Consider the following 55,826-nt stretch of genomic DNA (forward strand, 5'->3'; position numbering starts at 1 on the left):
CTAACCTGCAGATGCCGGATATAAGCCTGCAACCAAATCCTCGTCTAACATCACAGCGATATTACCTTGCAAGCCGGGCGGCGTTCATATAAGCGCCTTGGGTGCGAACAAGCGAGTTTCCAACTTGTAGCCGTGGCGCGAGCCGGAGGGCCGAAACTGCTTCGGCATCCCCAATATGTTTCAGCGGTTACGTTTTGTCACCAGAGCGACGTCAACTCCTGTCTTCCCGTCAACGTTAAACCGGCAGCGCTGAAACATTTCAGCCGCGACACAAGAATCAACCGGTTAAAACCAGGAGTTAAACCATGAAGACGCTTTTCGCCGCTCTCGCTTCCGCTCTGCTCGTGTCGACCGCTTTCGCTCAAACGGCCGCACCGTCCGCCGCGCAGCCCGCGCAAACGCAACCCGCCGGCCAGGCGAACCTGAAAGCGAGCACCGCCGTTCAAACGGGCGCCACGGACGACAGCGCCGCAGCAACGAAGGCGCCGGCCAAAGCCACGACCAAAGCGCACGTGAAGAAGACGTCCGCCCATCACACGGCAAAAGCCCACAAGACCACGAAGAAGGCCGCGGCTGAAACGAGCGCCGCCACGACTAAGACGGAGGGCGCGAAAGAGGCCAGCAATGCCCCGGTAAAAGCCGACGGCGCAAAGACCGACACGACAAAAACGCAATAACACGTGATCGGTTTCGGCACGCACCGGCCAGGCATGTATAGGTAATCGAAGCCGAACTGTGCCGTTCAGGGAGGGCGAGTCATATGACTCGCCTTTTTTTATGCGCGGTTTTTTTCCAACGCACACCCCAATTTTTGCACCGCGTTTACCCGCAGGCGTCTAATCTCGAACTGTCTTGATCAACCATGGCGTCGACGAACGCCGCATCACATGGCTCTCACGCAAGCAATCGACAGTTTCGCTATTCACCCGCTCAACGAGCCGCACGTTCGGCGCAACAACGTCATTCCCTTCCTCGCGGCACGCGTCCGCTTGCAGATAACTCTGCCTCATCGACCGCAGGAGCTCCCCGGCACCCAGCTTCGCGCCCTGCTCCATTCTCCTCTCGGTGTTTATGTCGTTGCCACGCAGGCGGTTCGCCAGGAAATTCGCGTGCAACTCGACATCGCTCCCGACGACCTCGACTTCACACTGCACACACTGATCTCGACACTTCCCGCCGCGATGATCGGACCGTTGAAGCGCCGCAGCGCGGCCGTGATGGCGCGTTAATCATGTTCTCAGGGTTCTGATCGACGCATTGCAGCGTCTCGCGGACTACTCGTCGCGATCAATCCCCCACGGGACTCAACTCAGCCAATGCCGCCAGCTTCTGCACATCGGCAATTTCGATTTCCGCATAACCGAGCTTCAGCGCGCCTTGCGTTTCGAACTGCTTCAGCACCTGGTTGATCGTTTGCCGGGACAGCGCCAGCATCATCGCGAGATCTTCTTGTGGGACTTTGAGCACGCGCCGCAATGCACCGGGCTCGCCGTAGCCGCCCGCCATCAATAACAAGCGGCGCGCCACGCGCTGCGCCGCGGGCAGCAATGCGGCCTCTTCGATCGCGTCGAAAGCAAGACGCAGTTTTTGCGTCAACAGCAGACCGAACAGATGCCAATAAGCGGGCGTGCGTTCCAGTAGCGCGACGAGTGCGGCGCGCGGCACATGAAACAGCTCGGAATCGCGTTCGGCATACGCGTCGTGGGTTCGCGGCCGGTTGTCGAACAGCGCGATCTCGCCGAACCAGTTCACCGGCTCGATGACGGCAAGCAAAGTCTCCTTACCCGCAGAACTGGCCGCGCCGATTCTCACCAGGCCGTCGAGCACGCAATAGACGCCATCGTCGGAATCGCCGCGCGTGAACAGCCGTTGCCCGGCGGCGAGCCGTTCGACACGTCCCGCTTCGATCAACTGCGCCTGCATGGCAGCCGGCGTCGAGCGAAACCACGCGCTGCGTCCCAGCAGCGCGGCAAGCTCATTCGATGGAAAACTCGCATTCATAGAACGGCGCTCGTGCCCGATTGTCGGCTACCCGATGGTTTCAAATTCCGCTGCCCGCGATTATGCTGACTTTGACAGAGGAGCGGCATCCATGAGAACGCTGACGCAACAGCTTACGCAATACGCGGCGTACCACCGTGACCGGCGCAATATCGCCACGCATTTCATCGGCATTCCGATGATCGTGCTGGCCCTGGCGGTATTGTTGAGCCGGCCCGCTTTCGTTGTCGGCGCGTGGCCGCTGACGCTATCGCCGGCGTGGGTTTTATTCGTCGCGGCCACGCTGTATTACCTCGTGCTCGACGTGCCGCTCGGCGCGATGATGGCCTTCGTGTCCGCGCTCTGCGTCGCGTTCGGCCGGTGGACAGCCACACAATCCACGTTGATGTGGCTCGTGATCGGCGTCGGGCTTTTTCTGGTCGGCTGGGTGTTTCAGTTCATCGGGCATGTTGCCTACGAACATCGCAAGCCTGCCTTTGTGGATGATGTGATCGGCCTGCTGATCGGACCGCTGTTCGTGCTGGCCGAAGCGTTGTTCGGCTTCGGCTGGCGGCCCGCACTGCGCGCAGCGATCGAAGCGCAAGCCGGTCCGACGCGTCTCAACGCGGACCGTACGGCGGCGCATCGCTAGAGCGCGCCGCCGCTTCGTCGAAGGCTCATTCGCCGCGGCGCGGCCCGCTCAGTTCGGTGCGAGACGAATGAGGCGCACGCTATGCAATGCCGTCAGCGCGACCGCGATCCAGATGGGAACGTAGGTCGCCAACTGCGCGACGCTCAGCGTTTCACCTAGCAACGTAATCGAGATCAGCACCAGCAACACCGGTTCGACATAGCCGAGGATGCCGAACAACGCGACCGGCAACAACCGGCTCGCCTTGAGATACGACGCCAGCGCAATGGTGCTCAGCGCGCCGAGGCCCGGCAACAGTAGCCACCACCGATCCGGATGGCCAGCGATCATCGCCAGCGAGCCGCCGTTGAAAACCAGCACGATTGCCGGCGGCAACAGTAGCGCCATTTCCACGGTGAACATCGCGAGCGAGTCGTGATTGATCTTGCGACGCAAAACGAAATACGGCGGATAGCCGAGCGAAACCAGCAAGGTCGGCCATGAAAATGCGCCCGTCACCCACAGTTCATGGCCGACACCGATCGCCGCGCACGCAACAGCGAGCCACTGCAAACGGTCCAGACGCTCGTGATAATAAAAGCGCCCGACAAGCACCATCGCCAGCGGAAGGAGAAAATAACCGAGCGAGACTTCGAGCATTCGGCCATGTAGAGGCGCCCACAGAAACACCCACAGTTGCGCGCCAAGCAACGCCGCGCTCACGATCATCGCCAAGCCGAGTTTCGGGGCGGTCACCATGCGGTAAAGAAGCTGCCGCAGAATGGGCAGGCGCTTTCTCAACGCCACCAGCAACAGCGCGCCCGGCACGGTCAGGACGACACGCCAGGCGAAAATGTCGAGGCCGCTTAGCGGCGCGAGCAGGGTTGCGTAAGCGGACAGTAATGCAAACGTCGTGGTCGCGCACACCGACAACGCGATACCGGCGCGTGCGCGGGCGAGGTTGTTTGCAGTGCAGCATGCAGCCGCCCGGCATTCGTTGTTGTCATTGGAAATGGAATCTCATAAGCGCGCAGCGCGTGTCCGACACTGTATTTCTTGCTTTTGATAAACGATATGAAGGCGGCATTCTAGACGGGTTATCCGTTCGCGGCTCCGCGTAGGTGCCGCGCGCTGTCAACAATCAGCTGAAATTATTCCGTGCGCATCACGCGTCGATGGACTAGAACATAACTTCATGTGCGGCCAACAACCCGGTCTTTTCACCGGCAACGCCCCACATCATTTCGCGCCAAGCGGCTGAAGCGCGAATCTTGCTAGCTAGTCTTGCGACGCTGCTTGCATTACCGTTCGCAACGCCCCCGAAGGACGTCCCCTTGGGGACAGCATGTGCAGCATCCCTGAGCCAGGCCGGCGATGACAGTCCTACGGACCGAGCCCGACCTTCTTCTCCACGGCACGCCTCAACTGCGTTCATCACGCGTGCCGCCGCCCGGCAGCATCGCGCTCACCGAATGTGACTACTGGAGCCAGCATGACCCAGCCAGCCCTATCGCATGACGCATCGCCCGACCTACGCTCCGCCTTTGCCGCCGACGTTCGCGCCGGCCTCACCCATACGCCGCAGAAAGAGCTGCCGTCCAAGTATCTGTATGACGAAGTGGGCTCCGCGCTGTTCGAAGTGATTACCGTGTTGCCCGAATACGGCGTGACGCGCGCCGAGGAACGCCTGCTTACCAAACACGCCGCGGACATCGTCGCGCACCTGCCACACGACGTGACGGTCGCCGAACTCGGCAGCGGCAGCGGCCGTAAAACACGGCGCATTCTGGAAGCGCTGTGTAAAAAGCGCCCTACTTCTTACTGTCCGATTGAAATTTCGCGCAGTGCATTGCAGTTGTGCAGGCGCGAACTCGGCGACATCGAGCGCATTTCGATTGTCGGTTATGAACGCGATTACCTGGCCGGCCTTGCTGAAGTGAGCAAGCAGCGCGCGTCGGACGAGCGGTTACTTGTGCTGTTTCTTGGCAGTACGATCGGTAATTTCGGCAGACTCGCGGCAACACGTTTCCTGCGCGATATCCGCAACATGCTCGCTCCCGGCGACGCGTTGCTGCTCGGCACGGACCTGATCAAGCCGACGCCCGTCCTGGTGGCCGCCTATGACGACTCGATCGGCGTCACCGCGTCGTTCAATCTGAACCTGCTGGCGCGCATCAATCGCGAACTCGACGGCGACTTTCCGCTCGAGGCGTTCGAGCACGTCGCGCGCTTCAACCCGGACGCGCGCAGCATCGAAATGCATCTGCGAGCCAAGCGCGACATCACCGCCCACGTGGGCGCGGCGCAATTGACGGTGTCGCTCAAGGCGGGCGAGACGATCTGGACCGAGAGCAGCCACAAATATCGCGCGGAAGAAATGCCCGCGATTGCCGACGACGCCGGCTTCCTGTGCAGTCATCAATGGATCGAAGACGAATGGGGCTTTGCGGAGAGCCTGCTGCTGGCGCGTTGAGCGCGCTGGGCCGCTGACGGAAGCACGGTCACGCAAACACGGCAAGGCGGCGCGCCATCGCGCATGATGGCGCACCGCCTTTTATTTTGCGTGATTCGCGCGTTCTACGTGCTGCCGCTCAGTGCTGCTCGAAACGTTCGTAGCGCTTTTCGGTCGCGCGCTCTTCGCCGGCCACCTCGGTCACGCGCGCCGCCGGCGGCCCGTGACGCAACCACGACAGCATCCGGTCGACCTGGTTGGCCGAGCCCTGCAACATCGCTTCGACAGAGCCGTCGTCGAGATTCGCCACCCATCCCTTGATACCGAGCGCATGCGCCTGCCGCACGGTCGCGTGGCGAAAGCCGACGCCCTGCACGGTGCCGCGCACGCGCACGTAATACGTTTCGATCCGCTGATCCAGATCCGGGGCCATGCCGTCCTCTCTTCGCATACTTTCAAGCCGGCATTCTAGTCGCGTCCCGGCGAGCTTGCTCGGCAAAGCGCGCATCTGATTGTTCGCATGGGACCGCCGGCGCGACACACGGCGCGCGCGCCACGTACAATCCGTCGACTGTCACGCGGGAAATGGAAACAGAATGACCGAACAGAATCGCGATCTCGTGCTCGTGACCGGCGCCTCCGGCTTCGTCGGCTCGTCGGTGGCGCGCATCGCGCAACAGAAGGGTTTCAAGGTGCGCGTGCTGGTGCGCGCCACCAGTCCGCGTCAGAACGTCGAGTCGCTGGACGCGGAAATCGTGATCGGCGATATGCGCGACGAAGCGTCGATGCGCCACGCACTGCGCGGCGTGCGCTATCTGCTGCACGTGGCCGCCGACTATCGGCTGTGGGCGCCTGACCCGAGCGAGATCGAGCGCTCGAACCTCGAAGGCACCGAAGCGACCATGCGCGCGGCGCTGAAGGAAGGCGTCGAGCGCATTGTCTACACGAGCAGCGTGGCCACGTTGAAAGTGACCAGTTCCGGCCAGTCCGCCGACGAAACCTCGCCGCTCAAAGCCGATCAGGCGATTGGCGTGTACAAACGCAGCAAGGTGCTGGCCGAGCGCGCGGTGGAGCGGATGATCGCCGAAGACGGCTTGCCGGCGGTAATCGTCAATCCCTCCACGCCGATCGGACCGCGCGACGTCAAGCCGACGCCGACGGGACGCATCATCGTGGAAGCGGCGCTCGGCAAGATTCCGGCGTTCGTCGACACGGGCCTGAATCTCGTGCACGTGGATGACGTCGCGGCCGGCCATTTCCTCGCGCTCGAACACGGCAAGATCGGCGAGCGCTATATTCTCGGCGGCGAAAATCTGCCGCTTCAACAGATGCTCGCGGATATCGCGGCGCTGACCGGCCGCAAGGCACCGACGCTGAGTCTGCCGCGCTGGCCGCTCTATCCGCTGGCCATGGGTGCCGAAGCAGTCGCCAAGATCACGAAACGCGAACCGTTCGTCACTATCGACGGCTTGAAAATGTCGAAGAACAAGATGTACTTCACGTCGGCGAAAGCGGAACGTGAACTCGGCTATCGCGCGCGGCCTTATCGCGAGGGCTTGAGCGACGCGCTCGACTGGTTCAGGCAAGCGGGCTATCTGAAGCAGTAATCTCTGCATGAACAAACGGCCTGTGTCCCGCAAGCCGGCTCGGCCGCAAGCATTTTGTTACAACGTCACTGTGTTAGCGACAGGTAAAAGCCTACGCGCAGCAGTTAAAATCGTGGGTCTTACCAGAGAAAAGCTCGCATGAATCTTCACGAACAGCTCGGCGCACTGGAAATGGGCGTCGATCAGCTCATTCAGGCTGTCGTGGCCCCGCTGGCCGAAAACATTCCCGAGACACCCGCAGAGAACGCCGCGCCGCCAGCGTCTGCATCCGCGGATCACGTCGCGTCCGAATCCAATGCGAATGCGGCTGAGACCGAGGCGGCCGTCGTCGAAGGCGAGGCGCCGGCCCCGCAGCTTCAGCCCACGCTCGAAATCAATCGCCCCGCGCAGAACGAGATCACCATGACGATCGGCGGCCAGACCGTCGCGTTGCGCGCGGAGCAGATCGGCCAACTGATCGAGGAACTGTCGAACGCGCGCGCGTCGATGACGCCGGAACCGCCGCCGGGCATTCCGCCAGGCTGGCGCTTCGTGTCCACCAAGAATCCGGTCATGGCGGTGCAGAAACAGTCGAACGGCGACCGTCTGCTGGTCATGCGCCACACCGGCCACGGCTGGGTGCCGTTCACGTTTTCGCCCGACATGGTGATCCAGCTTTACATGATGCTCACCAAGTAAAAAAGCGGCGCCCAATGAGCGCCGCTTTTGCATTCCTCCGCGATTTCCAACTCCGTTCGCTTCAGCGTTCCTGCACCGGCGCCTGAACCCGCGCCTTCCACTGTCCGCCCTTGCCGCGCCAATAACGCACCGCCGACGCAAACGTCGCGCCGACATAGAACAACGCGATCAGCGGCAGAAACGGCGCCCACAACGGCGAGCGGCGGTAATAGCTCAGCATCGGCGCATACGCGCAGCACATGGCGGCCCACGCGAGCCACGCGGGCCAGCCTGTCGGACCGAGCACCAGCGCGGCGACCGGCGGCATCAGATAGATGATCGTCATGCCGGCCAACGTGCCCGCCAGCAGCAGCGGCGAGTAGCGCAGCTGCGTGAAAGCCGTGCGCGCGATCATATTCCAGATCTCACGCCAGCTATCGTACGGACGCAGCGACACGCTGCGCGCCGCCACATCCAGCCGGATCGGATGACGCCCCGTGCCGCGATGCTTGATACGCGCGGCGAGGCTGCAATCGTCGATCAGCTCCGCGCGGATCGACTCGATGCCGCCTGCTTCTTCCAGCGCGCTACGGCGCACCAGCATGCAGCCGCCCGCGGCCGCCGCCGTCCGATTGCGCGGGTTGTTGACCCACGAGAACGGGTACAGCTTGGCGAAGAAGAATACGAAGGCGGGAATCAACGCCTTTTCCCAGAACGAATCGCAGCGCAGCCGCACCATCAGCGAGACGAGATCGCGCTGTTCCGCGTCGGCGCGCGCGACGAGTTGCGCGACCGCGTCGCCGGGATGGCCGATGTCGGCGTCGGTCAGCAGAAGATAGTCCGCGGACAAACCGAGCGTGCGCACGGCCTCGATACCTTGCGACTGTGCCCACACCTTGCCCGACCAACCGGGCGGCAGCGGCTTCGCGCTCAACACGGTCAGACGGTCCGGGCATTGCAACTGCAGGGCCGCGGCGCGTGCGGCGTCGGCGGTGCCGTCGGTGCTGTGGTCGTCGACGACGATCACGTGGAAGTCGCCCGCATAATCCTGCTGAAGCAGCGTGGTCACCGCCTCTGCGATCACATCGACTTCATTGCGGGCCGGCACCACGGCGGCCACGGCCGGCCACGTTGCGCGCGGCGCGATGGTCAGCGGCGCAGCAGGACGCGCGCGCCAGAAACCGCCGCGCGCGAACAGCAGCACACACCAGATCAGCAAGGAGAGACACGACAGAAGAAACAGGACCACCGCCATTAAGCATTACCCTCGATTGAACGCGCTTGCACGCCGACGCGACGCGACAGCCACATCACCACTGTGCGGGCCGCGACCACGCACCAGTCAAACGTATTGAGCACCGGCCGCTCGTGAAACACGTCGTAGCCCGCGCTCTCGATGCGTTCGAGAAAGCGTAGGCCGCCGTGAACGGCACCGCATAACTCGATGCCCAACCTGCCCGGAATCCGCAAGGCGAGCGGCGCGCCACGCACCAGCATCTCGCGCACGAACGACACTTCGTGCGCCATGAGCGCCCGCCAGTCTGCATCGGCGACTCCGCTGGCAATGTGCGCCTCGGTCACGTTGAAGCGCCGCATATCGGCGAGCGGCAGGTACACGCGGTCCTTTTTCCAGTCGGCGGCGACGTCCAGCCAGAAGCTGATCAACTGCGACGCCGTGCAGATCGCGTCGGCCTCGGCGAGATTCTCCGGCGTGGCCGCGTTGATCAGATGCAGCATCAGATGCCCGAGCGGGTTGGCCGAGTGACGGCAATAGTCGAGCAGCGCGGCGCGGTCGGCGAAACGGCCGGCGTCGATATCCTGGGCGCACCCCTGGAGCAGATCGTAGAACGGCGCGAGCGGCAGTTTATACTGCGTGACCACGCCGGCGAGCTTGTCGAACAACAGCGGATGGACTGGCGCCGCATGTTGTTCCGCTACCGCGTCGAGGCCGGCGCGGAAGTCGGCGAGACGGGCGTGCCGCTCGGTTGCGCTCCAATCGCCTTCGTCGGCAATGTCGCCCGCCGTGCGCACGACCTGATAGATAATGCCGATGGGCGCGCGCAGCGCCTTGGGCAGCAACACGCTCGCGACCGGAAAGTTTTCGTATTGATCGACGTCCATCCAGCGAGCCTCGAAACCCTTTTGTAATGCGGGCACCAGGCGCCGCGCGACTACGTAGTTTAAGGGTTCCGTCAAACCGCTGCAGCTTGCAATCATTACCGCTTCCGCATTGCCGTACCCGATGCTTGCCGCGCCGGGCGCCGGTTCCGCTGTTGTGACGCCCGACCGACAGCCGCCGGGCGCCGCCAAAGCAAAGCCCGGCTGATAGCGTTAGAATGCGCGTTTGGTTTTGCTGTACCGGCACGTCGCCGGGGCTCAAGACGTCAACTAATTAGATGATCGCGGCGATAAAGTCATAGTTACCGACTTCTTCGAAACCCGCGTCAGTCGGAGTTCGCCAACTTATGCGAGTCATCCTTGCTCAACCCCGCGGCTTTTGTGCGGGTGTTGTTCGCGCAATCGAGATCGTCGACCGCGCGTTGCAGCAACACGGCGCACCCGTGTATGTTCGCCACGAGATTGTTCACAATCGGCACGTGGTCGACAATCTGCGCCAGAAAGGCGCGCGCTTCGTCGAGGAACTCGATGAAGTGCCGCAAGGCGCCGTGGCGATTTTCAGCGCCCACGGTGTCGCTCAGACAGTTGAGCGCGATGCCGAAGCGCGCGGTCTCGACGTGCTTGACGCGACCTGCCCGCTGGTCACCAAAGTGCACGTGCAGGGGCGCCAGTATGTCGGCGCCGGCCGCACGCTGATACTGATCGGCCACGCCGGGCATCCGGAAGTGGAAGGCACGATCGGCCAGATTCCGGGCAAAGTGCTGCTGGTGCAGAGCGAGGCCGAGGTCGCGCATCTGGATCTGCCGCTCGACACACCGCTCGCTTATGTCACGCAAACCACTCTCTCGGTGGACGACACGCGCGGCATCATCGACGCGCTGCTGCGCCGCTTCACGGATATTGTCGGTCCGGATACGCGCGACATCTGCTACGCCACGCAAAACCGCCAGGCCGCGGTGCGCGAGTTGAGCAAGGAGGTCGACGTGCTGCTGGTGGTGGGCGCAACCAATAGTTCGAACTCGAACCGGCTGCGCGAGATCGGCAGCGAAAGCGGCGTGGCGAGCTATCTCGTCGCCGACGGTTCGGAAGTGAAGCCGGAATGGTTTGCGAACGTGCAGACCGTCGGCATCACGGCCGGTGCTTCGGCGCCGGAAGAGATGGTCAAGAACGTAATCGATGCGCTGAGCGCATTGGGGCCTGTCGATGTCACGACGATGGCGGGCCGTGAAGAAAAAGTCGAATTCAAGTTGCCATCGAAGCTGATGCAACCACTCGCTGCACGCGAAGTTTAAGGAGGACGTCTTGTCTATTCCGCTGCTACAGAAAGTCCGGGTCGGCGCATACATCATGCGTCAGCATATGTCCGGGAACAAACGCTATCCGCTCGCCCTGATGCTGGAACCGCTGTTCCGCTGCAACCTCGCCTGCAATGGCTGCGGCAAGATCGACTATCCGGATCCCATCCTGAATCAGCGTTTGTCGCTGCAGGAATGCCTTGAAGCCGTCGACGAATGCAATGCGCCGGTGGTCTCGATCGCAGGCGGCGAACCGCTGCTGCACAAGGAAATGCCGCAGATCGTGAAGGGCATCATGGCGCGCAAGAAGTTCGTGTACCTGTGCACGAACGCGCTGCTGATGGAAAAGAAGATGGACGACTACGAGCCGAATCCGTACTTCGTCTGGTCGGTTCACCTCGACGGCGACAAGCAGGCGCACGACCACTCGGTGTCGCAAGACGGCGTGTACGACAAGGCTGTCGCCGCCATCAAGGAAGCGAAGCGCCGCGGTTTCCGCGTGAACATCAACTGCACGCTGTTCAACGACGCCGTGCCGGAACGCGTCGCTGCGTTCTTCGACACGCTGGGCCCGATGGGCGTGGACGGCATCACTGTCTCGCCGGGTTACGCGTACGAACGCGCGCCGGATCAGCAGCACTTCCTGAACCGCGACAAGACCAAGCACCTGTTCCGCGAAATTTTCAAGCGCGGCAACAACGGCAAGAACTGGTCGTTCAGCCAGTCGAGCATGTTCCTCGACTTCCTGGCCGGCAATCAGACATACGAATGCACGCCGTGGGGCAACCCCGCGCGTACCGTGTTCGGCTGGCAAAAGCCGTGCTATCTGGTCGGCGAAGGTTACGTGAAGACCTTCAAGGAACTGATGGAAACCACGGACTGGGACAAGTACGGCACGGGTAACTACGAGAAGTGCGCGGACTGCATGGTGCACTGCGGTTTCGAAGCGACCGCCGTGATGGATACGGTCACGCATCCGCTGAAGGCGCTGAAGGTTGCCGTGCGCGGCCCGAAGACCTCGGGCGCGTTCACGAAGGACATTCCTTTGGATAAGCAACGTCCTGCCGAGTACGTCTTCTCCCGCCACGTCGAGATCAAGCTGGAAGAGATCAAGGTGTCGGGCAAGGGCAAGAAAGTGCAGACGGCGACGGCTGCAACCTAAGCGTCGAAGGGGCGGCCTCACGCCGTCCTTTGTCGTGTATGCAAAAAAAGCGCGGTGGCCATTCAGCCACCGCGCTTTTTTTTATGCCTTGTGCCTCACACGGTGCGACGTGTGGGCCGTTAACACGGCCCAGCGCTACCCAGCGCTACGCGCATTGTGAGCGGTCAAAAACTTGATCAGCCCGTCGATCCCGCCTTTGGCAATCTGATCGGCGAATTGCGTCTGATACACCTGGATCAGCCACGCGCCCATCATGTTGATGTCGTAGACCTTCCAGCCTGCGGCATCCTTAGTCATGCGATAGTCGATTGCGTCATCGCCGCCATTGCTCAGCACGTGCGATTGCACGACCACGTCTTTGGCGCCCGCCGGCACGTTGACCGGCGCGAATTTAAACTTTACGTCCTGGTCACGCAGTTGCGACAGCGAGGCCGCATAAGTGCGCGTGAGCAGCAGCGTAAACTGCTCGTACAGTTGCTTTTGCTGGTCGGGCGTCGCGGTGGACCAGGCCTTGCCGACCGCGATGCGCGTGGTGCGCTGAAAGTCCGTGGCCGGCAGGAAGCGCGACTCGACCAGTTGCGTGATCTTCGCCATGTCGCCGCCGCGCGCCTGCGGGTCAGCCTTCATGGCCGCCACCGTGCCCTCGACAGCACTTTTTACCACCGCGTCGGGCGCGCTTTGCGCATATGCCGCAGTGGACACCACGGCCGCAGCCAGAAAAGCAGACAGATAACGTTTCATACGTTCGACAGAACCTGAAAGAAGTAAGCGCCGCCGGGCTTGCAAGCACGCGGCGAAAGCAGGATAGACCAGTATACCGAGATTGCGTTCCCGCCCTGATGAGCGTGTGCGGGAGCCGCACTTGCTACCGAACCGGGGGCTCGCCGCTCCGTCTCTGTATACTTGTGCACTTTCGTCAAAAACAACAACCGTGATAAGGCCAATTTCGCCTACATGCTGAAGTCATCTATTGTCCGTCTCGTCGCCTATTCAGTGCGTCATCCAATGCGGATCGTCGCGCTATCGCTCGTGCTCGCCGTTCTGAGCGGTTTCTACGTTGCCTTTAACTTCAAGATCAACACGGACATCAGCCGTCTCATCGAGAACGACAAGCAATGGTCGGCGCTCGAACATGCCGTGGACGTGGCCTTCCCGGATCGCGGCCAAACCGTGCTGGTGGTCGTCGAAGCGCGCGCGCCGGAATTCGCCGACGCCGCCGCGCAAGCCCTGACCACCGCCCTCAAGGCCGATCCCAAGGAATTCGTAGCGGTTTCGCAGCCGGCCGGCGGCCCGTTCTTCGAACACAATGGCCTGCTGTTCCCGTCCCTCGACGAGGTCATGTCGACCACCTCGCAGTTGGTCCAGTCCCGCCCGCTCGTCAATGCCCTTGCCCACGACCCGAGCCTGACCGGCCTTGCCGGCACGCTGACCACGAGCCTGTTGCTGCCGCTTCAACTCGGCCAGGTGAAGCTCGGCGACATGAGCCATCTGCTGTCGCAAAGCGCGACCACGTTGGACCGCGTGCTGGCCGGCCAACCGGCCGCCTTCTCGTGGCGCGCTCTGGTCGACAAGAGCGCGGCCGCGGTGCCGGCACGCGCCTTCGTCATCGTGCAGCCGGTCGTGAACTACGATGCGCTCGAGCCGGGCGCGTCGGCGTCGAAGTCGATCCGCGACACCGCGGCCGCGCTGCACCTCGACTCGCGCTACGGCGCCACCGTCCGTCTGACCGGCGAACAGCCGCTCGCCGACGAAGAGTTCGCTTCGGTCAAGGACGGCGCGGTGCTCAACGGCATCGGCACCTTCATCGTCGTGCTGATCATTCTGTGGCTGGCGTTGCGCTCGGGCCGCATGATCGTCGCCGTGTTCATCACGCTGTTCGTCGGGCTCGCGATCACCGCGGCGCTCGGCCTGATGCTGGTGGGCGCGCTCAACATGATTTCGGTCGCCTTCATGGTGCTGTTCGTCGGGCTCGGGGTCGATTTCGGCGTGCAGTTCGGCGTCAAGTATCGCGAGGAGCGCAATCGCGACAACCGGCTTTCCGCTGCGCTGATGCACACGTCGCACAGTATCGGCGTGCCGCTCACGCTCGCCGCGGTCGCGGTCGCGCTGAGCTTCTTCTCGTTCCTGCCTACGGCTTACCGCGGCGTGTCCGAACTGGGTGAGATCGCGGGCGTCGGTATGTTCGTCGCGTACTTCACCAACATGACGCTGCTGCCGGCTCTGCTGAAAATCTTCCGGCCGCCCGGCGAAGCCGGTTCGCCAGGCTTCAAGCAGCTCGCCCCGGTCGACGATTTCCTCGCTCATCATCGCAAGCCGGTGCTGATCGGCACGCTGATTGTCGTGATCGGCGCCACGCCGTTGCTCACGCATCTGCGCTTCGACTTCAACCCGCTGCATTTGAAGGACCCGCATACGGAGTCGATGGCGACGTTGTTGTCGCTCAAGGATTCGCCGGAGGCCGCGGTCAACAATGTGCATGTGCTGGCGTCCTCGCTCGCCGACGCCGACCGCATAGCCGACCATCTGCGTACGTTGCCGGAAGTAGGCCGCGTCACCACACTCGACACCTTCGTGCCCGCCGATCAGCAACAAAAGCTGATGCTGATCGCAAGCGCCGCGCAGCAGCTATTGCCCGCCTTGCAGCAACAGCCCGCGCAACAGGCAACGGACGCCGTGCGCGTCGCCGCGCTCAAGCGCGCGTCGAACCAGCTCTCGCTCGCCGCCGACGATTACCCGGGGCCGGGCGCCGCTGAAGCCAAGCATCTGTCCGCCACGTTGCAGAAGTTGGCCGCCACCGATGCCGCCACGCGCGACCGCGCCGAAACTGCAATGTCGGACACGCTGCGCATCGCACTGAAGCAGTTGGCCAATCTGCTGCAACCCACCGAGATCACCCGCGAGAATCTGCCCAAGGAAATCTCCAAGGGCTGGGTCTCGAAGGACGGCCGCGCTCTCGTGGACATCGCGCCGAAGGTGAAACCCGGCACCGATCCGAACGACGACGTCATACTCGCGCACTTCGCCCACGCGGTGAAGAAAGCGGAGCCGGGCGCGATCGGCGGGCCGATTTCGATCCTGCATTCCGCCGACACCATCATCAAGGCGTTCCTGCAGGCCGCGGGCTACGCGCTCGTATCGATCGCAATTCTGCTGTGGATCGCGCTGCGGCGCGTCAGCGACATGTTGCGCACGCTGGTTCCGTTGCTGGTATCCGCACTCGTGACGCTCGAGTTGTGCGTGGTATTCGGCATGCCGCTGAACTTTGCGAATATCATCGCTTTGCCGCTGATGCTCGGCGTCGGCGTAGCGTTCAAGATCTACTTCGTGATGGCGTGGCGCCACGGTCAGACCGGCCTTCTGCAGTCGAGCCTGACGCACGCTGTGCTGTTCAGCGCGGCGACCACGGCGACCGCGTTCGGCAGCCTCTGGCTGTCGCACCATCCGGGAACGTCCAGCATGGGGCGCTTGCTGGCGCTCTCGCTGTTTTGCACACTGGTCGGCGCAGTGGTGTTTCAACCCGTGTTGATGGGCAAGCCGCGCTCACGTCGCGCGAAGCAAAAAGGAATATAAGCATGAAGCTGCGTAACGCCGCGCTGGCGCTCGTCGCCACCGGTTTGATCTCCGGCTGCGCCACCGGCCCCGACCGCAAACCCGGCGACCCGTTCGAACCGATGAACCGGGCCGTGTTCAGTTTCAACGACGGCGTGGATCGCTACGTCGCTGTTCCGGTGGCGAAGGGTTACCAGAAGGTGACGCCGCAACCATTGCGCACCGCCGTCAGCAACTTCTTCTCGAATCTTGGCGATCTGACCAACGCCGCGAACGCGCTGCTGCAGCTGAAGTTCACCGACGCGACCGAGGACTTCGTCCGTTTCGCGTTCAATTCGACTTTCGGCCTGGGCGGCCTGCTCGATTGGGCGACGCCTGCCGGGCTGCCCAAGCACCATCAGGATTTCGGCCTGACGCTGGGTCACTGGGGCATTCCGTCGGGTCCGTATCTGGTGCTGCCGCTGTTCGGGCCGAGCACGGTGCGTGACAGCATGGGGCTGATCGTCGACGTGAAGTTCAACCCGTTGAACTACATGGAGCCGGCGGTGCGCAATCCGCTCTACGTGCTGCAGTTCGTGAGCGTGCGTTCAGACCTGCTGGGCGCGTCGGACCTGCTGCAACAGGCTGCGCTGGACAAGTACTCGTTCGTGCGCGATGCCTATACGCAGCAACGCCGTGCCCGTCTGCGCGGCACGAGCGACAACGCGGCGCCGCTGCCGAACTATGACGACCAGGGCGATTCCGGCGCCTCGGAGGCACCCGCAGCCGGCGCGCCCGCTGCAGGGGCTTTGCCGAACTACGCGGATCCGGGCGACGCCGCGGAAGCGCCGAAGGCGGCCTCTGGCGCCGCCACGGGCGCACCGGCAGGCGTGCCCAACTACAGCGACCCAGGCGAAACGCCCGCGAGCGGCGCGGCAGGTTCGACGCCGACCGCACCGGCTGCCGTGCCCAACGGCGCTTCGGGCACGCCCGCACCGACGCCGCCCGCCGCGCCGGCCGAAGGCACGCAGCCGGCTTCAGCGCCGGTGACGCAATAAGTATTGGGGTTTGGACGGGGCGCCTCGAACGGGCGCCCTGTAAAGCCGGACTCGACGCTGGCACAGAAGCGGACGGGTTGACGCTTGCCGCTTCGGCGCACAACGCGCGCGACACGTTTCAGGCGATAGCCATGCGAAAAGCGCCCGCTTCCTCGATCGCACGCCGTGCGTGGACCAGCGAGAGGCGCGCCGCCCGGGCGTCGACGGCAAGCTGGATCAGCGCGCCGAGTTGTGAGGGTTGTCGCATCAATTCCCGCAGAATCGGCCCCAGCGCTGTGCTGCCGTCATCGCGCAGGCCGGCGGTTGCCGCGGACGGCAGCGTGCGCCACACCGGATCGACAATCGCGCGGCACACGGCAAACGGCACGCCGTGCGCGGCAGCCTTCGCCCCGGCGATATGCGATTCCATATCCACCCCCAGCGCGCCGTTCGAGCGATGCAGCGCGTCCTTATCGCCCGCGCTCACCAGAGGTGCGGTGACGGCCGCCATGAGACCGCGCCGCAAACGCGTAGAGAGCGGCCCAACGGCCAGTGCGGCCGCGAGCCTGTCCGACCATAGCCGATCGGTCGGGAGGCGCCCAAACGGCCCCTCGACGGCATCAGCGACGATCAGCGAGCCCGGCTCCAGATCCGGCGCCAAACCGCCCGCCGTGCCGAAACTCACGATACCCGAACAGCCGCGTTCGACCGCCGCGCTCAACGCGCGCTCCAGCAGATCGGCGCGCGCCGCGTAGACGACCTCGACACCTTCGCCGCGCGCGATGCGGGCTTCGAACGCCATGCCGGTCACCACGATCACCGGCAAGGGACTGCGGCCGTTATCGGCGGACAGGCTGGGGGCAAGCGGCATCCGTCACATCCCGACCGCGACGCGCGTGAGGCCGTTGCGCTTCAGATGACGGAAGCGCGCCAGCGCCCACAACGGGAAGAACTTGCGATAGCCGTGATAGCGCAGATAAAACACGCGCGGGAAACCGGTCGCGGTGAAACGGGTTTCGTCCCACAGGCCGTGCTCGCGCTGTTCGCGCTCCAGGTAGGCGACGCCGCGCGCCACCGCTTCGTGATTCACCTCGCCGGCCGCCATCAGACCCATCAGAGCCCACGCGGTTTGCGAGGCCGTGCTCGGCGCGCGCTCGTAGCCGTGGTAGTCGAGCTTGTAGCTCTCGCCGCCCTCGCCCCAACCGCCGTCTTCGTTCTGGATCGACAGGAGCCACTGCGCCGCGCGCTTCATGCGCGGGTCGTCGTGTGGCAGGCCGGCAGCGTTCAGCGAACACAGCGCGGTCCACGTGCCATAGATGTAGTTCAAGCCCCAGCGGCCATACCAGCTACCGTCCGATTCCTGCTCCTTCAGCATGTAGTCGAACGCGCGCTGGGCCGGCTCGCTGTTCTGCGGCAGCTCGCCGAGTTGCGCGAGCATCGACAGGCAGCGGCCCGAGACGTCCGCAGTCGGCGGATCGAGCAGGGCGCCGTGATCGGAAAACGGAATGTTGTTCAGGTAGTACTGCGTGTTTTCCGGTTCGAACGCGCCCCAGCCGCCATCGCTGCTCTGCATGCCGACCACCCATTCGCGAGCGCGTGCAATCGCTTCGCGATCGACGTCCGATTGCGTTACCGTTGCCGAGCGCTGCATTGCCATGGCGACCACCGCCGTATCGTCGACGTCCGGGTAATGCGCGTTGTTGTACTGGAACGCCCAGCCGCCCGGCCGCACATTCGGACGCCGCGAAATCCAGTCGCCGCGCACATCGAGAATCTGCAGCGGACGCAGCCAGGCGAGTCCGCGTTCGGCCGCCTGTTCAGCGTGCGCCTCGCCGGTTTCGAGCAGCGCATGCGCCGCGAGCGACGTATCCCACACCGGCGACAGACAGGGCTGGCAATATGCTTCGTCATCCTTGATAACGAGCAGCTTGTCGATCGACTGGCGGGCAATCGCGCGATTCGGATGATCGGCCGGGTAACCGAGCACGTCGTACATCATCACCGAATTCGCCATCGCCGGGAAAATCGCGCCGAGACCGTCTTCACCGTTCAACCGTTCATCGACGAAAGCCACCGCTTCGCGCACCGCGCGCTCGCGCGTCGCCTTCGGGAACAAACCGTCGACGGCGCGCAGCAGCACGTCCACGCCACTAAAAAACCGGAACCAGCCGACGTGCTGATGCGGCGCCCGATCGCGCGGACCGGTGTTGACCGGCGCACCGCGAAAGAGCTCGTCGATGCGCACACGGCGCGGGTTGCGCGCCACCGGCCGCTTCGCATTCAACACGAGCAGCGGCACGATCACCGTACGCGCCCAGTACGACACCTTCGACAGATGGAACGGGAACCACATGGGTAACAGCATGATCTCGACGGGCATCATCGGCACCGCGCGCCAAGACACCACGCCGAACAGCGCGAGCAGAATGCGCGTAAAGACGTTCACGGTTTCGGCGCCGCCGTGGGCGAGAATCGCCTCGCGCGCGCGCACCATGTGCTCGGCGTCGGCCGGATCGCCGATCATCTTCAGTGCGAAATACGCCTTCACGCTGGCGCTGATGTCGAGCGCGCCGTCGGTAAACAGCGGCCAGCCGCCGTCGGCCAACTGGATGCGGCGCAGATAGCGGGCGATCTTCTGTTCCAGTTCCACGTTCGGCGTTTCGCCGAGATAGTGGACCAGCAGCACGTATTCGGCGGGAATCGTCGCGTCGGCTTCGAGTTCGTAGACCCAGTGGCCGTCCGGCTTCTGCGCGGCGAGAATCGCATCGGTGGCGCGTCTGATCGCGGCGTCGAGCGACGCTGCGGGCGCTTCGCCCAAACTAGCCGGCGCGGGCGCGCTCGGCGCTGCGGGGGCGAAATCGGGCAAGACGGCGTCCAGCGGCTGGGCTTGAGATAAATCGTTCATCGGCGTTCCATCGGTTCATTCAGCAACGTATCCGCGGCCTTCTGGCCGGAGCGGATCGCGCCTTCAATCGTCGCGGGCAGGCCGGTAGCCGTCCAGTCGCCCGCGAGCATCAGGTTATTCCAGCGAGTGCGCGTGCCGGGCCGCCGCGTTTCCTGATCCGGCAGCGCGGCGAAGGTCGCACGTTTTTCCACGACGACTTGCCAGGCCGGCATCGGCGCGACCGGCAAACTGGCCGCCTGCGACACTTCGGCCCAGACGGTGGCGGCGAGGGCTTCATGCGGCGTGTCGAGCAGGCGCTCAGCGCCGTTCACGGTCACCGACAAGCGGCCTTCAAATGCGAACAGCCACTCTGCCGTGCCGTTGAGCAACCCGGTGACCTGCGGCAAACCAAACGGCGGCTCGACCGCGAAATGCACGTTGACGGTCGCCGCGAAGCGCGTCGGTGCGCGCAATCCTTGCACGAGGGTCTGCGCGATGTCCGGCGGCACCGCCAGAATTACGGCATGGTTCGCGTCGAGCGTGACGCTTTCGTCGGCGAAATGCAGCGTTTGCACGCGGCGGTTGTCGGCGGCAAAGACGATTCCGTCAAGGCGTGAACCCAGCCTGATCGCCGCGCCGCCATGTTGCAGCAGACGCAACGCCGGATCGACGAACGCGCTGCCCAGCCCGTTGCGCGCCACTAGCGGCCGGCACGCGAGGCCGCCGGCAAGCAGGGCTTCGCGCACCATGGCGCCCGTCAGTTCCGCCGACGCATCGCGCGGCTCGACGTTCAGCATCGCGTGAAACAGCGGCCGCAGCAGACGGTCCCACAACGGACCGTTGCAACGCATGGTCTGGGCGACGCTGCGTCCTGGTCTCGCCAACAGAAGCGGCGCGAGCGCCAGATAATCGCCCGGCCCGGTGTTAGGTACGCGCGCGTTCGGGTCGAAGACCCACCATGGCAGATGTCCCGGCGACAGGCGCACGGTCCAGCGCGCCCGCGTGGCCAGATCCACGAACGGATACTCGGGCTGGGACGGGCCGACCAGTTCGTCGGCGGCGCCGATCGCCCGCGCGTAGTTGAGCGTCGCGGCATTGCCCGACACCACCATGTGGTTGCCGGTGTCGAGCGTCGAGCCCAGCTTGGCATCGTAGTACGAACGGCAACGGCCGCCCGCCTGAGCAGCCGCTTCATGCAGCACGACGTGCGCGCCGCGCCGCTGCAGCTGCACTGCGGCGGCCAGGCCGGCAAGGCCTGCGCCGACCACATGTACGAGCTTTCGCATCAGTTCAGAAGAGCGCGTAACGCGCGACGATCCACAGCATGCGGAGCTTCGGCTTGCTGACCTTCGTGCGCGGAATGTCGAAGCCGCGTTCCAGCGTCCGTTCGAGCAGCAGGCGATACACGCCCGACATGATGCGCGGCGCGCGCACATGGTTGCGCGGCTCGCGGTCCATGATCGCGTCGGAGGCGGCGAAGTGCTCCTTGGCCCGCTCGGCGAGCGTGGCGCACACGCGCGGCAGCGACGGGTCGTCGGCGATCTGCGTGGGATTCGTCACGGCGATGCCTTCGCGCGCCAGCAATTCGTGCGGCAGATAGCAGCGGTTGATGCCGGCGTCTTCGTCGATATCGCGCAGGATGTTGGTGAGCTGCAGCGCGCGGCCCAGATGATGCGCGAGCAAACGGCCGGGCTCTTCCTGCATCCCGAATATCCTCACCGATAGACGGCCCGCCGCGCTGGCGACGCGGTCGCAATAGAGGTCGAGCGTCGCTTCATCGGGGGCGCAGATGTCTTCGGCGGCGTCCATCGCCATGCCGTCGATCATCGCGTGGAAATCTTCGCGCTGCAGGTGAAACGTGTGAATGTGCCGCGTGAGCGCGCGCAGCGAAGCGCGCGGCGCGCCGGCGTAGCACGCGTCGATATCGGCCCGCCAACGCTCGAGCGCGGCGGCGCGTTCGGCGCGCGGCAGGTCGCTGTCGGCGATATCGTCGACGGCGCGGCAGAAAGCGTAGACCTGATACATCGCATCGCGCTGCGCGGCCGGCAGGATGCGCATGGCGAGATAGAACGAGCTGCCGGATGTGGCGGCAGCGGCGTCGATTTCTGTATCGTCCACGACAAGATTGGAAACAGCCAAGACGATCTCCGCTGGAGGCGCCCGCTGAAAGGCGTTCAAGAAGTTTGATGGCCACCCGCAGGGCTGGCGGCACGCGCGCGCGGACACGCGCGAAACGCCCGGCTGGGAGGCCGGAAACGGCGAAAAGTATATCAACGTTTGTGAGATGCCGCAGTTTCGTCGGCGGATATGGGGCCCGAAGGAAGCCTGGAGGCGGTGGGGCGGTGCGTCAGGCGGCTTGCAGCGCGGCCTGAAACGCGCCTCGTACGAGGTGCGAGGCCACTGCCGTGCGAGGTTGTCACACGAACGCGACCGAGCGGTTGCGACCTTGCCGCTTCGCGCTGTAGAGCGCGGCGTCGGCTTCGTTGATGAGCACATCGTACGACGACACGCCGACCCGCGCCGACGCACCGCCGACGCTCGCCGTCACCGGCACGCTGGTGCCCTGCACTTCGACCGGTGTGTCGGCGATCGTGCAGCGAATCTTTTCGGCGACGCGCATCGCGTCGTCGAGCGGCGTGCACGGCAGCAGCAACGCGAATTCCTCGCCGCCGAAGCGCCCGAAGGTATCCTGCGCCCGCACCACTTCGGCGACGCGCTGCGCCATCACGCGCAACACCGTGTCGCCGACACCGTGGCCGAACTGGTCGTTGATTTTCTTGAAGTGGTCGAGATCGAACAGCAGCACCGACATATCGCCGCCGTAGCGCTGCCAGCGCGTGTATTCGTCGTGCAGGCGCGCTTCGAAGAAACGGCGGTTGGCTATGCCCGTGAGGCCGTCGCGATCGGCATATTCCTGCAGCTTCGCAACCGCCTCCTCGCGTTCGCGCTGCACGATGCTCACGTGCGTGACGTCGGAAATGGTCACGCACACGGCCACCACTTCGCGCTCACGCATGAGCGGCATGAAGGTGCAGTCCTGCTGCATGAAATCGACGCCGCCGGTAATCGGCCGATCGTGATCGAACTTGAAAAGATACGGGCGCTGTTCCCACGAACTGAATGCAAAGCTGCCGAGTTGAAACACGCTTTCGATCTTGCGCGACAGCCACACGCGCGGCAGTTCCGGAAAATGCGTGAAGAGCGACTTGCCGACTACCTGATCCGGCGTCAGTCCGCTGTGATCCTGCATGAAGCGATTCCACATGAGCACGTTCATGTCGCGGTCCAACACGAAGATGCCGAAGCCGACACGTTCGACCACCAGATCGCTCAACGATTCCATAGGCGCGTTCATAGGCTCGACAGCAGCGCGTCGAGCGCGCTGTTCATGTGGCGAATCGATTCCTCGGCCATCAGCATGACGAGGTGCGCGCGGAAACTATGGTCTTCGAGCGCGAAATTCACTTCGACCAGCAAGGCCACTTCCCACTGCAGCACGCCCGGCTGAAAGACTTCGTCGAGCGTCATGGCTTCGCCGAGCAGACCCGGCGCGGAGAAGACCGGCGTGCGGCCGAGCTGGTCCAGAATGCACGACACGCAGGCGCCGGTCAGCACGTTGGCCACGTCGAACACCAGTTCGGTCTGGCTCACCGCCTCGTAAGCCGAGCGCGAATACGGATCGCTGACGAGTGCGCACAGTTGCTCGACGCTGTCGCTGCGGCAGATCACCAGTGCCTCGCCCTTGATATCGGAGCGGAAACCCTGACGCACCGCGCTCACCGTGTCCTTGATCCCGGTCATCTCCCGCAGCGTCTGCGCCGCCTCGCTGACCGCCACCACCTTCACGCGCGGCACCGACAATTCGATGAATGCATCGAGGAGTCCCGCCAGACGCGTCGCGGCCTGGCCCATCGCCAGATTGGCGACCTCCTGCAGCGCGTCGCGCTGATCTTCGTTGAGGACTGGCTCAGCCATGCAACCCGTACTCCTTGAGGATGGGTAGTAGCGCCTCCGGCGTCACGGGCTTCGCGATGAACGCCGCGGCGCCGAGCGCGCGCACGCGCGACTGGGCCATCGGCTGAACATCGGCGGAGACGACGATGACGAAGGTGTTCAGATCCTCGTGTTGCAGCGCTTCCAGCACCTGATAGCCGGTCATGTCCGGCATGGTCAGGTCGAGGAACATCACCGACGCCTTGCCCTCGCGATACAGAGCGAGCGCCTCGCGCCCGTTCGACGCGTAAGACACATCGACGTCCCAGCCCGGCGGCAATGCCTTGGTGAGCACTTTGCGGGCAAGCAATGAATCATCGGCGATCACAATAGGCAAAGGCATGGGCGGGTCGAAAAGCGGAATTAGCTCATTCGCGTTAACGGCGGATCGAGGCGGATTCTTTAGCGCGATGTCTGTCGGCCGGCGGCAAAGCGGGCTGAAGCTTGCTGAAATGCGGATTGCAGGCGAGCGGGGAGCGCCCGCGGCGCGGCGCGGTGGACGGAACCGGCGGGCACGCCTGAAAGCGTACGCGCACGGTGGACGACGGCGATGACCGGCATGTTCGAAGCCTACCCCGTAGATGAATCCGCGCGGCTTCGTGGATCGGGCTGGTCCCTTGCCGCGCATGTGATTCCGCGAACGCCTTCCGCCACGCGTGGTACGCATGGTTTGGCTGGGTGCCCTCGCGGCAGATGCGTCCGAACATGGCGGACGCATTTTTATCATGGCGCTGATTCTCGAAGCAAAACGGCGGAAAGGCAACTCGCCAATTCCACTTTCATTAAAGAGATTTTCTCATTAAATTCTATTTATGAAAATATTTTGGTAGATTCAGAAGGAATTTCCAGTTTCCATGCCTTTGTGTACGTTTGCGCTTCTCGATTCGTCGCTGTTTTAAAGCAGACAAATAAGCGGCGGGTCGCTGGCAGCTGAAAGCGTCCGCGCGCCAGTCCGTTTGCCGCGGGTAGCTTCTACTGCCGCTCCGTGTCTATCCTTCTCGTATGATGCTGACTCCCGGCCTCTGCGTCCCGAACGACCTTCGCTTTAACGACAATGACACCAGACCGGTTCGAACCGCCGCCCGCGAGCCGCCTTGCCGCCAGCCGGCAGGACGAGGCGTTGTTCCCCGCCGTGCCGGAACAGAACTTCCATGTGCGGCGCATTACGCTGATCGCGCTGTTGATCGTGGCGATCGTCCTGCCGTGCGTGTACGTCGCGGCCATGGCTATTAGCGATTTGCGCACGCGCGATGCCGACGCCACCGACATGACGCTGCGCACCGTGCGGATCGCCGAAGAACACGCGCTGAAAGTGTTCGACATGAACGAGACGCTCGATGCGCGCATCGTCGATCTGACCGAGGGGCTCGACGACGACGGCATTCGGGCCCGCGAAGCCGCCATTCACGAGAAGCTGCGCGTCATGGGCGGCGGCTATCCGCAAGTGGCGGCCGTGTCGATCTTCGGGCGCGACGGCGCCTTGCTTGCCAGCAGCCGCTACCTGCCGTCGCCGGCCATCTCGGTTGGCGAGCGTGAGGATTTCGTCGGCATTCGCGACGGCAAGAACCTCGAGCACGTGTCGAAGGTCATGACTGGGCACGTGGCCGGCGAGCAGGTGTTCAACATGGGCGTCGAACGGCCCGGCGCCGACGGCTCGTTCGCCGGCGTGGTTTCGGTCGCGCTGCGGCCGAGCTATTTCGACGCGTTTTACCGCGAACTGCTCGGCGGCACCGGCAGCAGCAACGGCACGCCGATGACCATGAGCCTCGTGCGCGCGGACGGTTCGATCCTCGCGCACTATCCGCGCACGCCGCGCGAGCCGACCGCCATGGCGCCGCACACGCCCTTCGCCGAAGCCCTCGCGCAGGGGCGACGGGCCGGCGTAGTGCGCATGCATTCGAATGTCGACGGCGAAGATCTGATCCTCGCGTTCCGCCACGTCGGTTCGTATCCCGTGTACGTGGTGTGCGGCTATCGCGCCTCGGCGATCTGGGCTGCGTGGTACCGGCACCTCGGCGTGCTGATCCTGTCGATGTTCTCGCCGTCCATCGCGTTGTGGTGCGTGATCTGGCTGTCGCTGCGCCGCCTCGGCGCCGAACAGGAAGCGTGGGAACGCTGGCAGGCCGAAGCGTCCATGCGCCGCTCGATCGAATCCGCGTATCGTCAGTCGCGCAAGATGGAAGCGCTGGGCACGCTGGTCGGCAGCGTCGCGCACGACTTCAACAATCTGCTGATGATCCTGTCGGCCAATGTGCAGATCGCGCGGCGGCGCGGCATAACGGGTCTGGACCGCGAATTGTCGGCAATGGAGCGGGCGCTCAAGAGCGGTCAGTCGCTTACGCGGCAATTGCTCGGCGTGGCGCGCAAGCAGCCTTTACGCAACGAGACGCTGTCGCTCGAACGCTGGCTGCCGGCGTGCCGCGATCTGCTGCGCGCCTCGCTCGGCGCGAAGGTGTCGCTGGTGATCGATATCGGCGTCGAGATCTGGCCGATGCGCGTCGACGTCGCCGAACTGGAGCTTGCGCTCATCAACGTTGCGGTGAACGCGCGCGACGCCATGCCTAACGGCGGGCGCTTCACCGTGCGCGCGACCAATATCCATTTCCGGCACGAAGACGGCTTTCCGCTGACGGGCGACTTCGTGCAACTGTCGCTCGAAGATACCGGCGCGGGCATGGCGCCCGAAGTGCTCGCCCGCGCCTTCGAACCGCTGTTCACGACCAAGCCGAAAGGCATGGGCACGGGCCTCGGCTTGCCGCAGGTTTTCGCGTTCTGCGAGCGCTCCGGCGGCCTTGCCGCAATCGACAGCGCAGTCGGCGCGGGCACGTCCGTGCGTCTCTATCTGCCGCGAGCCACAGCCGAGCCGGAGGTCGACGGACCGCCGGACTCCGGCGCCGAGGAGAACGGCGCGCCGCCGGGCTTGCGCATTCTGCTGGTCGAGGACAACGAGGAAGTGGCCGCCGGCACCGAAGCCCTGCTGCAGATGATGGGCCATCAGGTGACGTGCGTGTTCAACGCCGACGCCGCGCTGCGCCTCTTCGACGACGCCCACGCGCGGCGAGCGCGCACCGGCGAACCGCTGCCGTTCGATCTGGTGCTGTCCGACATCCATATGCCCGGCACCCTGAACGGCATCGATCTGGCTGAGGCGGTGCTCGCATTCGACACCAAACTGCCGGTCATTCTGGTGACGGGCTACGCCGAAGAACTCGACCGGGCGCGCCACGTCGATTTGCGGGTGCTTTCCAAGCCTTTCGATATCGGTTTGCTGGAAGAACTCCTGCAAACGATCCAGCGCGATCTGACGCAAACGGGCGCCGACCCGGCGGCGCATCCGGCGGAGTAAGGCCGGCGCTGGCGAGCGCGGGACGAAGTCTTACATTTACCGGTGGTTGTAAAAGCGCGGCGCGCTTACGCCACGCTTTCTGTGCCGGCGCCGCGCACGAGTAGGCGCCAGCGGGCGCGCAGGCCCGCCGCACGCGGCCCGGCATGATCGTTGCGGCGAAATAGGGCATGGAGGGCGGCGCGCCAATGCGTCGTCCGTTGTGCCTAAATACGTCGGGAGACAGCCATGCGACACACCGTGATTGGTTTATTCGACACCTACGCGCAAGCGGAAGCAGCGCGCGATTCGCTCGTCCAGACAGGTTTCGGCCGCGAAACGATCGAATTGCAGGCGAATCCGGAACCGTCGGTCGGCTCCGCCACTGACGAAGTTGCCGGTTCGGGCGTGCTGGCGAATATCGAGCGCTTCCTGTCGAGCCTGTTTGCAAGCGGTCCACGCTCAACGGAAACGGCACGCTACACCGAAGCCGTCCGCCGCGGCGCCGTGCTGGTGTGCGTCAACGCGGTGAGCGAAGCTCACGCGGACCTCGCTCGCGATACTTTGACGAGACTCGGCGCGACCGACATCGGCGAACGCGCTCCCGATTGGGACGCGCCGGTCGACGAAACCGGACGCGAGCATTCTGTCCTTGATGAACTCGGCATCGGCGCGGCGACGCCGGGCACGCCGCGTACGTCGAGCGTCCCGAAGCAGGCCGCGACCGCAGCCGCTGCGGACGCGGCAGCGACAGGACGGCCTGCCACGATGGCCGAGCCGCGATACGCAGTGCCGCCCGGAAGCACCGATGCCGAGCCGTTCGTGCCGCCGCCGCTCAGCGAACGGCCTGTGATCGATCCGATCAACGAACCGGTGACGGATCCGCTGGTCGGCGACGTGGGCCGTAGCGCGATCGCCGCCGGGTCGATGCCGGGTTCGGGCGCGGTCATGCAGCCGTCCGAAGTCGTTTCCGAAGCGGGACAACCGCACGCCGGCTTAGGCGCGCAGATGCCGAACGAGTATCTCGAGTACGAGGAAGATTTCCGCGCGCACTACGACGAACAGTACGCCGCCGAAAACGCGCGTTACGAAGACTATGTACCGGCGTACCGCTATGGCGCGGAGATCGGCAAGGACATGCGCTATCGCGACCAGCCGTGGGACGACGTCGAGCCGGAAGCACGGCGCCATTGGGAAAGCACGTCGCCGGATAGCACCTGGGAGCGCTTCAAGCTAGCCGTGCGTCACGGCTGGGAGCGGGTGACGGGGCATCATCACGTCTGAGCATGAAAGCGATCGCGGCGGCAGGCCGTGCGGTTACGGCATGCCGCCGCCTTCGGTTTTGCGATCCCCTTGATTCTCTCTCGCGACGTTGCCGCGCAGGCGCTCTTAAGCAGCGCCTCGATGTTTAACCCACGCAGCGTAGCGATCCATGAAAGTTTGCAGAAACTTACGCGTACCGTCGTTCAGGATCTCGCCTTTTTCGTTGATGACCGCGGGATCGTGCTTGATGAACACCTCGGGTTGCCCGAGCACCGCGACATCCAGATATGCCAGCACGTTGCGCAGATGCTGTTGCGCCAACGCCGTGCCGGTCGCGCCGACCGACGTGCCGATCACCGCGCCGGGTTTGCCGCCCCAGGAATTGGTGCCCCACGGGCGGGAACCCCAATCCAGCGCATTTTTCAGCACGCCGGGCATGGAGCGGTTGTATTCGGGGGTGACGAACAGCAGGCCGTCGGCCGCTTCAATGCGCTGCTTCAAATGCTTGCCCGCTTCCGGGTAGTCGGCGTCGTAGTCCTGGCTGTAGAGCGGCAACGAACCGATATCGATGAATTCGAAGCTGAAGTCGGGCGGCGCCAGTGAAATCACCGCTTGCGCCAACTGCCGGTTGAACGACTCCCGCCGCAAGCTGCCGACGACGACTGCAATGTGATAGGCCATGATCCGCTTCCTTGTGTAAGGCGCTCGACGCGCAAAAGGGTACGAACTGTCCATCATAGGCAAAAGCCAGGCGGGCGGGGACGGTGGCACCAAAATAGCAGCGGCAAGACTTTTGGGGCACGTACGACGGGAGGTACGTTGTGGATAACTTTCTATCGCACAAAGTTATCCACAGATTCTCTGAATAACTTTGTGGATAACTGGTACTTTTGCCTTGTCAATCAAGCATGCTTTCGGCCTAGGACGTTTTGAGGCAAAAGGGTGTCTGCTACCGCCCTGTTTCGACAGAAATCGATGCGTCAGGCATAAATGACCGATCGCGTGCGCCGCGTCAGCGCGTTAAATTGCTGGAGGATAAAGTCATGACTTCGAGTTACGCAGGTAAATCCCACGATGAAGCAGTCGCCGCTCGTAAGAAGGAAAAGCAGCGGGCACAGGAACAGGCGGGGGGCGAGATGGCCGTCGACGGTACAGCGGCGGACGCCACGCATAGCAGCGGCGAGTTGTCCGAACGTGGCAAGGACGTGTGGCGCCGCGGCAGCGGCATGGATGGCGGCGGGAAGATTTAGTCGCCGGCAGCGCGGCGGGCCCTGCGCATTGCGCCGTTACGCTGCCCTTACGTTTGGTGACTTGCGGCGGCGGAGTGGCGACTCGCCCGGCCGCTCAGGTTGTGGCGTTGCGTCTTACCGTCCTACCGCGGTTGCGTCACGAGATTGCCTCGTCCCGCTTACAGTAAGTCATTCCGGCACTGCAATGTCGCCATCTACCAACTGCCAGCCATAGGCTTCGGCGAACGACTGCGCCGCTGCGGCATCTTCGAAAAAGGGCATGTCGGCGTGCCCACGAAACGGGTAGATGACCCGCTCGTCGCTCAAGCGAATCACTTTCAGCGTCGGCAAGGTGCCGCTCGAAGTGCGGCGCGAGGACGCCATCACCTGATAGTTCGCGCGCCCCGTGAGGGCGGGAAGATTCGCGCTCTGCGAGCGCCTGGTAGCTTGACTAGCCATTGGTGCGCGCATCAGAGTCCGGCGATCGACTGGCCGGCAACCATGCCGTCGATGACCTGCTCTGCGTAGCTGGTTGAAGCAATGCGCGCGTCGCCAGCCGCGCCGAACGGCGAACGACTCGGCACGCGAAACACGCGGCTGCTGGTCATTGTGTCGTCGGTGCCGCGCCGGCAGATTCGCACGGCGGCATCGAAGCCCGAATCGTAGTGGCGGATGCCGTCGAGACCGCTTGGCTGGTGCGGATACACCAACGGATAGATCTCGAGACCTCGATAACTTCTGATTGTATTGCCCATGATGCTCGTCTCCGGTGAACGCTTTCGTGGAACGTGGCTTGGTTGCCGGGCGCATGCCCGACAAAACGCGGCGTACCAGCGAAACCTGGTGTTGATCGACGATGCGCGTAAAGAACGGCCGATTCAATAGGCCAGGTTGACGACACCGCGAAGCTGCTTTGGAGGAAGGGACCCTGTTCGGTTCAGGGCGCTGTGATGCGAGGCGTTTGCGTCAGAGACTGCGCGTAGGCGCAGGAGAACTGCAAGCTGTTGACCCACTGTAACACGTTAGTAGGGTGACCATTGAATGCATTTGCGTGCCGGGCGCGAGTGTTGCTTCGGAGTGCCGGGTATTGTTTCCGCTCGTGAGATGCGCCGCGTCCCTCGGACCCCGTCTTTCTGGATTTCTTCGCCTGATGGCAGTTGCCGGGTTGGTTGGGGCGCTTGCCTCACTGGGCGGGATACTTGGGCTAGCATCGAGTCGTGGCCTGGTTTTTCTGGCTCAAAAGCGAAAAGGCGCCATTGGCGCCCTTCTTTTTGACTTCGGAAGCTTCCTCGTCGACGGGTTCGCGCCCGCCAGCCGATCAGTTGCCGAAGAACACGTTGCAGTACGAGGCCGGGCCGTTGCATTGCGACGGAGCGGCGGCGTGAGCAGCGCCGGAAGCGGCGGCAAACAGGGCGACGGATGCGATCAGGGCGGAAAGAATGCGTTTCATGGTGCTGCTCCTCAGCGTTTGGTTCGCGATCTGGGGCGATCGATGGACTGAAGAATATCGACTGATCGTCGGCTGAAAAACAGCGAAGACAATAAGACTTTATTTCAATTCATGAAATAATCTGGCCGACTGACTTGTGCAAGTTTGAGCCTCTACCGACGGCGGGCATTCCTTGTGCAGCCGTGCGCCACTGGCACTGCTACTGGTGCGATTTCAATTTTTGCAATAATCTATTGTTGCTGTCATAACGGTGCGCGTGGTGCGACTAACTGGGTCTGGTCATCGCTCAAGGTCGGGCTTATGTTCAATACCGATTCGATTGCGCAGGCGCTCGCGGGAGAATGGCGCACACGCTCAGCCACAGTGCGAGGACAACCACCCGCTTATGTATCGCTACCATCAAACAAAAAACACGCGCGAGAAAGCGTTGCGTCGACGGGGTCGTCCATGGCGCAAGTAGGCGCGCCGGCGCTCGACGATCCCGTTTATCTGACGCAACTGCGACGCGATCTGGTGCGCTTCGCCCGTTTGCAACTGCGCGATGCCGCCGCCGCGGAAGACGCCGTCCAGGAAGCGCTCGCCGCGGCATGGACGCAAGCCGACCGATTCGCCGCGCAATCGGAACACAAGACCTGGGTGTTCGGCATCCTGCGGCACAAACTCGTCGACACCCTGCGCGCCCGGCGACGCACGATCAACCTGTCGGCGCTCGAGTCCGAGCTCGACGGTGAAGGCTTGCTCGATCGCGATCTGTTCAAAGACAACGGGCATTGGTCGCGCGAAAGCAAGCCGCGCCCGTGGCCGACGCCTGAAACCGTGCTGCGTCAGCAACAGTTCTGGACCTTGTTCGAGATGTGCCTGGAACGCTTGCCTGAGCACATCGGACGCGTGTTCATGATGCGCGAATTCCTCGATCTCGAGACCGAGGCGATTTGCGCTGAATTGCAGATGACCGCCAATCATTGCAGCGTGCTGATCTATCGCGCGCGGCTGCGCTTGCGCACTTGCCTGAGCGAAAAGGGCCTATCCAGCGAGGACGCAAATGGGGAAATGTAAGCACATCACGCGCTTGTTGTCCGACGCGCTCGACCGCTCCTTGACGACCGGCGAGTGGGTCGCGATCCGTCTGCATCTGCCGACCTGCAGTGGCTGCCGCAACTATCGAAAGCAGATCCGTCTGCTGCGCGTGGCGGCGCATACGGTCAGCGGAATCGCGGCGCCGGGTGCGGTGAATAACGACGATTGAAGCGCACGGTGAGCACGGCACGCGAGCTGCGCCGTGCTTTGGTGTCACGGCGCGTGTGAACGCGCCATCTGAGCTAGCGTTCGCCGGGCGGCGTGTCCCGATACCGCTCGAAGAAACGCGCGTGCGACGCTTCATCGATCGAAACGGGATGTGGAGTGGTACCGGCCGGATGCTTCTCCAGTTGCGCGCGCGTGCGCACCGGCCGATGCTGGAAATTACCGCCGCAATTCGGACATACGTTGCGCAGCGTAGTGAGCGCACACATTTCGCAGAAGGTGCACTCGTACGTGCAAATCATCGCATCGGACGCGTTCGGCGGCAGTGACTTGCCGCATCCTTCACAGGACGGTCTCAGTTCTAGCATGGTGGCTCCGCGTTTTCAGGGAGGCGCGCTGCGGGACCGCAGTTCGCTTGCCGGGCAGTGTAAGCGGCGCCGGCCGCCCGGAATGGACAGCCGTGCATCAATTCCTGCCAACGCCGCGAGAGCCTCGAGCGGCGTCAAGTCAGCACCGTCCACAACACGAGCGTGAGTGCGAGGCCGACGACGGACACGATCGTCTGCAACACCGACCACACCAGCACGGTCTGTTTCAATTGCAGGCCGAAATACTCGCGGACCATCCAGAAGCCCGCATCGTTCACGTGGCAGAAGAACACCGACCCCGCGCCGATGGCGAGTGCCATCAGCGAATTGTGCGTCGTGCTCAGACCGGCGACGACCGGCGCGACGATGCCGGCGGTTGTCGTCGTGGCGACCGTTGCCGAGCCCGTCGCCTGGCGCAGTGCGACGGCGATCAGCCACGCCAGCAGAATCAGCGGCATGTGCGCGCCGACCGCGATCTTGCCGATGGTCGAACTGATGCCGGCCACGACGAGCGCCTGCTTCAGACCGCCGCCGGCGCCGATGGTCAGCAGCAGCGCGGCGATCGGCGGCAGGCTCTTGCGCAGAATCCCGCCGACGCGCTCGCGCGCCATGCCCCGCGACCATCCCAGCGCCACCACGGCAAACAGCACGGTGAGGCCGAGCGCGATCAGTGGCTCACCCAAAAAATTCAGCGTGTTGAAAAGGAACGTTTCGGGCTGGAGCAGCAGCTTGGCAACCGTGCGCCCTAGCATCAACACGACGGGCAACAGGATCGTGATGAGCGAGATCGCGAAACTCGGCGGCTCGCCGGTGTCTTGTTTGGCGCTGAAGAGCTTGCCCATTTCCTCCGGCTCGACGACGTGCATCCGTTTGGACAACCAGATGCCATAAAGCGGCCCGGCGAGAATCACCGCGGGAATAGCGACGATCAGACCAAGCGCGAGCGTCAGGCCGAGATCGGCATGCAGCGCACTCACCGCGATCAGCGGACCAGGATGCGGCGGCAGGAGCGCATGCAGCGTAGTCATGCCGGCCAGCGCCGGAATCGCGATGCGCAGGATCGGCTGCTGCGAACGGCGCGCCATCACGAAGATGATGGGCACCATCATCACGAGGCCGACTTCGAAGAAGAGCGGCAAGCCGATGATCAACGCGACGACGGCCATCATCCAAGGTAGCGTGCGTGGCGTGGAGTGTTTGAGAATGGTCGAGACGAGCCGGTCGGCCGCGCCGGATTCAGCCATGAGCGCACCGAGCATGGCGCCGAGCGCAATGATGATGCCGACGTCACCAAGCAACGCACCGGCGCCTTTACTGAATGCACTGGCAACGGCCTCCAGCGGCAGGCCGGCTGCAAAACCCGCGGCGAACGTGCCGACCAGAATCGACAGGAATGGCGCGAGTTTCAACACACTGATGAAAACGATGATCAGTGCGAGTCCGAGCACGCACGACAGAATGAGCTGGGTGTCGTGGGATGACCACGGGGCGAGTGTTGTCGTCAGATGCACGGTGTTCCTTTTTGTCGAATGACGCGGCCGCGGCCGGGCGCGGACGATGAATTGTAGCGGCCGCTTCAGAATCGACGCAGTTAGGCAGGCAAAACACAGTCCGTCCTGCTTCGTTTTATCCGCGTGATTTGCTTATGCGAATTTATCGGTTCGTCCAGGCTTGCATACGAACTATCGTCGGAGCCAATCGGTCCGTTTTGCGTCCGTCTTTTTCATGAGCCCTCTCATGTCACGTCATCCGCTGTTCACGCGCCGCTCGTTCATTGCCGGCGTGGGCGCAACGTTCGCCGCCGCCACGCTGCCCGTCATCTCCACGTCCGTTTTTGCCGCCGAAGCGAACGCACAGGAATTTCGCATCGGTTATCAGAAAGCTGCCAATACGCTCGTGTTGCTAAAGGCGCACGGCACGCTCGAAAAACGGCTTGCGCCGCTCGGCATTACCGTCAAATGGACTGAGTTTCCCGCCGGACCGCAGTTGCTTGAAGGACTGAACGTCGGCGCCATCGACTTCGGCTATGTCGGCGAGGCGCCGCCCGTGTTCGCGCAGGCCGCCGGCGCGAATTTCGTCTACGTCGCCTATGAGGTCCCGACGCCGCATGCCGAAGGCATCCTCGTGCATCAGGATGCGTCGGTCAAAACGCTGGCCGATCTGAAGGGCAAGAAAATCGCCTTCAACAAAGGTTCGGATGTGCACTGGTTTCTTGTCGCCGCGCTGCAGAAAGCCGGCGTGAAGTACAGCGAGATTCAACCGGTCTATCTGGCGCCGGCGGATGCGCGCGCCGCCTTCGAACGCGGGGCGATCGATGCATGGGCGATCTGGGATCCCTTTCTCGAAGCAGCGAAGCGCCAGTCGAACGCGCGCTTGCTCACGGATGCCGACGGCATTGTGAGCCATCACCAGTTCTTCCTAAGCGCGCGGTCGTTCGCGGAGCGAAACGCCAATGTGCTCGCGATCACGATGGACGAAGTGGGCAAAGAAGGCGCTTGGGTGCGCGGGCATTACAGCGAGGCCGCCGCGCAGCTCGCGCCGATTCAGGGGCTCGACGCGGGCGTGATCGAAGCGGGTTTGCGGCACTACGCGCACGTGTACAAACCCGTCGATGCGAACGTGCTTGCGGAACAGCAACGTATCGCCGATACCTTTAGCGAGTTGCGCATTATTCCGACGAAGATCGTGACCAGGGATGCGGCGTTGCCAGGTAGCAAAGTGTAGTTTGCTAGCTTGGCACTCTGCTTCGATTTGAGCGCTTTGTTACGCCATTCAGGCGAATAACGTGGCAACGTTTTCCGGCGGGCGACCGATTATGGCTCGCCCGTTTCGCACGACGATCGGCCGTTGCAGAAGGATCGGATGTTTTGCCAAAGCTTCGTATAACTGAGTGTCGGTCAATGCTGTGTTGGAAAGCTGGAGTTCCTTATATTCGGGTTCGCTATCGCGAAGCATTTCACGGACGGTGCAGCGTAGTTGAGCGTTGAGTTGCTTGAGTTGTTCGGCTGTGAGTGGATGCTTCAGATATTCGACGATTTCTGTGGCTTCGTTTGCGCTGTTGTAGGTGGTGGCGATTAGCTCGCAGGCGGCGCGCGATTTCGAGCAACGGGGGTTGTGGTAGATCGTGATCATGGGTTTGCGGCGGTGGTTTGGAGGCGAGTGCGCGCGGCGGCAGTCGGGTGGGATTTTAGCGGGTGCGGAGTTGGATGGTTGAGGGTTGCGGTGGAGGTTTGTATTTGCCGGTTGCGCGATGCGCAGTGGATGCGGATTCGGGTGCGAGACGATTGCGTAATCGCATGGCGAGCGTGGTGTCCACATTGGGCTGAGTCCTCGCGTGGAGGAGGTGCCTTTTCTATTTGCTTCGTTTTTGGATTTATTGTTCGGCTGCGAAGGGTGCTGGGCACGGCGGGCACGTTGGGTTCTGTCAATCACCCGGGGTGTGATGGAACTTGAGCGGTTCCGACAGGGTGCGGCGCGAAGGCAGGACCCGCGAATAGCCCACCGGTTCGATTGATCGGTCAGTAGGTTGGCAAAGCGGCGACTGCGTGTGTACGGCGCGCCGGTCTCTCACGCTTGCGTTTCGCGGTTTATGCGCATAAACCGTGCGACCGGCATTCTGCGATAGGCCACGTCTCAAGCTCCGCGTTCTCCAGTCGGGGCACGCCCGCCTATGAACGTCGCCGGAGCTGTGGGCGTGTCTGACGGCAGCTCTCAGGCAACTCGGCTCGGCGCTTGCTGACCGCGTCGGTGCTCTGAGCTACGAGGCCGGCGCGCTCTTGGGCAAACAGATCGTCAAAGCAGGGCCCTGCTGCGACGACTTTATGCGCATAAATCTTGAGGCCAATTCCGTCGGCCTATCACGCGTTCACCGCTGATGCGTATCACACAACCAACCACCTCCGACTGCCAGATACAGCGTTCCGGACTGTCCACGCGCAAGCAGTTTGGCGCCGCGCCCACCAAACCCCTTGAGTCCGCTGAACGTTTGAGCGGCTGTCAATCCGCAGCCAATCAGGATCACTGAAGCGCGCAACAAGCGCCGGTTTGGTCGGCCACTACGTCTCCCCTTAGTGGCCGTTGGCCACCCCAGCCGCGGCAGAGCGCCGCGCGACTTCCTTCTTTATGCGCATAAACCTATCCCGAATGGCTAATCCTTCTCGTGTTTACACAAAAACGATTGATATACAAATTCATCCAGGTAAAATCCATCTGCGTCTAAAAAGAGGAGGTGAAGATTGGCAGCGGAAATCATCGCGGTAACACAGCAAAAGGGCGGGGTCGGGAAGAGCACAATCGCGATGCACCTCGGCGCTGCGTTTCATGAGAAAGGCAAACGCGTCCTCGTCGTAGACGCAGACGGTCAAAACACGCTGATCCACTGGGCCAGTGCATCATCAGACGGCGACACCGGCATCCCCTTTCCCGTCGTCAACCTGTCCGAAGCAGGCAGCCAGATTCATCGGGAGATCAAGAAGTTCGTGTCTGACTACGACATCATCGTCGTCGACTGTCCGCCTTCTATCACCGAGAAAGTCTCCGGAGTCGTCCTTCTCGCCGCAAGCGTCGCGGTGATTCCGACCTCGTCGTCCCCCGCCGACTACTGGTCAAGTATCGGGTTGGTGAAACTCGTCCAGCAGGCTCAGGTCATGAACGAAGACCTGCGTGCGGTCTTCCTCCTCAACAAGACCGAAGAAAAACGGATGCTGACGCGCGAACTGAAGCGCGCGTTGGAGGAGCTCGGATTCCCGTTGCTCAAGACACAGATCCCCACACGTGAGGCCTACAAGCAGGCCATGGCGTTAGGGCAAACAGTGCTTCAGATGAATGATCGCGGCGCCAAACTGGCTGCCATCGAAGTACGGGCGTGCGCGAATGAGATCGCCGCCTTGCTCCCGTGAAATTTATGCGCATAAAGGACCCTGAATGAAACCCTCCCAATTCGCCAAAGGCTTTCAAGCACGTCCTGATTCAACCAGCAGCGAAAAGCGAACCGCCCTCGATCGACTGAACGCTATCGACGGCCTGGTCAAGAATGATCCGAAGAGTAGCGACGCGGTGAGACGCACCATCGCGCCAGTCATGCCGTCGCAGAGCGTTGCCGAAGTCGACGTCGCTGACGCCGCCAATGAATCGGCGGCCTATCGCACGTGGCGCAACGAGCACGGCTACCGACCGGGCCAGGTGATCGCTCTGCCGCTTAAGGCGATCAAGCCGAGCCCGTTCAATCCGCGGCACTTCTATCTGAAATCGTCGATTGCCGAACTCGCTGTCAATCTGGCGAAGCAGGGCCAGCAGCAGGCGATTCATGTCATCCCGGATTACGACAATCCCGGCACCTACTACGTCAGCGATGGCGGGCGGCGGGTACGGGCGCTGAAAGAAGCGAACAAGGAAACGGTGAAGGCGATCGTCATCGATCTGCCGATCGGTATCCAGAGTTACAAGCTTGGCTACGACCTCAACGTCCAGCGCGATTCGCAGACGGTGTTCGACAACGCGGTTGTATGGAAACGCTTTCTCGACGACCGGCATTTCCAGAGTCAGAAGGAGCTTGCCGAACACCTCGGGCTAGACGAGTCGACGGTTGCGGTCGCCTTGTCGATCGCCAAATTGCCTGAGGTCGTCATGCACGAGATGGTCGCGCGACCAGACCGCTTCGGCTCGAACATGGCGTATCAGGTGGGTCGTTATCACACCGCCCGCGGCGCCGACGCAACGCTACGCCTGATCAACAAGATCCTCTCGGACGACCTGAGTACACGGCAAGTTGCGGACATCGTCAAGGGAAGAGCGACCGCCCAGGAAAGCACCAAACCTGCGGGCCGTCAACGCTACGCTCAGCGTCTGGAAATCAAACTCGACGGCGTGTCTGTCGGCGATCTCAAATCGTATGGGGATGATCGAATCGAACTGCGCTTGAAGGGGCTCACGCGCGAAAAGCGCGACGACATACTTCGCCAGATTGAAAAGATGCTGAAGTAGGAAAGACCGGTAGAGCGATGGGGCCGGCATCCGACAGCCGCGCCCCACTCAGTAATTACGCCGCGCGCGATTGGCTCAGCGTGAAGGCAAGCAGATCACCATCGGTAGGCTCGCCCCAGGTCTTGCGAGCCAGCCAATCGAAGAAAGCCGTTTCGACGATCTTCGAATCCAGCCCGCGACGACGCCAGTCGTCGCGCATGTGCGTGCCGAGTCCCGGCAATTCATCTTCTTCGAACGACTGCCGCGCGATATCCCGCTCGGACTCACCTTGTTCGTCGTACAACTCGCGCGCTTCCTTGCGGCGATACGCCGAATACTCTCCTAGCAGGCGCGCCTTGAGGTCGTCGGCCGGCGCGGCAACCGCAGCCTTGCCGCCAGTACCCGACGGCAGCGCTTCGACCGGCGGCGCGTAACCTTTCTTCAACGCGTCCTTGAATAGTGCCGGCGCGCTGCGCACCGGCGGCAGCGACGTGCTGCGCATGCGTTGCTCGGTCATCTGGAGTGCGGCGCGAATGCGATTTTCTTCGCTGTCAGCGTAGAGCGTTTGCGCTTCTTTCAGCGGGATGCCGATCTTCACCATCCGGTCGACCAGCGTACTGTCGAACACGTTCGGATGTTCGTCGAGCGCGAGCATCGGCTGCTTGCGTTCGGTCACGCGGAACTGGATCTCGGCGACCCGCCGTCCTTCCCGGTGCTCGATCAGTTCGACAAAGATGTTGGTGACGGCGTTGACCTCGGCAATGGCCGGCCGCAAGTAATCACGCTTGAAGTACTTGTATTCCCGCTTCGCTTCATCGCCCGCTTCCGTGTCCGGTGTGCCGGAGAGGATAGGGCGCCACCATTCCCACGTCTCGCGCATTGTCAAATGGCTCGGATTCGTCAGATAGCGCACGCAAATCTCGTACAGCGCGAGGCCCGCGCTGCTGCGCAGCTGGCTTTGGAACTGGAGACTCAGGCGAGCGTACTGAACCGGATCGAGCAGCTTTTTCTTGATCTTCGGCGCAAACGAGAACTCGACCCAGACACGGCGGGTGGTCGGGTCTTCGAGAATTTCCGCGTCGGCAATCAGCGTGGAAATACCCCATTTCCGGCCCGGCTTCTGACTGGACGTGCCCGTGCTCCATTCAACCTGCACCGACACCATGCGCCGCAAGTGCTCCTTGACGAGCGCGGTGTCGTTGGAATCAAACGCGGAGTTCGCGACGATGTCGGACAGCAAGGCCCGATACGTGTCGCCGGATTCGTCCGCTTGCTGAGCGACGGCGAGGAGCACGTTGAACAGCTTGCGGGTAAGGAGCGTGATTTTGCCGCTCTTGGGCTGAATCGCGATCGCCTCGACGGCTTTGCGCAACTCGGCCGAGCTCGGGCTGACTACGTCGGTCTTCTTCGCGCGCTTCGTGGCCATGCGTCGGGTCGAGGAGGGATTTGGCGAGAGCATACCGGCTGTGGTGATACGCGTCTATAGCGTGGATCTCACCGTTGCGGGTGAAGCGAGTTTACGAGGCGCAACTCACCTCGAGCAACTCCCGAAAACCTTCACCTCAGCCGTTTGGCACCAGGTTCGGGCCGTCCTTGCAGGTCGCGGGCCTGGCAATTTCGGACCATTTCTGCTGCAAGCGCGAACGGGGGCCATTCGGTCCCGAATCTTCTCACCTCAAAAAAAATCTGGTGAATTTTGACGGGGCCGCTACGGACTGGGTCCTCGCACGGCCGATCAAACCGAGGAACAAGTTTTGAGCATCATTTCACTGGAGGACAGCGGCCGGCCGGCGCGATTGCGAGACGCCTGCGCGCGAACGGTCGAATCGATGCCACGGTAACGAGCAACCCCTCGTCGCATACGTGCGGCTCCAAGCCAAGAGCGTGCTAACACAGCTACAAGCCTTGCCCGCGCCCGTGGGACCGCTCCGTACACGGCTCCCGCGTAACCGCGACGCGGCCTACCAGCGTTCCCCTGCAGGCGTCGCGAGCCTTCCAACCACGTCTCCAGTCTGGTTCGACCCCGCCTGGGTTTCATGCCTTGGTGCACGACGACTCGTGCAACGGCCTCAGACGATGTTCGAGCAAGGCGTCTTGAGCCAATAAATGGGTCGGTTCACTCCGCTCATAGCCCCTGAAAAACCTCACCTTAAGACTGGCGAAGCGCTCGGAACGACGCGGCTCTCAGACGTCTTGTGCTCCAAAAGCACCGAAAAACCGTCCCGAAAAACCTCACCATAGTGGCATCAGAGAGTGCCCCGTCACCTCAATTACGTGCCCCCGAAAAACCTCACCTTTGTGAATCACAACAATAATCCGCCACGTTTTCAATGACTTAGGCGTGCCACTCCGGCACCATCGACCGCGACCACTCCCGGAAAACCTCACCTCAAGACCCATTTCAGAGGAATCAGCCATTTCCGCTCGCGACCGCCGCGGTCCTGAAAAATCTCACCGTTCGATTTCCGCGACCGTTAAATGCAAGTCACGTTGGCAGCGTCAGCAGGGCCTTTCCGGCCGATAAAAGCCATTTTGGTCCCGTATCTCCTCACCTGAACGATCGTCTGGTTCCCAAACACCTCCTGAAAAACCTCACCTTTGACCCAGATCAGGTGCATTTCACGAACGGCAGATCGCACAAAACCCGCCTCCCGAATTTCCTCACCTTTGGACCACGGCCATCGAGCCACTCATCGGCGCTGACCCCGACATTCATGACAAAAACCCGGCCCGCTCCCGAAAACTCTCACCTTGGGCATCGAAATGCACAGAAATAAGGCAAAAACGCCGCCTTATCCCGTAGAGCCTCACCTTCGGTTCGCGTTTTCTCCCGACTTGGCTCACCAATGGGGTTAACCAGCTCAAAATACAGCCCAAAACAGGGAGGCAATCACATCCCGAAAGCGCTCACCCTCGCCCAGGCCAAGCCTCAAACCGACTGTCGAGCACTGCCGGGCGATCCACGGCATTCAGGTCCTGCAAAACCTCACCTTTGGCTGTGCCGCACTTTTGGGGTGGTTCCTGAACCCGCTCACGTTCTGTCCCGGACCCGCTCACCAAGGCCCCCGAACCTCATCACTCGACATTCCCGCAAGACCTCACCACATCTCCCGCAAAGCTTCACCTTACCGGGCTGAAGTCCTTGCCAGGTAAGGCTTTGCCGTGGCGTTAACGTTTTTAACATGGGTTCAAAGGTGTTTACTTTTATTACTCTCTAGAATTCCCCCCGCGTGTCCTTCGGACAAAGTCTCAAACCCATGCAACCAACACGACGCGTGTCGTGAAACAGTGCGCGATCGTCGTAAAGGCTTTAAAAGCCCTTTCTTTACAAGAAGTTATTGGCTATTCTTCGTTTTGTTTCACGGAAAAAACCCGCTAGCACAAATCCGCCGCCTCACGTTTGGTAGCAAGACAGCCCTTTTCTCCATTCCGTACCCTCGACCAACAAATACGTAGCAAACAGTACGTAAATTGTTATGATTCATCCAATTTCGAGCGACATCGAGGCATACATGAATCTGGATCAGGAACGGCAATCCATTCGGGACGAGCTTGAAGTGCTGCGAGCCAACGGAGCGCGGCGGCAAGAACTTTCGCTGCACGCATGCAAACGGCTTTTTTTTGATCTGGGCATTCGCCCGTCCATGGCCGCGGTTCGTGATCTGACCCAGACCGGTAGCGCGAGCGACATTCCAAAGGACATCGACCACTTCTGGGAGCGCATCCGGAATGTGTCGCGTGTGAAAGTCGGCGCGGGTGCTATCCCGAAAGCACTTGAGGATCGTGCCGGCGAGTTGCTAGGTGCACTTTTTGAAGAAGCCGTCTCACATGCGCGCACTACACTCGACGACGAGCGCGAGGAAATTCGTGCGCAAGTCGCCGCCGCTGACCAGCGCGCTCGAGACGCGGAAATTCGCCAGCAAGCATCGGAAGACGCGATCAAGCGCAGCGAGTTGCGAGCCGAGGCGGCTTGGGAACGTGTTCGCGCGCTCGAGACTGAGCTGTCGAACGCGGCCACGCACGGAAATGCTCATCAGGAAGGTTTACAGGCAACGGTGCGTCGGCTCGATCACGAAAACGAGGCGCTTCGTCAACGGCTCGACAACGAATTCGCGAACAACGCGACGCTGAGAGACCGGATCGACGCATTGCACGTCGAATTGCGCCAAAGCACCGAGCACTATGCGCAGCAGATCAAGGACGCTGTCGCCGAAGCCGAGCGACGCGTCAAGCCGATGCTGGTCGAGCTTGACTCGTTGCGCAGCATGGCGGCCACTTACCAGTCGGGGGTGCGCGACGCGAGTCGCAAGGAATTTGAGTTTATTCAGCAGATCGCCGCGGCCAAGGCGCGCGGCGACCGGCTCGACGCCCAACTGCGCGAGCAATCCGATGAGGTAGATCGGCTCACCAAAGAAGTCGCCGTTTTGCGCGGTCAGCAAGGGATCGATCCGGCGATTGCGAATCTGCTCTGCTCGCTAGTCGAAGCCGGCCGCTTGACGGGCGACGAATTGAGGGCGATCGGCACGGCCGCGGATGGTCACGTCGCCCTTCCGCTGCGGTGCCCAAAATGTGAGGAAGGTGAGCCGGAACTGTCGCAAGTGAATCACCGCTTCGAGCTGCAATGTCCGGAGTGCGATCACTCATCGGGCCTCGGCGAATCAAGGCTGGAGGCGGTTAGCCGGTTTCTGTCGAGCGATCCGATTGCCGAGTCGTCAGGGGTTTGACGCGGTGCACTAGCGGATAAATCGGCAAAGGTGAGGAAATTCGGGACTTGAAAGGTGAGGAATTTCAGGACTCACCGACTCCCCTATTCCTCGTCAAATGCCCGTCGCGTCTAGGTGCGGGTAAGGGCGTGACCGCTGGATCCGGAACGTCGGCGGCGGGAGAATCCTGCTGATCCATCCAGTTTTGCCAAGCTCGGTACAGACGGTTAGCCGACACCGCCTGAACAAAGCCCAGCCATTGGCCGACCAGTTCCGCCTCGACTCCACTTTCGAACAGATCCGCCGCGAACGTATTCCGCAATGTTTGCGGACTGGCACGCGACGCCCGCGACTCGGCGATCCCGGCTCCGTCGACCAAGGCATCGACCGCGCGCAGCATGGTGGCTTTATGCATGGGCCTTCCGGAAGGCGACGCGGGAAACACCAGATTGCCGGCCAGTTCCGAGAGCCGCCGTTCCACAAGCCACGCGTCGAGAATCGCCGCGGCGAACGGCGCGAGCCGAGTGCGCCGTGTGAGCATCGGGTTGGCTGACTCGATCGTCACCCAGGGCGTACCGGCGTTCACGCAACTAACCGTAAGCGCGGCGGCCTCGCCCGTCTTCAATCCGCCACCTAAAAACACCGCGATCAGAGCGCGGTCGCGCCGCTCCCTCCAACGTTGCGCTGCAGACAAATCCGGCAACGGCGAAAACAGATGCGCAATCAGCGTCGTTCTTTCCGCGTGACTGAGAAAGCCGGTCGGCTCGTTATCGCGTGCGTTGCGCCACGCTGCTTCGCCATCCTGAGCAATGAAGCGCGCCGGATTGGTCGAAGCGGATTCGATTTCGCGCACATGATCGAGCACTCGCTCGATCAGCCGCAAATACCGCACACGTTGAGTCTTTTTAACGTCGAGACCAGCGACGAACTCGGCAATTGCATGAGCATCGACCGTGACGAGACTTTTCTGGCGCACGCTTAGCCATTCGAGAAAAAGCCCCCATTGCGCCTGATAGACCTCAGCGGAGGAACGGCGGAAATGCTGCTTGGCAAGCCATGCGTCGAAAGCGATTTGCGGATCGCGACGCCAGTCTTCACGTTGCTGATCGAAGAGATCCGTGGACGGCGCCGGACGTGGGACCGAGTCGGTCAGGTGAGGAGGTGACATGAGCTTTCTTTCTGTTAGTTGCACACATTGTAGGTGGCAACCGATGGAAATGCAGCCGTCGGTCAGTCGCCCCAGGCGCGTGCATGTTTGAGAGGCGCGTTCTCCGACGACGGCTGCGCAGCGCGACGTGCCGCCTCCTCATAAGCACTGACCGCGAAGGCGAACACCGCCGGCAGTGCCGTGGACGTACCGAAATCCACCGCCTCGTCCGTCTCGGGGTACGGCAGATCGGACGGCCGTTGAAAGAGGCCCAGCATCACTGCGTCGTGCCGGCTGGCAAAGCCGAGGTCAGCCAGCGCTTCGGCTTCAATGGCATGCAGCAGACGCCAGCTGAGCGGTACCTCCTGGACGATGTAGCGCGCAGCGATATTGCGCACGATGCGTTCGAGATCGCGCGCCGCGGTTTGATAGCGCAGCGCGGCCAGAGCATGGTCGGTCGAGTCGGTTGTCAGGTTGTTCATGATCGGCTCCAGTCGATACCCTGTACTGTACAAATATACAGTGTTGGATGCAACCTCGGCCGGAGTGTCGATTCCGCCAACTGCTAGCCACGGTGCGCCGAAAATCAGCCGTGAATCACCACTAGCAGCGCCTTCGCCTCGCCCTTTCCAGCGTTGCGGATCGCGTGCGGCTCGTCGGCGACATAGCGCGCGGTGTCCGCTGACTTCAGCCGCTTCGTCGCACCTGCCGCCTCGATTTCGATCGATCCTTGCAGCACGGTCAGATGCTCGCGCGTGCCGGGTTCGTGCGCATTCGACACCAGTGCCCCGCCCGGTTGCAGTGTCAACTCGTACCATTCGAATTTGCCGGCCAGCTCGATCGGCCCCCACACGCGTAACTGATACCTGGCGTCGTGCCCACTCAACGTGGGAATCTCGTGCGGACCGGAGACGGCGATCGCTTCCGGCGTCTTTTGCGGCGCAAATAACGAATCGAGGCTCACGCCCAGCGCATTGGTCAGACGCCACGCTACCGCAATGGTCGGATTGGCCTTGTCGCGCTCGATCTCCGAGAGCATCGATTTCGACACGCCGGCCGCGCGCGACAGATCGTCGAGCGTCATGCGCCGTTCGGCGCGCAAACGCTGAATCTGTTCGCCGACGCGCGGCGGCGCCGCGACTGCCGGCACCGACGTTGCGCCTGAAGTGGGCGCCGCGTTGGCTGCGGCGCGGCGGATACCCGAACTTGCCATTTCCTGACCCATCGTTTAGAGTTGTTCGACATACCGGATTTTAGTTCGGAAAAACGAAAATATCCGATAAAACTGACAGCCGACTATAACAGGCCGCCTCGTGGTCGCACATGCCGAACACGCTGACACAGGCGCCATCACCCATTTCAGGAGTCTGGTTCATGCGTGACCTTTACCTCGCCCATCTGCGCGGCACCCTCGAGCAGATTCGCGCCGACGGCTTTTACAAGAACGAGCGCGTGATCGCCAGCCCGCAATCGGCTGACATTCGTTTGGCTAACGGCACCGACGTGCTGAACTTCTGCGCGAACAATTACCTCGGCCTCGCCGGCGACGCGCGGCTGATCGACGCCGCCAAGCAGGGCCTCGACAACGACGGCTTCGGCATGGCGTCCGTGCGTTTCATCTGCGGCACGCAAACCGTGCATAAAGATCTGGAACACGCGCTCGCCGCGTTTCTGCAAACCGACGATTGCATCCTGTACTCCAGCTGCTTCGACGCAAACGGCGGTCTGTTTGAAACCTTGCTCGACGAAAACGACGCCATCATCAGCGACGAGCTGAACCACGCGAGCATCATCGACGGCGTGCGGCTTTCGAAGGCGAAGCGCTTTCGCTACAAGAACAACGATCTCGCCGATCTCGAAGCGAAACTGATCGAAGCGAAGGCCGCGGGCGCACGCTTCACACTGATCGCGACCGACGGCGTGTTCTCCATGGACGGCATCATCGCCAATCTCGCCGGCATCTGCGATCTGGCCGACCGTTACGGCGCGCTCGTCATGGTCGACGATTCGCACGCGGTGGGTTTTGTCGGCGAACATGGGCGCGGCACGCCGGAACATTGCGGCGTGCTGTCGCGCGTCGACATCATTACCGGCACGCTGGGTAAAGCGCTCGGCGGCGCATCGGGCGGCTACGTGGCCGCGCGCAAGGAGATCGTGGAGTTGTTGCGGCAGCGCTCGCGTCCCTATCTGTTCTCGAACACGCTGACACCGAGCATCGCCGCTGCCTCGCTGAAAGTGCTCGAACTGCTGGCGAGCGAAGAAGGCGCGCAACTGCGCGCACGTGTGCGCGAAAACGGCGCGCACTTCCGCAGCAAAATGAGCGCACTCGGTTTTACGCTCGTGCCCGGCGAACATCCGATCATTCCGGTCATGCTTGGCGACGCGCAACTTGCTTCGAAAATGGCCGACGCACTGTTGAAAGAAGGCGTGTACGTGATCGGCTTCTCGTTCCCGGTCGTGCCGAAAGGCCGCGCGCGCATTCGCACGCAGATGAGCGCTGCCCATACGCCGGAACAGATCGACCGCGCGGTGGATGCATTCGCGCGGGTCGGCCGCGAACTCGGCGTCATTTAAAACGGAGGCGCACATGAAAGCATTGGCAAAACTCGAACGCGCTCCCGGCCTCACGCTCACGGACGTCAAGAAACCCGAAGTCGGTCACAACGACGTGATGATCCGCATCACGCGCACGGCGATTTGCGGCACCGATATTCACATCTGGAAGTGGGACGACTGGGCGCAAAAAACGATTCCCGTGCCGATGCATGTCGGTCACGAATACGTGGGTGAAATCGTCGAAATGGGCCAGGAAGTGCGTGGCTTTGCGATCGGCGATCGCGTGTCGGGCGAAGGACATATCACCTGCGGTTTCTGCCGCAATTGTCGCGCGGGCCGCCGGCATTTGTGCCGCAATACGGTGGGTGTCGGCGTGAATCGCGAAGGTGCGTTTGCCGAGTATCTGGTGATTCCGGCCTTCAACGCCTTCAAGATTCCGCCCGAGATTTCCGACGACCTCGCCGCGATTTTCGATCCGTTCGGCAACGCCACGCACACTGCGCTGTCGTTCAATCTGGTCGGCGAGGACGTGCTGATTACCGGCGCCGGACCCATCGGCATCATGGCGGTGGCGATCGCGAAACACGTGGGCGCGCGCAATGTCGTCATCACCGACGTCAACGACTATCGCCTCGAACTCGCGCGCAAGATGGGCGCGACGCGCGCAGTCAATGTCTCGCGCGAATCGTTGCGCGACGTGATGGCGGATCTGCACATGGCCGAAGGTTTCGACGTCGGGCTGGAAATGTCAGGTGTGCCGAGCGCGTTCACCAGCATGCTCGAAGCAATGAACCACGGCGGCAAGATTGCGCTGCTCGGCATTCCGCCCGCGCAGACCGCGATCGACTGGACCCAGGTGATCTTCAAAGGCCTCGAAATCAAGGGCATTTATGGGCGCGAGATGTTCGAGACCTGGTACAAGATGGTCGCGATGCTGCAAAGCGGCCTGGATCTCTCGCCGATCCTCACGCACCATTTCAAGGTCGACGACTATCAGGAAGCGTTCGCCACGATGCTCTCAGGCGCGAGTGGCAAGGTCATTCTCGACTGGACCGCCGCGTGAATTAACACGTGGTGAATCTGCTTTGACGCGCGCTATCGTAGCAGCGCGCGCACAGCGCAAAACGCCTGGTTCAAAACGCCCGCACCGCGCTCAACCGCCTGTGGGCGTTTTGACGAATTCGGCCTGAACGCGCACATGAATATCATCGCCGACGGCCGGATACCACGTCGCCAAACCGAACTTCGCGCGGCTGAAATGACCCTCGGCGGAAAAGCCGAGCGTGTCTTTTTTCGTGAGCGGATCGGGAGCAAAACCGTTGAAGGTGACGTCGAGCGTGACCGGTTGCGTGACGCCGCGAATCGTCAGATCGCCAGTCAACGTGCCGCGCGATTCGCCCGTGCGCTCAAAACGCGTGCTGACGAAGCGAATCTCCGGATAGCGCTCCACGTCGAGCATGTTGGCGCTCTTCACCATCTTGTCCAGCAACGGCACATTCGTATCGATGCTTGCGGCGTCGATTGTCACCGATGCCGTGCTCTTGTCGAGACCGCCTTCGTTCCAGTCGAGTTCTCCCTTCTTGCGATCGAAGCGCGCCGTGAAGCGTGAATACTTGAAGTGATCGATGTCGAAGGTAATGCTGCAGTGATCCGGATCGATTTCGTAGCGGCCGGGCGGCACGCGCGTTTCGTTCTGGCTGACCGTGTGCGTAAGCACTTGCACAGGCGTGCAGGCCACCGCCGTCAATAGCGTTGCGCTGAGCAAGGCGCGCGCTAACGTGGCGCAGAGAGTCAGTGTGCTCATGAAGTTGGTTCCCGTTGACCGATCGTGCACAAGATAGCAGTTCGCGCGTCCTGCCTGCAAAAACGCAAAAGACTTGACGAAGGAGAATGATCGTTCTACCCTTCGTCCATGGCTACCGAAACACACATTGAATCAGTCACTCCCGGCAGCGCGCGCGAGCGCCTGCTGGACGCGGCTGAGGCGCTGATCTACGCCGGCGGCATTCACGCAACGGGCGTGGACGCCATCGTCAAGCAGTCCGGCACGGCGCGCAAAAGCTTTTACACGCATTTCGAATCGAAAGATGCGCTCGTGGCGGCCGCGCTCGACCGGCGTGATGAGCGCTGGATGAACTGGTTTATCGCGGGCACGCAGCGGCATGGCAAGACGGCGAAGAAACGCCTGCTCGGCATGTTCGAAGTGCTGCGCGAATGGTTTGCATCGGAGGATTTTCACGGTTGCGCGTTTCTGAACGCGTCCGGTGAGATCGCCTCCGCGGACGACCCGATCCGGATCGTCGCGCGCCATCACAAGGAACGCCTGCTGGCGTTCGTGCGAACCGAATGCGATGCATTCGCGGCGGAGTCGGACATCGACGCTCGCCGCGCGGCGCGCCTGTCGCGTCAATGGCTGATCCTGCTCGACGGTGCCATTGCCGTGGCTTTGGTGAGCGGCGAGCCCGATGCCGCCCTCGACGCGCAGACCGCAGCCCAAGTCCTGCTCGACGCGGAGTGCGCGGACGAGCCAGGCATACCGCCAAGCAAACGACCGCCGTTCCGGCGAACCGCAACCTGACTGAGGAACCATCATGGCCGACTCGATTGAAACCCGCCCGCCTCTGCCGCCCTTCACACGCGAAACCGCGATCCAGAAAGTGCGTGCCGCTGAAGACGGCTGGAATACCCGCGACCCCGAGCGCGTGTCGCTCGCTTACACGGTGGATAGCGTATGGCGCAACCGCGCCGAATTCACGAATGGTCGCGCGGAGATTGTCGGCTTGTTGCGCCGCAAGTGGGCGAGAGAACTCGATTACCGTTTGATCAAGGAACTGTGGGCGTTCACCGATAACCGCATCGCCGTGCGTTTTGCCTATGAATGGCACGACGATTCGAACAACTGGTTCCGCTCGTACGGCAACGAGAACTGGGAATTCGACGAACATGGACTGATGGCGCGCCGTCACGCGAGCATCAACGATATGCCGATTCGCGAAGCCGACCGTCTTTATCACTGGCCGCTCGGCCGCCGCCCTGACGACCATCCGAGCCTGTCCGATCTCGGCCTTTGACCTTCGGCGGGTGAACGCGTGAGGCGCGTTCACCGCTCTGCCATCGGTTCTCCGTTACTGTTGTGTCTGCGCTACCGGGCACGTCTTGTGCCCGCGCGCCCGAGCGTGTCCTCAACATCGTGTGTGCGGCTTGAGGTACAGTGCGCGACGGACGGCAAGCAGGCATACCCAGAACATAGATGACGCCGGCGCTCGACCGGTGGCGGAGAGGACATGCATTTTCGGCAGATCAACAAGAACATTCGACGTACCGCAGTAGCGCTCATTGCCAGCTTCGCCGCTGCCACCGCCGCGCATGCCGGCGACTGGTGCGAGGGCGGCATATGGGTCGACGCCATGCTGGGTTCATATCACATCAACCCCGACCCGAACACGCACTTCGAGCAGTTCAACCCGGGCCTCGGCGTCGAATGCTGGCTCAATAACCAATGGGCGTTGACTGCCGGCGGCTTTCGCAACTCGTTGCGCCGGCCTTCATATTACGGTGGCGGGGTATGGGCGCCGGAATTCGCGCACTGGGGCATTGTGCGGATCGCGGCCATCGGCGGGATTATCTCGGGCTATAACTACGGCAACTGGGGCTTGGGCCGCAACCACACGGTCGGGCCGGTGGTCGCGCCTATCGTCATGGTCGAGTACAAGCGCGTGGGCGCGAACTTCATTGTGATTCCGCCGATTCCGTCAGATGATCTTCCGTTCACGATCGGCTTTCAGTTGAAGGTGAAGTTCTAACCGAACTATCGATACCGCGATAGCTTGCGGTCATCCGAAGACGCCACGCAACCAGCAGCCCGAGCTAAACCTTCCGCCGACTACTACGCGCCGCAATGCGCGCAACGATCGGCACCACACGCGGATTGAACGCCGGAATCGAACTACCACGGCATTCAGCGCGAGCGACGATTGTATCGATAGTGATTCGCGCGACCGCGCGTTGCGCCCGCATCGCGAAGTGCTTCAGACGGCGATCGCTCACTGGATGCCGCGCCCAGATCAGCGCCGCGAACCAACCGATCACCGTCCATCCGAGCAGGATGTTCACCATGGTCACCGCAAAGGCGTCTTTCCGTTCTCTGGCGTCCGCAATCATTGCGGGCACCAGATACAGCATCAGCGCACCCAGAACCGCTGCACTTTCGATAATCTTCAACATTTCGACACCTCGTTACAGCCCTGGTACGCACACGACTTCAGATTAGTGACCTGCGTACACGCGACCGAACGACTGGTCCGGTTGACGGCTGCCGGATTCCGAGGACGACGTTACGACGCCACCGTACGAACTATTGACTGAACCGACTGCGTCGTTGCGTTCTGCTGCGACGGTTTGCGCGCTTTGGCCGCGCTGCGAAGCGGGGGCGCCGACCGACGGACGATACGAAGGTGCCGGCCCGTAGCCGCTAGCAAATGCGGGAGCAGCGAAAGCAGTAGTGGCTGCGACGAGCAAGGCTGCGAGAAGTTTGCTTTTCATGATGAACCTCCAATGCGATTTTTTAGAAGCACCGCGAATCGGGTGAGACGCGCGTTGCTGACAAAATGCAGTTTAGTCGGCGCCTATCTTTTTTCTATGCCGATAGGTTGAAATCACAGTTGCCACAAACCGAACAATGGGACGAGACGCGGCCCATGGCGGGATTCCGGGCATCCCGGCACTTAAAAAGCCGATTACGAATGGTTTGCCGGTGGCCGAAAACAGGGAGTCGCCTGCGGTGATAGCATCCCGACGGTTAAGTCGTGACAACGACAAAGTGTGAATCCGGTCTGCGAGTGGAGATTCGAAATGTCATCACGTATCGACAAGTCTTCGCTGGTGTTCGACAGCATCGAAAACGATGAGCACAACCGGTGCGTGGATCTGTTCCTGCGTTCAGACAGCACCTACGGATTTGAAGAGTTTCGCCGCGATGTTGAAGACGGCGGAGCCTGGACGCCGGTCCAATACTATTCGGGTGCCGTGTTTGCTTCGAAGGAAGAAGCACTCGACGCCGCAATAAAAGCAGTCGTCTGGCTTGCCGATAGGGTCGCTCGTTGAGGTGAGCCGTTCCAGGATGGTGAGGATTTCCAGGAGATAGCGCCACACCGGTGAATGGTGAGGAATTCCAGGAGACGGCACCACCACGATCAAAGGTGAGGAATTCCAGGAGGTTACTTCATTACGTTCAACGGTGAAGCTTTCCAGGAGACAGACAGCTCAAACTTGCTGAGAGGTGAGCAGTTCCAGGAGCGGGAGCCGCACCATAGTCAAAAAAAAGACGTCAAGGTGAGCCGTTTCATGAGACAACCCGGCAAAGGTGAGCGATTCCAGGAGGTGAGTCATCGCCGCGTTGAATTCGCACCGAAGATAAGGTGAGGATTTCCAGGGAGTTCGATTCATAGCGCCGACGGTGAAGCATCAAGCGCCCAAGCACCTCACCTCGAAGGGCATCGACGCAGTGCCGGCGCCGCCCATCTGCTTACATCCTCTTCCATATACAAACAAAGCGTGAACGCATCAGCTCGCCCGCGCAACGCTGAAAAAAGTCACGTCGCCTGCGCCATCGGGCCACACACGCGCTCATGAGTTTCGCTGCAAGCGCCATTCACCACCGAGCTTGTAACGGCTTCGTAAAACATGATCTTTCGCCGGTTGATAAGTTGCGCATGACACGCAACGTCGCCACTCCAGATACGGACGACGACGTGACGTGACCATAGACTTATCGAAGGGAGAAAGCATGAAGAAGTTATTGGCAATTGCGACGCTAGCCGCCTTGAGCGCAACCTTGAGCGGATGCTGGTGGGGACCGCCTCCGGGTTGGGGCGGCGGCGGTCCGGGTCACGGTGGTCCCGGCGGCGGTGGCCCCGGTGGGGGCGATGGGCCTCACGGTGCGATCGTCGTTCCCGGCAACGTCGTTCAATCCTGACCGATACGCGCCGCGCGTGAGTTCACGCGCGGCAATCGTGCGAACAGCTTATCTACGCAATCACGAGAGCAACTACGCCGGAAACGTCATCGACACCACGAACCCGCCGTCGGCCGCGTTATCCGCATGAAAAGCGCCGCTGTTATAGCGCACCAGACGCCGAACGATCGCGAGGCCCAAGCCGCAATGCGCATCGCCGCTCCGTGCTTCGTCGAGTCGCACGAAGGGTTGCAGCGCGCGGTCGAGCTGACCGCCGGGAATGCCGCCGCCGTGATCGCGCACCTCTAGCGTGAAGCGGCCGTTATGCCGTGACGTCGAGATTTCCGCCGGCGGTTCGCCATAGGTGAGTGCGTTCTCGATCAGGTTCGTCAGAATCCGGTCCAGGTCGACGAGCGGCAACTCGAAGCCGTCGCCGGCGTGCAGGTTCAGACGCACGAGTGCATCGTCGGCGAGACTGTCGCCATAATGCCGGCGGCAATGCGCGTCGACGTTAGTGCGCGGCGACGTATCCGCGGTCTCGCGCGCGAAATCCAGAAACTGCGTGACGATGCGCGACAACGACTCCGCGTCGCGCAAAAAGCCGCGACGGTTCGCCTCGTCGGGCAGCAGATCCGCGCGCACCTGCATGCGCGTGATCGGCGCGCGCAGATCGTGCGCCACGCCGGCGAGCATCACCGCGCGTTCCTGGTCGGCCTGCGCAAGCTCATGCACCATCTGATTGAAGTCGCCGATCAATTCCTTCAACTCGCGCGGACCGCTCGCCTCGACGACCGGCGCGCGATGGCCGATGCGGAATTCGCGCGCCGCAAGCGCAAGCCGATGCAATGGCCGCTGCAAATGCCAGGCGCCGACCAATGCGATGATCACGGCAAGCACCAGCATGGTTGCCGATGCGCCGAGAAAGCGCCGTGGCGGCAGCATCGAATTCTGCAGTTTGAGCCAGTCCGAGTAGCCCGCGTAGTGCACCCACACCGTGCCGTCATCGGCGTCGGCCACCACCTGGCTGCCCGGCGGCAACTTCGCGCGCAGGTCCCGTTCGAATGGACCCGACGTGTTCTCGCATGGCGCGGGACAGCCCGCCGCGATTGCGTCGCCCGCCTTGACATACGACACGCCGAGTATCGCCGAAACGTGCGACGCGGCCAGTGCGCCGTCGTGTTCGGCCTGGACAGCCAGAAGCAGCGCCTGCCGCGCATGACTCGTATCGATCTGCCCGCGCTCACGGTCCACGAGCAGCAGGGCGGTGATGTGCACCAGCACGATCAGGCTCACCGTCATCAAGGAGAGCCGGCCAAACAGTGTGTTAAAGGGATTGGTCATCGTCACTGCCGCCAGGCACGAACATGTAGCCGGTGCCGCGTATGGTCTGAATCAGGCGCGGATTGGCCGGATCCTCTTCGAGCAGACGGCGCAGGCGCCACACCGGCACGTCGATACCGCGTTCGGTCACTTCCGAATACGGGCCGTGCAGCAGATCGACGAGCTTCGAGCGCGACAGTGTTTCCATGGGATACAGGGCGAGCACTTCAAGCAACGCATATTCACTACCGGTCAGCTTGAGCGGCTCGTCGTCGCGAAACAGCGTACGGCTCGCGAAATCGAGCCGGAAGCGGCCGAAGCGCAGCGCCTCGCGCTTCTCGACCGGCGTCGTCGCGGCAGGCGCCGGTTGCGCATGCCGGCGCAGCACGGCATGAATGCGTGCGAGCAATTCCTGCGGCATGAACGGTTTGCCGAGATAGTCGTCGGCGCCGAGTTCGAGACCGACCACGCGATCCACGTCGTCGGCGCGCGCGGTCAGCATGATCACGGGAATCGTGTCGCCGTTGGCGCGCAATTGCTTGAGAGCGCTGAGTCCGTCGATGCCCGGCATCATCAGATCGAGCACGATGATGGACGGCCGCTCGCGTTCGAGCCGGCGAGCCAGATGATTGGCGTCGTGCAGCACGGACATCTCGATGCCGCGTTGCTGGAAGAAGGTTCGGAGCAGGTCGCGGAGGTCGGCGTCGTCGTCGACCAGTAAAACCTGGATGGGCGTGTCTGACATGGCTGGGCCCTGATCGATGAGGACATTTGACTGACGGCGTTTGCGCGCGCCTGTCACTCGTCGAAATATATCGAATCGCGCGGCGCCGGCGGTTTCGGGTTCTTAACCGTGCTTACAGTTTATTACGGCAGCGGCGCCAGTTCGAGTGGCCTGCGCGAACTATCGCGTCCCTTCACGCCCCTCCACGCGATGACTCCTCACCGCGTTACACGTCGTAATCCCTTTCTAAGCCGCCGTAAGACGCTGCTCTCTATGCTGGGCCCCATCTTGCCGCCGGCGCGGCGCTGCGTGGGCTCTTCGCGAGCGAACGGCGCATGCCGGGCGGCCCTTGGTCGAATCCAGTCGAAGGATGCTCACAGCATGCCCACTCTCTCCATCGTGGTCGAACCGTCGCGGCGCGCGCCGGCGTTCACGCTTCTTGCCGCGGCCGTTGCCGCCGCTACTTTCATGTTATCGGGTTGCGGCGAACAGGCGTCTCACGGGCCGATGCAGTCGGTTCCCGAAGTCAGCGTAGAAACGATCACGCCGCATGCCGTCGTGTCGAGCACGGAATTGTCCGGGCGGCTCTCGGCGATTCGCGTCGCCGAAGTCAGGCCGCAGGTTGAAGGCATCGTCAGAAAGCGCCTGTTCACCGAGGGCTCGCAAGTCGCGGCCGGTGCCGTGCTGTATCAGATCGACGCGTCCAGTTATCAAGCCACTTATGACCAGGCAGTCGGCACGCTGGCCAAAGCAGTGGCGACGGCCAGCGCCGCACAGACCAAGGCCGCGCGCTATGCCGAGCTCTCGAAGATCCAGGGCGTGAGTCGCCAGGACTACGACGACGCCGTCGCCGCATTGGACGAAGCAAAAGCCGACGTGGTCGCCGATCGCGCTGCGTTAAAGACCGCGGCGATCAACCTCGGCTACACGAAGGTGGTGGCGCCGATTGCGGGCCGCATCGGCAAATCGAGCGTGACCGAAGGCGCGCTCGTGACTGCCGAACAGACCACCGCGCTCGCAACCGTGCAAGCAACCACGGAAATGTATCTCGACGTCACGCGCTCTTCCGCGGACTGGCTGCGCTTGCAGAAGGAATTCGCGAGCGGGCAATTGCAGCAGTCGGGAACGGACGGCGCCGTCGTTCATCTGGTGATGGAAGACGGCAGCACGTATGCGCAACCCGGCAAGCTGCTGTTCTCCGATATCACCGTCGATGCCACCACCGGTTCGGTGACCTTGCGCTG

The 55,826-nt window shown here is 62.4% G+C and carries 55 protein-coding genes (1 of these 55 running past the window's edge); 26 read left to right on the top strand and 29 right to left on the bottom strand.

From position 1 onward, the window contains the following. Positions 1–305: 305 nt before the first annotated feature. Positions 306–677 (top strand): hypothetical protein, encoded by a 372-nt coding sequence (locus B0G73_RS13405; RefSeq protein WP_106281452.1) that lies wholly within the window; start codon positions 306–308, stop codon positions 675–677. 610 nt (positions 678–1,287) lie between these two features. Here the strand turns inward: B0G73_RS13405 and B0G73_RS13415 are convergent. Further along, the gene (locus B0G73_RS13415; protein WP_106281455.1) at positions 1,288–2,001 is read right to left on the bottom strand and encodes a Crp/Fnr family transcriptional regulator; all 714 of its coding nucleotides are present in this window, start codon (positions 1,999–2,001) and stop codon (positions 1,288–1,290) included. 91 nt (positions 2,002–2,092) lie between these two features. On the opposite strand from B0G73_RS13415, the gene B0G73_RS13420 reads away from it, so the two are divergent. Next, entirely contained in the window at positions 2,093–2,632 is a 540-nt protein-coding gene (locus B0G73_RS13420; RefSeq protein ID WP_106281457.1) for a DUF962 domain-containing protein, read from the top strand. Positions 2,633–2,680: 48 nt separating this feature from the next. On the opposite strand, the gene rarD is transcribed toward B0G73_RS13420, so the two are convergent. Next, positions 2,681–3,550: an EamA family transporter RarD gene (gene rarD / locus B0G73_RS13425; RefSeq protein WP_106281459.1), complete on the bottom strand. Its 870-nt coding sequence runs from the start codon at positions 3,548–3,550 to the stop codon at positions 2,681–2,683. A 553-nt stretch (positions 3,551–4,103) separates the two neighbouring features. Here rarD and egtD point away from each other — a divergent pair. After that, entirely contained in the window at positions 4,104–5,084 is a 981-nt protein-coding gene (egtD, locus tag B0G73_RS13430) for an L-histidine N(alpha)-methyltransferase (protein WP_106281461.1), read from the top strand. 118 nt (positions 5,085–5,202) lie between these two features. Here the strand turns inward: egtD and B0G73_RS13435 are convergent, their stop codons facing one another. Further along, entirely contained in the window at positions 5,203–5,496 is a 294-nt protein-coding gene (locus B0G73_RS13435) for an acylphosphatase (RefSeq protein WP_012428825.1), read from the bottom strand. Positions 5,497–5,659: 163 nt separating this feature from the next. On the opposite strand from B0G73_RS13435, the gene hpnA reads away from it, so the two are divergent. Together hpnA and B0G73_RS13445 are read left to right on the top strand one after the other, a co-directional pair. Beyond that, the gene (gene hpnA / locus B0G73_RS13440) at positions 5,660–6,670 is read left to right on the top strand and encodes a hopanoid-associated sugar epimerase (RefSeq protein ID WP_106281463.1); all 1,011 of its coding nucleotides are present in this window, start codon (positions 5,660–5,662) and stop codon (positions 6,668–6,670) included. A gap of 138 nt (positions 6,671–6,808) precedes the next feature. Beyond that, positions 6,809–7,348 carry a hypothetical protein gene (locus tag B0G73_RS13445; RefSeq protein ID WP_106281465.1) on the top strand — a complete coding sequence of 180 codons (540 nt, stop codon included), beginning with the start codon at positions 6,809–6,811 and terminating at the stop codon, positions 7,346–7,348. A gap of 61 nt (positions 7,349–7,409) precedes the next feature. Here the strand turns inward: B0G73_RS13445 and B0G73_RS13450 are convergent, their stop codons facing one another. Together B0G73_RS13450 and hpnC are read right to left on the bottom strand one after the other, a co-directional pair. Then, a complete protein-coding gene (locus B0G73_RS13450; protein WP_106281467.1) occupies positions 7,410–8,582 on the bottom strand; it encodes a glycosyltransferase in 1,173 nt (390 codons plus the stop codon). Beyond that, the gene (hpnC, locus tag B0G73_RS13455) at positions 8,582–9,448 is read right to left on the bottom strand and encodes a squalene synthase HpnC (RefSeq protein ID WP_106281868.1); all 867 of its coding nucleotides are present in this window, start codon (positions 9,446–9,448) and stop codon (positions 8,582–8,584) included. Before hpnC ends, B0G73_RS13450 begins: the two co-directional genes overlap by 1 nt. Before the next feature lie 344 nt (positions 9,449–9,792). Between hpnC and ispH the strand changes: the two genes are divergently transcribed. After that, a complete protein-coding gene (ispH, locus tag B0G73_RS13460; RefSeq protein ID WP_106281469.1) occupies positions 9,793–10,737 on the top strand; it encodes a 4-hydroxy-3-methylbut-2-enyl diphosphate reductase in 945 nt (314 codons plus the stop codon). A gap of 10 nt (positions 10,738–10,747) precedes the next feature. Continuing rightward, positions 10,748–11,902 (top strand): adenosyl-hopene transferase HpnH, encoded by a 1,155-nt coding sequence (hpnH, locus tag B0G73_RS13465; RefSeq protein WP_106281471.1) that lies wholly within the window; start codon positions 10,748–10,750, stop codon positions 11,900–11,902. Positions 11,903–12,037: 135 nt separating this feature from the next. On the opposite strand, the gene B0G73_RS13470 is transcribed toward hpnH, so the two are convergent. Further along, a complete protein-coding gene (locus tag B0G73_RS13470) occupies positions 12,038–12,643 on the bottom strand; it encodes a phospholipid-binding protein MlaC (RefSeq protein WP_106281473.1) in 606 nt (201 codons plus the stop codon). A 213-nt stretch (positions 12,644–12,856) separates the two neighbouring features. Between B0G73_RS13470 and B0G73_RS13475 the strand changes: the two genes are divergently transcribed. Both B0G73_RS13475 and B0G73_RS13480 read left to right on the top strand, forming a co-directional pair. After that, complete coding sequence (locus B0G73_RS13475; protein ID WP_106281870.1) at positions 12,857–15,472, top strand: MMPL family transporter; 2,616 nt, start codon at positions 12,857–12,859, stop codon at positions 15,470–15,472. Between the two features lie 2 nt (positions 15,473–15,474). Then, a complete protein-coding gene (locus B0G73_RS13480; protein WP_106281475.1) occupies positions 15,475–16,488 on the top strand; it encodes a VacJ family lipoprotein in 1,014 nt (337 codons plus the stop codon). Positions 16,489–16,606: 118 nt separating this feature from the next. Here B0G73_RS13480 and B0G73_RS13485 read toward each other — a convergent pair whose 3' ends face one another. The 7 genes from B0G73_RS13485 to B0G73_RS13515 form a co-directional block, all read right to left on the bottom strand. Beyond that, complete coding sequence (locus tag B0G73_RS13485; protein WP_106281476.1) at positions 16,607–17,338, bottom strand: phosphorylase; 732 nt, start codon at positions 17,336–17,338, stop codon at positions 16,607–16,609. Positions 17,339–17,341: 3 nt separating this feature from the next. Then, positions 17,342–19,372 (bottom strand): squalene--hopene cyclase, encoded by a 2,031-nt coding sequence (shc, locus tag B0G73_RS13490; protein ID WP_106281478.1) that lies wholly within the window; start codon positions 19,370–19,372, stop codon positions 17,342–17,344. Then, entirely contained in the window at positions 19,369–20,637 is a 1,269-nt protein-coding gene (gene hpnE / locus B0G73_RS13495) for a hydroxysqualene dehydroxylase HpnE (protein ID WP_106281479.1), read from the bottom strand. The genes shc and hpnE overlap by 4 nt, the downstream gene beginning before the upstream one ends. Positions 20,638–20,641: 4 nt before the next feature. Next, positions 20,642–21,490 (bottom strand): presqualene diphosphate synthase HpnD, encoded by an 849-nt coding sequence (hpnD, locus tag B0G73_RS13500; RefSeq protein ID WP_106281481.1) that lies wholly within the window; start codon positions 21,488–21,490, stop codon positions 20,642–20,644. 277 nt (positions 21,491–21,767) lie between these two features. After that, on the bottom strand, positions 21,768–22,706 hold the full coding sequence (locus B0G73_RS13505) for a diguanylate cyclase (protein ID WP_106281483.1): 939 nt from the start codon (positions 22,704–22,706) through the stop codon (positions 21,768–21,770). Beyond that, on the bottom strand, positions 22,703–23,326 hold the full coding sequence (locus B0G73_RS13510) for a chemotaxis protein CheC (protein WP_106281485.1): 624 nt from the start codon (positions 23,324–23,326) through the stop codon (positions 22,703–22,705). Before B0G73_RS13510 ends, B0G73_RS13505 begins: the two co-directional genes overlap by 4 nt. After that, positions 23,319–23,687 (bottom strand): response regulator, encoded by a 369-nt coding sequence (locus B0G73_RS13515; protein ID WP_106281486.1) that lies wholly within the window; start codon positions 23,685–23,687, stop codon positions 23,319–23,321. Before B0G73_RS13515 ends, B0G73_RS13510 begins: the two co-directional genes overlap by 8 nt. A 216-nt stretch (positions 23,688–23,903) precedes the next feature. On the opposite strand from B0G73_RS13515, the gene B0G73_RS40010 reads away from it, so the two are divergent. The 3 genes from B0G73_RS40010 (at position 23,904) to B0G73_RS13525 (ending at position 27,950) form a co-directional block, all read left to right on the top strand. Then, on the top strand, positions 23,904–24,278 hold the full coding sequence (locus tag B0G73_RS40010; protein ID WP_146144174.1) for a hypothetical protein: 375 nt from the start codon (positions 23,904–23,906) through the stop codon (positions 24,276–24,278). A gap of 120 nt (positions 24,279–24,398) precedes the next feature. Next, positions 24,399–26,690 (top strand): hybrid sensor histidine kinase/response regulator, encoded by a 2,292-nt coding sequence (locus B0G73_RS13520; RefSeq protein ID WP_106281488.1) that lies wholly within the window; start codon positions 24,399–24,401, stop codon positions 26,688–26,690. A gap of 225 nt (positions 26,691–26,915) precedes the next feature. Then, positions 26,916–27,950, top strand: coding sequence for a hypothetical protein (locus tag B0G73_RS13525; RefSeq protein ID WP_106281489.1), 1,035 nt, complete (start codon positions 26,916–26,918; stop codon positions 27,948–27,950). 105 nt (positions 27,951–28,055) lie between these two features. On the opposite strand, the gene B0G73_RS13530 is transcribed toward B0G73_RS13525, so the two are convergent. After that, positions 28,056–28,610 carry an NADPH-dependent FMN reductase gene (locus B0G73_RS13530; RefSeq protein WP_106281491.1) on the bottom strand — a complete coding sequence of 185 codons (555 nt, stop codon included), beginning with the start codon at positions 28,608–28,610 and terminating at the stop codon, positions 28,056–28,058. 362 nt (positions 28,611–28,972) lie between these two features. On the opposite strand from B0G73_RS13530, the gene B0G73_RS13535 reads away from it, so the two are divergent. Then, the gene (locus B0G73_RS13535; protein WP_106281493.1) at positions 28,973–29,179 is read left to right on the top strand and encodes a hypothetical protein; all 207 of its coding nucleotides are present in this window, start codon (positions 28,973–28,975) and stop codon (positions 29,177–29,179) included. A gap of 168 nt (positions 29,180–29,347) precedes the next feature. Here the strand turns inward: B0G73_RS13535 and B0G73_RS13540 are convergent, their stop codons facing one another. The 3 genes from B0G73_RS13540 to B0G73_RS41205 form a co-directional block, all read right to left on the bottom strand. Next, positions 29,348–29,617, bottom strand: coding sequence for a DUF6723 family protein (locus B0G73_RS13540; RefSeq protein WP_241974842.1), 270 nt, complete (start codon positions 29,615–29,617; stop codon positions 29,348–29,350). Positions 29,618–29,628: 11 nt separating this feature from the next. After that, on the bottom strand, positions 29,629–29,913 hold the full coding sequence (locus tag B0G73_RS13545; protein WP_106281496.1) for a hypothetical protein: 285 nt from the start codon (positions 29,911–29,913) through the stop codon (positions 29,629–29,631). Positions 29,914–30,476: 563 nt separating this feature from the next. Next, the gene (locus B0G73_RS41205) at positions 30,477–30,608 is read right to left on the bottom strand and encodes a hypothetical protein (protein WP_013341997.1); all 132 of its coding nucleotides are present in this window, start codon (positions 30,606–30,608) and stop codon (positions 30,477–30,479) included. 447 nt (positions 30,609–31,055) lie between these two features. Between B0G73_RS41205 and B0G73_RS13550 the strand changes: the two genes are divergently transcribed. Next, positions 31,056–31,664 (top strand): RNA polymerase factor sigma-70, encoded by a 609-nt coding sequence (locus B0G73_RS13550; protein ID WP_106281498.1) that lies wholly within the window; start codon positions 31,056–31,058, stop codon positions 31,662–31,664. Beyond that, complete coding sequence (locus B0G73_RS13555; protein ID WP_106281500.1) at positions 31,651–31,854, top strand: zf-HC2 domain-containing protein; 204 nt, start codon at positions 31,651–31,653, stop codon at positions 31,852–31,854. The genes B0G73_RS13550 and B0G73_RS13555 overlap by 14 nt, the downstream gene beginning before the upstream one ends. A 73-nt stretch (positions 31,855–31,927) precedes the next feature. On the opposite strand, the gene B0G73_RS13560 is transcribed toward B0G73_RS13555, so the two are convergent. Together B0G73_RS13560 and B0G73_RS13565 are read right to left on the bottom strand one after the other, a co-directional pair. After that, positions 31,928–32,218 carry a DUF1272 domain-containing protein gene (locus tag B0G73_RS13560; RefSeq protein ID WP_106281502.1) on the bottom strand — a complete coding sequence of 97 codons (291 nt, stop codon included), beginning with the start codon at positions 32,216–32,218 and terminating at the stop codon, positions 31,928–31,930. A 134-nt stretch (positions 32,219–32,352) separates the two neighbouring features. After that, a complete protein-coding gene (locus B0G73_RS13565) occupies positions 32,353–33,729 on the bottom strand; it encodes a gluconate:H+ symporter (RefSeq protein WP_106281504.1) in 1,377 nt (458 codons plus the stop codon). A gap of 226 nt (positions 33,730–33,955) precedes the next feature. Here B0G73_RS13565 and B0G73_RS13570 point away from each other — a divergent pair, with 226 nt between their 5' ends. Further along, complete coding sequence (locus tag B0G73_RS13570) at positions 33,956–34,942, top strand: sulfonate ABC transporter substrate-binding protein (protein ID WP_106281506.1); 987 nt, start codon at positions 33,956–33,958, stop codon at positions 34,940–34,942. Between the two features lie 48 nt (positions 34,943–34,990). Here B0G73_RS13570 and arsC read toward each other — a convergent pair whose 3' ends face one another. After that, on the bottom strand, positions 34,991–35,350 hold the full coding sequence (arsC, locus tag B0G73_RS13575) for an arsenate reductase (glutaredoxin) (RefSeq protein WP_106281508.1): 360 nt from the start codon (positions 35,348–35,350) through the stop codon (positions 34,991–34,993). 1,103 nt (positions 35,351–36,453) lie between these two features. On the opposite strand from arsC, the gene parA reads away from it, so the two are divergent. After that, positions 36,454–37,116: a ParA family partition ATPase gene (gene parA, locus B0G73_RS13580; protein ID WP_012428795.1), complete on the top strand. Its 663-nt coding sequence runs from the start codon at positions 36,454–36,456 to the stop codon at positions 37,114–37,116. A gap of 25 nt (positions 37,117–37,141) precedes the next feature. Beyond that, positions 37,142–38,200 (top strand): ParB/RepB/Spo0J family partition protein, encoded by a 1,059-nt coding sequence (locus B0G73_RS13585; protein WP_106281510.1) that lies wholly within the window; start codon positions 37,142–37,144, stop codon positions 38,198–38,200. Between the two features lie 55 nt (positions 38,201–38,255). On the opposite strand, the gene B0G73_RS13590 is transcribed toward B0G73_RS13585, so the two are convergent. Continuing rightward, the gene (locus B0G73_RS13590) at positions 38,256–39,605 is read right to left on the bottom strand and encodes a replication initiation protein (protein ID WP_106281512.1); all 1,350 of its coding nucleotides are present in this window, start codon (positions 39,603–39,605) and stop codon (positions 38,256–38,258) included. A 2,086-nt stretch (positions 39,606–41,691) separates the two neighbouring features. Here B0G73_RS13590 and B0G73_RS13595 point away from each other — a divergent pair. Then, the gene (locus B0G73_RS13595) at positions 41,692–42,903 is read left to right on the top strand and encodes a DNA-binding protein (RefSeq protein WP_106281872.1); all 1,212 of its coding nucleotides are present in this window, start codon (positions 41,692–41,694) and stop codon (positions 42,901–42,903) included. A gap of 64 nt (positions 42,904–42,967) precedes the next feature. On the opposite strand, the gene B0G73_RS13600 is transcribed toward B0G73_RS13595, so the two are convergent. The 3 genes from B0G73_RS13600 to B0G73_RS13610 form a co-directional block, all read right to left on the bottom strand. Beyond that, on the bottom strand, positions 42,968–44,050 hold the full coding sequence (locus tag B0G73_RS13600) for a tyrosine-type recombinase/integrase (RefSeq protein WP_106281513.1): 1,083 nt from the start codon (positions 44,048–44,050) through the stop codon (positions 42,968–42,970). Between the two features lie 62 nt (positions 44,051–44,112). After that, complete coding sequence (locus B0G73_RS13605) at positions 44,113–44,511, bottom strand: DUF2471 family protein (protein ID WP_106281515.1); 399 nt, start codon at positions 44,509–44,511, stop codon at positions 44,113–44,115. A 104-nt stretch (positions 44,512–44,615) separates the two neighbouring features. Continuing rightward, the gene (locus B0G73_RS13610) at positions 44,616–45,254 is read right to left on the bottom strand and encodes a helix-turn-helix domain-containing protein (protein ID WP_106281516.1); all 639 of its coding nucleotides are present in this window, start codon (positions 45,252–45,254) and stop codon (positions 44,616–44,618) included. Positions 45,255–45,403: 149 nt separating this feature from the next. Between B0G73_RS13610 and B0G73_RS13615 the strand changes: the two genes are divergently transcribed. Together B0G73_RS13615 and tdh are read left to right on the top strand one after the other, a co-directional pair. After that, positions 45,404–46,603, top strand: coding sequence for a glycine C-acetyltransferase (locus tag B0G73_RS13615; RefSeq protein ID WP_106281518.1), 1,200 nt, complete (start codon positions 45,404–45,406; stop codon positions 46,601–46,603). Between the two features lie 13 nt (positions 46,604–46,616). After that, on the top strand, positions 46,617–47,648 hold the full coding sequence (gene tdh / locus B0G73_RS13620; RefSeq protein WP_106281520.1) for an L-threonine 3-dehydrogenase: 1,032 nt from the start codon (positions 46,617–46,619) through the stop codon (positions 47,646–47,648). A gap of 90 nt (positions 47,649–47,738) precedes the next feature. Here tdh and B0G73_RS13625 read toward each other — a convergent pair whose 3' ends face one another. Further along, complete coding sequence (locus B0G73_RS13625; RefSeq protein WP_106281522.1) at positions 47,739–48,389, bottom strand: YceI family protein; 651 nt, start codon at positions 48,387–48,389, stop codon at positions 47,739–47,741. A 108-nt stretch (positions 48,390–48,497) separates the two neighbouring features. On the opposite strand from B0G73_RS13625, the gene B0G73_RS13630 reads away from it, so the two are divergent. From B0G73_RS13630 to B0G73_RS13640, 3 genes are all read left to right on the top strand, one after another. Then, entirely contained in the window at positions 48,498–49,163 is a 666-nt protein-coding gene (locus B0G73_RS13630) for a TetR/AcrR family transcriptional regulator (protein WP_106281524.1), read from the top strand. A gap of 13 nt (positions 49,164–49,176) precedes the next feature. Further along, positions 49,177–49,656 carry a nuclear transport factor 2 family protein gene (locus B0G73_RS13635; protein ID WP_106281526.1) on the top strand — a complete coding sequence of 160 codons (480 nt, stop codon included), beginning with the start codon at positions 49,177–49,179 and terminating at the stop codon, positions 49,654–49,656. 213 nt (positions 49,657–49,869) lie between these two features. Next, positions 49,870–50,388: a hypothetical protein gene (locus tag B0G73_RS13640; protein WP_106281527.1), complete on the top strand. Its 519-nt coding sequence runs from the start codon at positions 49,870–49,872 to the stop codon at positions 50,386–50,388. A 64-nt stretch (positions 50,389–50,452) separates the two neighbouring features. On the opposite strand, the gene B0G73_RS13645 is transcribed toward B0G73_RS13640, so the two are convergent. After that, positions 50,453–50,809, bottom strand: coding sequence for a superinfection immunity protein (locus B0G73_RS13645; RefSeq protein WP_106281529.1), 357 nt, complete (start codon positions 50,807–50,809; stop codon positions 50,453–50,455). A gap of 42 nt (positions 50,810–50,851) precedes the next feature. Next, entirely contained in the window at positions 50,852–51,127 is a 276-nt protein-coding gene (locus tag B0G73_RS13650; protein WP_106281530.1) for a hypothetical protein, read from the bottom strand. 309 nt (positions 51,128–51,436) lie between these two features. Between B0G73_RS13650 and B0G73_RS13655 the strand changes: the two genes are divergently transcribed. Beyond that, complete coding sequence (locus B0G73_RS13655; RefSeq protein ID WP_106281532.1) at positions 51,437–51,688, top strand: hypothetical protein; 252 nt, start codon at positions 51,437–51,439, stop codon at positions 51,686–51,688. A gap of 943 nt (positions 51,689–52,631) precedes the next feature. Here B0G73_RS13655 and B0G73_RS13665 read toward each other — a convergent pair. Both B0G73_RS13665 and B0G73_RS13670 read right to left on the bottom strand, forming a co-directional pair. Further along, on the bottom strand, positions 52,632–53,879 hold the full coding sequence (locus tag B0G73_RS13665; protein WP_106281536.1) for an ATP-binding protein: 1,248 nt from the start codon (positions 53,877–53,879) through the stop codon (positions 52,632–52,634). Beyond that, positions 53,863–54,603, bottom strand: coding sequence for a response regulator (locus B0G73_RS13670; RefSeq protein ID WP_106281537.1), 741 nt, complete (start codon positions 54,601–54,603; stop codon positions 53,863–53,865). Before B0G73_RS13670 ends, B0G73_RS13665 begins: the two co-directional genes overlap by 17 nt. Before the next feature lie 360 nt (positions 54,604–54,963). Here B0G73_RS13670 and B0G73_RS13675 point away from each other — a divergent pair, with 360 nt between their 5' ends. Continuing rightward, positions 54,964–55,826, top strand: partial view of an efflux RND transporter periplasmic adaptor subunit gene (locus tag B0G73_RS13675; RefSeq protein ID WP_106281539.1) — the 5' portion only. Its footprint extends 367 nt past the window's final position; the window shows 863 of its 1,230 coding nt (coding positions 1–863); its start codon is at positions 54,964–54,966; the stop codon falls past the right edge of the window.

The organism is Paraburkholderia sp. BL25I1N1, assembly GCF_003002025.1.
Lineage (GTDB): Bacteria > Pseudomonadota > Gammaproteobacteria > Burkholderiales > Burkholderiaceae > Paraburkholderia.

What these genes read in the sequence shown, in the direction of transcription:
- B0G73_RS40010 (WP_146144174.1), top strand. Translation starts at nt 23,904, where the DNA reads ATGTTCGAAGCCTACCCCGTAGATGAATCCGCGCGGCTTCGTGGATCG.
- B0G73_RS13625 (WP_106281522.1), bottom strand. Translation starts at nt 48,389, where the DNA reads ATGAGCACACTGACTCTCTGCGCCACGTTAGCGCGCGCCTTGCTCAGC.
- B0G73_RS13480 (WP_106281475.1), top strand. Translation starts at nt 15,475, where the DNA reads ATGAAGCTGCGTAACGCCGCGCTGGCGCTCGTCGCCACCGGTTTGATC.
- B0G73_RS13445 (WP_106281465.1), top strand. Translation starts at nt 6,809, where the DNA reads ATGAATCTTCACGAACAGCTCGGCGCACTGGAAATGGGCGTCGATCAG.
- B0G73_RS41205 (WP_013341997.1), bottom strand. Translation starts at nt 30,608, where the DNA reads ATGAAACGCATTCTTTCCGCCCTGATCGCATCCGTCGCCCTGTTTGCC.
- B0G73_RS13485 (WP_106281476.1), bottom strand. Translation starts at nt 17,338, where the DNA reads ATGCCGCTTGCCCCCAGCCTGTCCGCCGATAACGGCCGCAGTCCCTTG.
- B0G73_RS13600 (WP_106281513.1), bottom strand. Translation starts at nt 44,050, where the DNA reads ATGTCACCTCCTCACCTGACCGACTCGGTCCCACGTCCGGCGCCGTCC.
- B0G73_RS13475 (WP_106281870.1), top strand. Translation starts at nt 12,857, where the DNA reads ATGCTGAAGTCATCTATTGTCCGTCTCGTCGCCTATTCAGTGCGTCAT.
- B0G73_RS13505 (WP_106281483.1), bottom strand. Translation starts at nt 22,706, where the DNA reads ATGAACGCGCCTATGGAATCGTTGAGCGATCTGGTGGTCGAACGTGTC.
- B0G73_RS13535 (WP_106281493.1), top strand. Translation starts at nt 28,973, where the DNA reads ATGACTTCGAGTTACGCAGGTAAATCCCACGATGAAGCAGTCGCCGCT.
- B0G73_RS13420 (WP_106281457.1), top strand. Translation starts at nt 2,093, where the DNA reads ATGAGAACGCTGACGCAACAGCTTACGCAATACGCGGCGTACCACCGT.
- ispH (WP_106281469.1), top strand. Translation starts at nt 9,793, where the DNA reads ATGCGAGTCATCCTTGCTCAACCCCGCGGCTTTTGTGCGGGTGTTGTT.
- B0G73_RS13510 (WP_106281485.1), bottom strand. Translation starts at nt 23,326, where the DNA reads ATGGCTGAGCCAGTCCTCAACGAAGATCAGCGCGACGCGCTGCAGGAG.
- B0G73_RS13555 (WP_106281500.1), top strand. Translation starts at nt 31,651, where the DNA reads ATGGGGAAATGTAAGCACATCACGCGCTTGTTGTCCGACGCGCTCGAC.
- hpnE (WP_106281479.1), bottom strand. Translation starts at nt 20,637, where the DNA reads ATGCGAAAGCTCGTACATGTGGTCGGCGCAGGCCTTGCCGGCCTGGCC.
- B0G73_RS13595 (WP_106281872.1), top strand. Translation starts at nt 41,692, where the DNA reads ATGAATCTGGATCAGGAACGGCAATCCATTCGGGACGAGCTTGAAGTG.
- B0G73_RS13520 (WP_106281488.1), top strand. Translation starts at nt 24,399, where the DNA reads ATGACACCAGACCGGTTCGAACCGCCGCCCGCGAGCCGCCTTGCCGCC.
- B0G73_RS13540 (WP_241974842.1), bottom strand. Translation starts at nt 29,617, where the DNA reads ATGGCTAGTCAAGCTACCAGGCGCTCGCAGAGCGCGAATCTTCCCGCC.
- B0G73_RS13470 (WP_106281473.1), bottom strand. Translation starts at nt 12,643, where the DNA reads ATGAAACGTTATCTGTCTGCTTTTCTGGCTGCGGCCGTGGTGTCCACT.
- B0G73_RS13610 (WP_106281516.1), bottom strand. Translation starts at nt 45,254, where the DNA reads ATGGGTCAGGAAATGGCAAGTTCGGGTATCCGCCGCGCCGCAGCCAAC.
- B0G73_RS13615 (WP_106281518.1), top strand. Translation starts at nt 45,404, where the DNA reads ATGCGTGACCTTTACCTCGCCCATCTGCGCGGCACCCTCGAGCAGATT.
- B0G73_RS13585 (WP_106281510.1), top strand. Translation starts at nt 37,142, where the DNA reads ATGAAACCCTCCCAATTCGCCAAAGGCTTTCAAGCACGTCCTGATTCA.
- B0G73_RS13570 (WP_106281506.1), top strand. Translation starts at nt 33,956, where the DNA reads ATGTCACGTCATCCGCTGTTCACGCGCCGCTCGTTCATTGCCGGCGTG.
- B0G73_RS13545 (WP_106281496.1), bottom strand. Translation starts at nt 29,913, where the DNA reads ATGGGCAATACAATCAGAAGTTATCGAGGTCTCGAGATCTATCCGTTG.
- tdh (WP_106281520.1), top strand. Translation starts at nt 46,617, where the DNA reads ATGAAAGCATTGGCAAAACTCGAACGCGCTCCCGGCCTCACGCTCACG.
- B0G73_RS13550 (WP_106281498.1), top strand. Translation starts at nt 31,056, where the DNA reads ATGGCGCAAGTAGGCGCGCCGGCGCTCGACGATCCCGTTTATCTGACG.
- B0G73_RS13665 (WP_106281536.1), bottom strand. Translation starts at nt 53,879, where the DNA reads ATGACCAATCCCTTTAACACACTGTTTGGCCGGCTCTCCTTGATGACG.
- shc (WP_106281478.1), bottom strand. Translation starts at nt 19,372, where the DNA reads ATGAACGATTTATCTCAAGCCCAGCCGCTGGACGCCGTCTTGCCCGAT.
- arsC (WP_106281508.1), bottom strand. Translation starts at nt 35,350, where the DNA reads ATGATCACGATCTACCACAACCCCCGTTGCTCGAAATCGCGCGCCGCC.
- B0G73_RS13605 (WP_106281515.1), bottom strand. Translation starts at nt 44,511, where the DNA reads ATGAACAACCTGACAACCGACTCGACCGACCATGCTCTGGCCGCGCTG.
- B0G73_RS13405 (WP_106281452.1), top strand. Translation starts at nt 306, where the DNA reads ATGAAGACGCTTTTCGCCGCTCTCGCTTCCGCTCTGCTCGTGTCGACC.
- B0G73_RS13450 (WP_106281467.1), bottom strand. Translation starts at nt 8,582, where the DNA reads ATGGCGGTGGTCCTGTTTCTTCTGTCGTGTCTCTCCTTGCTGATCTGG.
- egtD (WP_106281461.1), top strand. Translation starts at nt 4,104, where the DNA reads ATGACCCAGCCAGCCCTATCGCATGACGCATCGCCCGACCTACGCTCC.
- B0G73_RS13645 (WP_106281529.1), bottom strand. Translation starts at nt 50,809, where the DNA reads ATGTTGAAGATTATCGAAAGTGCAGCGGTTCTGGGTGCGCTGATGCTG.
- B0G73_RS13650 (WP_106281530.1), bottom strand. Translation starts at nt 51,127, where the DNA reads ATGAAAAGCAAACTTCTCGCAGCCTTGCTCGTCGCAGCCACTACTGCT.
- B0G73_RS13630 (WP_106281524.1), top strand. Translation starts at nt 48,498, where the DNA reads ATGGCTACCGAAACACACATTGAATCAGTCACTCCCGGCAGCGCGCGC.
- B0G73_RS13670 (WP_106281537.1), bottom strand. Translation starts at nt 54,603, where the DNA reads ATGTCAGACACGCCCATCCAGGTTTTACTGGTCGACGACGACGCCGAC.
- B0G73_RS13590 (WP_106281512.1), bottom strand. Translation starts at nt 39,605, where the DNA reads ATGGCCACGAAGCGCGCGAAGAAGACCGACGTAGTCAGCCCGAGCTCG.
- B0G73_RS13655 (WP_106281532.1), top strand. Translation starts at nt 51,437, where the DNA reads ATGTCATCACGTATCGACAAGTCTTCGCTGGTGTTCGACAGCATCGAA.
- B0G73_RS13640 (WP_106281527.1), top strand. Translation starts at nt 49,870, where the DNA reads ATGCATTTTCGGCAGATCAACAAGAACATTCGACGTACCGCAGTAGCG.
- B0G73_RS13635 (WP_106281526.1), top strand. Translation starts at nt 49,177, where the DNA reads ATGGCCGACTCGATTGAAACCCGCCCGCCTCTGCCGCCCTTCACACGC.
- B0G73_RS13525 (WP_106281489.1), top strand. Translation starts at nt 26,916, where the DNA reads ATGCGACACACCGTGATTGGTTTATTCGACACCTACGCGCAAGCGGAA.
- hpnC (WP_106281868.1), bottom strand. Translation starts at nt 9,448, where the DNA reads ATGGACGTCGATCAATACGAAAACTTTCCGGTCGCGAGCGTGTTGCTG.
- B0G73_RS13435 (WP_012428825.1), bottom strand. Translation starts at nt 5,496, where the DNA reads ATGGCCCCGGATCTGGATCAGCGGATCGAAACGTATTACGTGCGCGTG.
- B0G73_RS13560 (WP_106281502.1), bottom strand. Translation starts at nt 32,218, where the DNA reads ATGCTAGAACTGAGACCGTCCTGTGAAGGATGCGGCAAGTCACTGCCG.
- B0G73_RS13515 (WP_106281486.1), bottom strand. Translation starts at nt 23,687, where the DNA reads ATGCCTTTGCCTATTGTGATCGCCGATGATTCATTGCTTGCCCGCAAA.
- hpnA (WP_106281463.1), top strand. Translation starts at nt 5,660, where the DNA reads ATGACCGAACAGAATCGCGATCTCGTGCTCGTGACCGGCGCCTCCGGC.
- B0G73_RS13415 (WP_106281455.1), bottom strand. Translation starts at nt 2,001, where the DNA reads ATGAATGCGAGTTTTCCATCGAATGAGCTTGCCGCGCTGCTGGGACGC.
- B0G73_RS13530 (WP_106281491.1), bottom strand. Translation starts at nt 28,610, where the DNA reads ATGGCCTATCACATTGCAGTCGTCGTCGGCAGCTTGCGGCGGGAGTCG.